General features: G+C 58.7%; 52 protein-coding genes, 1 tRNA gene and 3 pseudogenes (1 of these 56 only partly in view). 15 read left to right on the forward strand and 41 right to left on the reverse strand.

Going from position 1 to position 56,966, the window contains the following annotated elements; all coding sequences use genetic code 11:
- The 3 genes in view from DXT96_RS16930 to DXT96_RS16940 are tightly spaced (at most 54 nt apart) and all read right to left on the reverse strand, a layout consistent with a single transcriptional unit that may run on beyond the window.
- Positions 1-2,480 carry the beginning of a hypothetical protein gene (locus tag DXT96_RS16930; RefSeq protein WP_153515653.1) on the reverse strand. It extends 5,872 nt beyond the left edge of the window, so 2,480 of the gene's 8,352 nt are visible here — the first part of the coding sequence; its start codon is at positions 2,478-2,480; the stop codon falls past the left edge of the window.
- Positions 2,464-3,027, reverse strand: a complete 564-nt coding sequence (locus DXT96_RS16935) for a hypothetical protein (protein WP_153515654.1) — start codon at positions 3,025-3,027, stop codon at positions 2,464-2,466. Before DXT96_RS16935 ends, DXT96_RS16930 begins: the two co-directional genes overlap by 17 nt.
- Before the next feature lie 54 nt (positions 3,028-3,081).
- Entirely contained in the window at positions 3,082-3,603 is a 522-nt protein-coding gene (locus DXT96_RS16940) for a hypothetical protein (RefSeq protein WP_174374732.1), read from the reverse strand.
- Between the two features lie 254 nt (positions 3,604-3,857).
- On the opposite strand from DXT96_RS16940, the pseudogene DXT96_RS16945 reads away from it, so the two are divergent.
- Positions 3,858-4,584: pseudogene (locus DXT96_RS16945) on the forward strand (transposase); the annotation flags it as partial.
- Positions 4,585-4,589: 5 nt separating this feature from the next.
- Here the strand turns inward: DXT96_RS16945 and DXT96_RS16950 are convergent.
- The 6 genes and pseudogenes from DXT96_RS16950 to hutC all read right to left on the reverse strand — a co-directional run.
- Positions 4,590-4,864: pseudogene (locus tag DXT96_RS16950) on the reverse strand (transposase); the annotation flags it as partial.
- Positions 4,865-5,063: 199 nt separating this feature from the next.
- Complete coding sequence (locus DXT96_RS16955; protein WP_153515655.1) at positions 5,064-6,014, reverse strand: spore coat U domain-containing protein; 951 nt, start codon at positions 6,012-6,014, stop codon at positions 5,064-5,066.
- Positions 6,011-8,449 carry a fimbria/pilus outer membrane usher protein gene (locus tag DXT96_RS16960; RefSeq protein ID WP_153515656.1) on the reverse strand — a complete coding sequence of 813 codons (2,439 nt, stop codon included), beginning with the start codon at positions 8,447-8,449 and terminating at the stop codon, positions 6,011-6,013. The genes DXT96_RS16955 and DXT96_RS16960 overlap by 4 nt, the downstream gene beginning before the upstream one ends.
- A complete protein-coding gene (locus DXT96_RS16965) occupies positions 8,421-9,140 on the reverse strand; it encodes a molecular chaperone (protein ID WP_153515657.1) in 720 nt (239 codons plus the stop codon). Before DXT96_RS16965 ends, DXT96_RS16960 begins: the two co-directional genes overlap by 29 nt.
- Before the next feature lie 21 nt (positions 9,141-9,161).
- Positions 9,162-9,659, reverse strand: coding sequence for a spore coat U domain-containing protein (locus tag DXT96_RS16970; protein WP_153515797.1), 498 nt, complete (start codon positions 9,657-9,659; stop codon positions 9,162-9,164).
- 329 nt (positions 9,660-9,988) lie between these two features.
- The gene (gene hutC, locus DXT96_RS16975; RefSeq protein ID WP_149901308.1) at positions 9,989-10,729 is read right to left on the reverse strand and encodes a histidine utilization repressor; all 741 of its coding nucleotides are present in this window, start codon (positions 10,727-10,729) and stop codon (positions 9,989-9,991) included.
- 637 nt (positions 10,730-11,366) lie between these two features.
- Here hutC and DXT96_RS16980 point away from each other — a divergent pair.
- The 4 genes from DXT96_RS16980 to hutH all read left to right on the forward strand — a co-directional run bounded on the left by DXT96_RS16980 (position 11,367) and on the right by hutH (position 15,686).
- The gene (locus DXT96_RS16980; RefSeq protein ID WP_149901307.1) at positions 11,367-12,404 is read left to right on the forward strand and encodes an ABC transporter substrate-binding protein; all 1,038 of its coding nucleotides are present in this window, start codon (positions 11,367-11,369) and stop codon (positions 12,402-12,404) included.
- A 103-nt stretch (positions 12,405-12,507) separates the two neighbouring features.
- The gene (locus tag DXT96_RS16985) at positions 12,508-13,365 is read left to right on the forward strand and encodes a proline/glycine betaine ABC transporter permease (RefSeq protein WP_153515658.1); all 858 of its coding nucleotides are present in this window, start codon (positions 12,508-12,510) and stop codon (positions 13,363-13,365) included.
- A complete protein-coding gene (locus tag DXT96_RS16990) occupies positions 13,358-14,188 on the forward strand; it encodes a glycine betaine/L-proline ABC transporter ATP-binding protein (RefSeq protein ID WP_153515659.1) in 831 nt (276 codons plus the stop codon). Before DXT96_RS16985 ends, DXT96_RS16990 begins: the two co-directional genes overlap by 8 nt.
- Positions 14,181-15,686, forward strand: coding sequence for a histidine ammonia-lyase (hutH, locus tag DXT96_RS16995; protein WP_153515660.1), 1,506 nt, complete (start codon positions 14,181-14,183; stop codon positions 15,684-15,686). Before DXT96_RS16990 ends, hutH begins: the two co-directional genes overlap by 8 nt.
- Before the next feature lie 80 nt (positions 15,687-15,766).
- Here the strand turns inward: hutH and DXT96_RS17000 are convergent, their stop codons facing one another.
- The 5 genes and pseudogenes from DXT96_RS17000 to DXT96_RS17020 form a co-directional block, all read right to left on the reverse strand.
- Positions 15,767-16,549 (reverse strand): pyrroline-5-carboxylate reductase, encoded by a 783-nt coding sequence (locus DXT96_RS17000; RefSeq protein WP_153515661.1) that lies wholly within the window; start codon positions 16,547-16,549, stop codon positions 15,767-15,769.
- Positions 16,550-16,554: 5 nt separating this feature from the next.
- Positions 16,555-16,863, reverse strand: a pseudogene (locus tag DXT96_RS17005) (FCD domain-containing protein); the annotation flags it as partial.
- A 303-nt stretch (positions 16,864-17,166) separates the two neighbouring features.
- Entirely contained in the window at positions 17,167-17,913 is a 747-nt protein-coding gene (locus DXT96_RS17010; protein WP_149901302.1) for a F0F1 ATP synthase subunit A, read from the reverse strand.
- A gap of 98 nt (positions 17,914-18,011) precedes the next feature.
- A complete protein-coding gene (locus DXT96_RS17015) occupies positions 18,012-18,335 on the reverse strand; it encodes a hypothetical protein (RefSeq protein WP_153515663.1) in 324 nt (107 codons plus the stop codon).
- A gap of 55 nt (positions 18,336-18,390) precedes the next feature.
- A complete protein-coding gene (locus DXT96_RS17020; RefSeq protein WP_153515664.1) occupies positions 18,391-19,542 on the reverse strand; it encodes a calcium:proton antiporter in 1,152 nt (383 codons plus the stop codon).
- A 316-nt stretch (positions 19,543-19,858) separates the two neighbouring features.
- Here DXT96_RS17020 and DXT96_RS17025 point away from each other — a divergent pair, with 316 nt between their 5' ends.
- On the forward strand, positions 19,859-20,143 hold the full coding sequence (locus DXT96_RS17025; protein ID WP_149901300.1) for a K+/H+ antiporter subunit F: 285 nt from the start codon (positions 19,859-19,861) through the stop codon (positions 20,141-20,143).
- 267 nt (positions 20,144-20,410) lie between these two features.
- On the opposite strand, the gene DXT96_RS17030 is transcribed toward DXT96_RS17025, so the two are convergent.
- From DXT96_RS17030 to DXT96_RS17050, 5 genes are all read right to left on the reverse strand, one after another.
- Positions 20,411-22,102: a flotillin family protein gene (locus tag DXT96_RS17030; RefSeq protein ID WP_149901299.1), complete on the reverse strand. Its 1,692-nt coding sequence runs from the start codon at positions 22,100-22,102 to the stop codon at positions 20,411-20,413.
- 31 nt (positions 22,103-22,133) lie between these two features.
- Positions 22,134-22,769 (reverse strand): OB-fold-containig protein, encoded by a 636-nt coding sequence (locus DXT96_RS17035; protein ID WP_153515665.1) that lies wholly within the window; start codon positions 22,767-22,769, stop codon positions 22,134-22,136.
- The gene (locus DXT96_RS17040) at positions 22,769-23,881 is read right to left on the reverse strand and encodes a PspA/IM30 family protein (protein ID WP_149901297.1); all 1,113 of its coding nucleotides are present in this window, start codon (positions 23,879-23,881) and stop codon (positions 22,769-22,771) included. Before DXT96_RS17040 ends, DXT96_RS17035 begins: the two co-directional genes overlap by 1 nt.
- Before the next feature lie 92 nt (positions 23,882-23,973).
- Entirely contained in the window at positions 23,974-25,512 is a 1,539-nt protein-coding gene (locus tag DXT96_RS17045) for an FAD-dependent monooxygenase (protein ID WP_153515666.1), read from the reverse strand.
- A gap of 254 nt (positions 25,513-25,766) precedes the next feature.
- Positions 25,767-26,621 (reverse strand): LysR family transcriptional regulator, encoded by an 855-nt coding sequence (locus tag DXT96_RS17050; RefSeq protein ID WP_153515667.1) that lies wholly within the window; start codon positions 26,619-26,621, stop codon positions 25,767-25,769.
- Between the two features lie 133 nt (positions 26,622-26,754).
- On the opposite strand from DXT96_RS17050, the gene DXT96_RS17055 reads away from it, so the two are divergent.
- Positions 26,755-28,275, forward strand: a complete 1,521-nt coding sequence (locus tag DXT96_RS17055) for an MFS transporter (protein WP_153515668.1) — start codon at positions 26,755-26,757, stop codon at positions 28,273-28,275.
- 80 nt (positions 28,276-28,355) lie between these two features.
- Here the strand turns inward: DXT96_RS17055 and DXT96_RS17060 are convergent, their stop codons facing one another.
- From DXT96_RS17060 to DXT96_RS17100, 9 genes are all read right to left on the reverse strand, one after another.
- On the reverse strand, positions 28,356-28,640 hold the full coding sequence (locus DXT96_RS17060; protein WP_149901293.1) for a copper-binding protein: 285 nt from the start codon (positions 28,638-28,640) through the stop codon (positions 28,356-28,358).
- 19 nt (positions 28,641-28,659) lie between these two features.
- A complete protein-coding gene (locus DXT96_RS17065) occupies positions 28,660-29,139 on the reverse strand; it encodes a plastocyanin/azurin family copper-binding protein (RefSeq protein ID WP_153515669.1) in 480 nt (159 codons plus the stop codon).
- A gap of 34 nt (positions 29,140-29,173) precedes the next feature.
- Positions 29,174-30,532, reverse strand: a complete 1,359-nt coding sequence (locus DXT96_RS17070) for a multicopper oxidase family protein (protein WP_153515670.1) — start codon at positions 30,530-30,532, stop codon at positions 29,174-29,176.
- A 14-nt stretch (positions 30,533-30,546) separates the two neighbouring features.
- On the reverse strand, positions 30,547-32,007 hold the full coding sequence (locus DXT96_RS17075) for a TolC family protein (protein ID WP_153515671.1): 1,461 nt from the start codon (positions 32,005-32,007) through the stop codon (positions 30,547-30,549).
- Positions 32,007-32,231 (reverse strand): hypothetical protein, encoded by a 225-nt coding sequence (locus tag DXT96_RS17080; RefSeq protein ID WP_153515672.1) that lies wholly within the window; start codon positions 32,229-32,231, stop codon positions 32,007-32,009. The genes DXT96_RS17075 and DXT96_RS17080 overlap by 1 nt, the downstream gene beginning before the upstream one ends.
- Positions 32,232-32,317: 86 nt before the next feature.
- Positions 32,318-32,680 (reverse strand): hypothetical protein, encoded by a 363-nt coding sequence (locus DXT96_RS17085; protein ID WP_236776652.1) that lies wholly within the window; start codon positions 32,678-32,680, stop codon positions 32,318-32,320.
- A gap of 104 nt (positions 32,681-32,784) precedes the next feature.
- On the reverse strand, positions 32,785-33,795 hold the full coding sequence (locus tag DXT96_RS17090; protein ID WP_153515673.1) for a DUF535 family protein: 1,011 nt from the start codon (positions 33,793-33,795) through the stop codon (positions 32,785-32,787).
- A gap of 139 nt (positions 33,796-33,934) precedes the next feature.
- Positions 33,935-35,092 carry an ATP-binding protein gene (locus DXT96_RS17095; protein WP_153515674.1) on the reverse strand — a complete coding sequence of 386 codons (1,158 nt, stop codon included), beginning with the start codon at positions 35,090-35,092 and terminating at the stop codon, positions 33,935-33,937.
- Positions 35,089-35,787, reverse strand: coding sequence for a response regulator (locus DXT96_RS17100; RefSeq protein ID WP_153515675.1), 699 nt, complete (start codon positions 35,785-35,787; stop codon positions 35,089-35,091). Before DXT96_RS17100 ends, DXT96_RS17095 begins: the two co-directional genes overlap by 4 nt.
- A 312-nt stretch (positions 35,788-36,099) precedes the next feature.
- On the opposite strand from DXT96_RS17100, the gene DXT96_RS17105 reads away from it, so the two are divergent.
- Positions 36,100-36,762: a phosphatase PAP2 family protein gene (locus DXT96_RS17105; RefSeq protein WP_246670582.1), complete on the forward strand. Its 663-nt coding sequence runs from the start codon at positions 36,100-36,102 to the stop codon at positions 36,760-36,762.
- Between the two features lie 54 nt (positions 36,763-36,816).
- Here the strand turns inward: DXT96_RS17105 and DXT96_RS17110 are convergent, their stop codons facing one another.
- From DXT96_RS17110 to DXT96_RS17120, 3 genes are all read right to left on the reverse strand, one after another.
- A complete protein-coding gene (locus DXT96_RS17110; RefSeq protein ID WP_153515677.1) occupies positions 36,817-37,749 on the reverse strand; it encodes a hypothetical protein in 933 nt (310 codons plus the stop codon).
- A 119-nt stretch (positions 37,750-37,868) separates the two neighbouring features.
- Positions 37,869-38,768 carry an AraC family transcriptional regulator gene (locus DXT96_RS17115; protein ID WP_371418903.1) on the reverse strand — a complete coding sequence of 300 codons (900 nt, stop codon included), beginning with the start codon at positions 38,766-38,768 and terminating at the stop codon, positions 37,869-37,871.
- Positions 38,769-38,867: 99 nt separating this feature from the next.
- Complete coding sequence (locus DXT96_RS17120; RefSeq protein WP_153515678.1) at positions 38,868-39,314, reverse strand: acetyltransferase; 447 nt, start codon at positions 39,312-39,314, stop codon at positions 38,868-38,870.
- Positions 39,315-39,548: 234 nt separating this feature from the next.
- Here DXT96_RS17120 and bioB point away from each other — a divergent pair, with 234 nt between their 5' ends.
- The 5 genes from bioB to DXT96_RS17145 are packed head-to-tail and all read left to right on the forward strand — an operon-like array spanning position 39,549 to position 44,636.
- On the forward strand, positions 39,549-40,568 hold the full coding sequence (gene bioB, locus DXT96_RS17125; RefSeq protein WP_153515679.1) for a biotin synthase BioB: 1,020 nt from the start codon (positions 39,549-39,551) through the stop codon (positions 40,566-40,568).
- Positions 40,565-41,710, forward strand: coding sequence for an 8-amino-7-oxononanoate synthase (locus DXT96_RS17130; protein WP_371418904.1), 1,146 nt, complete (start codon positions 40,565-40,567; stop codon positions 41,708-41,710). The genes bioB and DXT96_RS17130 overlap by 4 nt, the downstream gene beginning before the upstream one ends.
- Positions 41,707-42,345 carry a dethiobiotin synthase gene (gene bioD, locus DXT96_RS17135; protein ID WP_153515680.1) on the forward strand — a complete coding sequence of 213 codons (639 nt, stop codon included), beginning with the start codon at positions 41,707-41,709 and terminating at the stop codon, positions 42,343-42,345. The genes DXT96_RS17130 and bioD overlap by 4 nt, the downstream gene beginning before the upstream one ends.
- Complete coding sequence (locus tag DXT96_RS17140; RefSeq protein ID WP_153515681.1) at positions 42,342-43,604, forward strand: adenosylmethionine--8-amino-7-oxononanoate transaminase; 1,263 nt, start codon at positions 42,342-42,344, stop codon at positions 43,602-43,604. Before bioD ends, DXT96_RS17140 begins: the two co-directional genes overlap by 4 nt.
- Positions 43,605-43,649: 45 nt before the next feature.
- Positions 43,650-44,636 carry a beta-ketoacyl-ACP synthase III gene (locus DXT96_RS17145; RefSeq protein ID WP_153515682.1) on the forward strand — a complete coding sequence of 329 codons (987 nt, stop codon included), beginning with the start codon at positions 43,650-43,652 and terminating at the stop codon, positions 44,634-44,636.
- 71 nt (positions 44,637-44,707) lie between these two features.
- Here DXT96_RS17145 and DXT96_RS17150 read toward each other — a convergent pair.
- Both DXT96_RS17150 and DXT96_RS17155 read right to left on the reverse strand, forming a co-directional pair.
- A tRNA-Gln gene (locus tag DXT96_RS17150) sits at positions 44,708-44,781 on the reverse strand.
- A 123-nt stretch (positions 44,782-44,904) separates the two neighbouring features.
- Entirely contained in the window at positions 44,905-45,342 is a 438-nt protein-coding gene (locus tag DXT96_RS17155) for an Lrp/AsnC family transcriptional regulator (RefSeq protein ID WP_153515683.1), read from the reverse strand.
- Positions 45,343-45,472: 130 nt separating this feature from the next.
- Here DXT96_RS17155 and rocF point away from each other — a divergent pair, with 130 nt between their 5' ends.
- The gene (gene rocF / locus DXT96_RS17160) at positions 45,473-46,393 is read left to right on the forward strand and encodes an arginase (protein WP_149901277.1); all 921 of its coding nucleotides are present in this window, start codon (positions 45,473-45,475) and stop codon (positions 46,391-46,393) included.
- Positions 46,394-46,406: 13 nt separating this feature from the next.
- Positions 46,407-47,462, forward strand: a complete 1,056-nt coding sequence (locus DXT96_RS17165) for an ornithine cyclodeaminase (protein ID WP_153515684.1) — start codon at positions 46,407-46,409, stop codon at positions 47,460-47,462.
- 27 nt (positions 47,463-47,489) lie between these two features.
- Here the strand turns inward: DXT96_RS17165 and DXT96_RS17170 are convergent, their stop codons facing one another.
- From DXT96_RS17170 to DXT96_RS17210, 8 genes are all read right to left on the reverse strand, one after another.
- Positions 47,490-48,374, reverse strand: a complete 885-nt coding sequence (locus DXT96_RS17170) for a DMT family transporter (protein ID WP_153515685.1) — start codon at positions 48,372-48,374, stop codon at positions 47,490-47,492.
- 243 nt (positions 48,375-48,617) lie between these two features.
- Positions 48,618-49,610, reverse strand: a complete 993-nt coding sequence (gene iolG / locus DXT96_RS17175) for an inositol 2-dehydrogenase (RefSeq protein ID WP_153515686.1) — start codon at positions 49,608-49,610, stop codon at positions 48,618-48,620.
- Between the two features lie 232 nt (positions 49,611-49,842).
- The gene (locus DXT96_RS17185) at positions 49,843-51,093 is read right to left on the reverse strand and encodes an adenylate/guanylate cyclase domain-containing protein (protein WP_153515687.1); all 1,251 of its coding nucleotides are present in this window, start codon (positions 51,091-51,093) and stop codon (positions 49,843-49,845) included.
- Between the two features lie 222 nt (positions 51,094-51,315).
- Positions 51,316-51,546, reverse strand: coding sequence for a helix-turn-helix domain-containing protein (locus DXT96_RS17190; RefSeq protein ID WP_153515688.1), 231 nt, complete (start codon positions 51,544-51,546; stop codon positions 51,316-51,318).
- A gap of 258 nt (positions 51,547-51,804) precedes the next feature.
- Positions 51,805-52,920, reverse strand: coding sequence for an RHE_PE00001 family protein (locus DXT96_RS17195; protein WP_153515689.1), 1,116 nt, complete (start codon positions 52,918-52,920; stop codon positions 51,805-51,807).
- A gap of 170 nt (positions 52,921-53,090) precedes the next feature.
- The gene (locus DXT96_RS17200; protein WP_153515690.1) at positions 53,091-54,428 is read right to left on the reverse strand and encodes a HAMP domain-containing sensor histidine kinase; all 1,338 of its coding nucleotides are present in this window, start codon (positions 54,426-54,428) and stop codon (positions 53,091-53,093) included.
- A 53-nt stretch (positions 54,429-54,481) separates the two neighbouring features.
- Positions 54,482-55,135 carry a response regulator transcription factor gene (locus DXT96_RS17205; RefSeq protein WP_149901268.1) on the reverse strand — a complete coding sequence of 218 codons (654 nt, stop codon included), beginning with the start codon at positions 55,133-55,135 and terminating at the stop codon, positions 54,482-54,484.
- Positions 55,136-55,201: 66 nt separating this feature from the next.
- Positions 55,202-56,857, reverse strand: coding sequence for a phosphoethanolamine transferase (locus tag DXT96_RS17210; RefSeq protein ID WP_153515691.1), 1,656 nt, complete (start codon positions 56,855-56,857; stop codon positions 55,202-55,204).
- Positions 56,858-56,966: the final 109 nt, after the last annotated feature.

The raw sequence follows: 56,966 nt of genomic DNA on the forward strand, positions 1-56,966 counted from the left end.
TGCTGAGTGATTGTCCGGGAAGAACCATCTGCAAAACTTTCCAGCAGCTGCCGTTCGTCCGCCGCGCCGTCTCCATTCTTGTCGAGTGTTGTCGTGATTTTTCGCCCATTAGGGCTTCTGTCGGTTTTATCGCTATTGGTCAAAGAGCCGTCGGGGTTGAAATTCTTGACGGTCTCGATACGATTTCCGGATATTTCGATCGAAACAAACTTGCTCTGGCTGCGCTCAAAAATACCGTCACCATCATCATCGAATTTCGTCGTGACGGTCGAACCGTTTGCGCTTTTGCCAACCAGATTGCGGAACGCGACATTGCCGTCTTTGGCGTAACCGACGATCAGTTCGCTGGATGTGCCATCGGCATTCTTCGTGGTTGAGCGAGAAATTTTGTAGTCGTTTTGATCGTTTGCAAGGATTGCGTCACCCACCATACCCGTGCTGCCATCAGACCGCGTGAAAGTGGTCGTACCAACAATCGCCGAGCCGTCGGAAAAACTCTGCCCGCTACCTTTGGGCGTCAGATCGATGGACGCGATGCCCAGTTCCTTCAATGATTTGAGCTGACCATTGATCGACACCTTGAACGCATTCCAACGCGTATCCCCAGCATCGAGCTTGCCATTCCGGTTCGTATCGAAAACATTCTTGACGGCTTCCAGATCGCCGGAAGCTGACGGGTCCCAATCCGTAAATACAAATTCGCTGGACCTTGTGATCACGCCATCGCCGTTTGCATCCAGAATGAGTACGCCGTCACCATTTTGTGCCCAAGCCGTGCGTCGCAGATAACCGTCGCCGTCAAAATCGATGAATTGTGAGGATTCACGCAGCCTGTCAATGGAAAGACCGTCGCCGTTTAGATCGAGAAGAATTGGCTTGCCGGAACTGCCGGAGGACGATTCCGATCTACTTGAGGATCTGGAATTTTCCGACTGGCCGTCACCGCCGCCGCCCTTGCCGGAGGAACCGGACGGTTGCGCGCCGGTTTTCGTCCCTCGAGAAGCAGCTTGTTGTCTCATCGCACGGTCTATTACTTGGTCAAAGCCTTCGTATGTATCGAGACCCCACCTTTGCGCCTCGCCATAGGCCGCCGCTCGAGCATCAGATCTGCTAGCGCCTCTTTCTATTGCTCCGCGCGCTGCGATTTCAGCTCGGTCTATGGTAGAAGCGGTCTCGCCGCCACGCTCGGCAAGCAAAGTAGTATAAACCGTACGATCTAATGGAATGGCGCGACCGGCCGTTGTAAAGCCAACAAGCTGCCCCGTCCGTCGATCTTCATCAACACCCCTGACGCCTTGCCCGAGGCTAACCGCATATTCGATAGGTACCTTACTGACAACGAGAGCCTGTAGGGTTTTTGCAAGAGCTCGATCCTCATCGTGCGCCCAATCGGCGGAAATGTTGTGAACTCGCACACCACCAGCAACGTAGGTGTGAAGGTCCTCAACTTCGAAATTATAAGTCTGCCAGCCCTCTACAACAACGGGCTGAAAGGCGGTGGCGCCCGCCACCGCGCCCTGGACTTTGGCCTTCTCGAACAGATCAGCCGTCTCGACCGAATAAACAATGCGCTCGGCGGAAACCTCGACAAGCTCGCCCGATGCTAGAACGAGGGTCGCCCGGCCTGCCGCTATCAATTCTTCGATTGGTGGGAAATTGCCAAATTGATCGAGAAAATGGTGGCCGGGGGTGCAGATGAGTTCATGCGGTTCGCCGGCTTCCTGCCACGTCAGTTTCAGCCAAGACGTCGTCACATTGCGGAACAGATGCGTAACCCGACGCGGCACGAAGGCGCCGCGCCCAAGGGCAGTTGATGGATCGAAAGCTAAAACGACGTCGCCGATACGAAGGTCGGATATGAATACAGATTTGCCGGAGCCGGATGTGATGAGAACATCAGCAGGGAAGCACTGAGCTGACATTTTCAACTCATTGAGGATGTCTGGTTTCATTTTGTCTAAGGCAGCATACACATTGCGATGGGCGGCATAATTCAATGGAACGCCAAGGTAGACGACCGCCTTCAACGCGTTTCCCCAACTACCTTCTGACTTGGTAGCAGATCGCTCGATTTCGCCGGCTCTGGCTAGTCGACTTACTACAACATCAATGTCTGCGTTGGTGGCCGGTCGATTTAGACTGCCTTTCAGCCACGAAGCCGCGGCCATCCCCACCTCATTATTATACATATCTTTGATGTGTTCATTCCACCCGTCTCTCCCTTTCGCTCCGGCAACAATCTCATTGCCATATCCTCTAAGACTTGTAGTAAATCTACCTTCAGCGTTGGCCCCATAAGCTGCGGCGATAGTGTGCTTCAATGAGTCCATATTCTCCGTGGTAAATCCTAAATTGTTTTTAGAATTCAAACTTACCGCTGCGTCTTGATAGTGAGCGTTTTGAGACTTGGCCCAATCTTCCCAACCTGCAGGGGTAAAGTTGCTATAAGACCATTCTTTAACGTCACTCCACCAATCCATCACTTATCCCCAAATGGTTATCACTTATGTACGCCGCCACAATTCCGTCCTTAATTGTAAAAGAAACACGAGCAACCAAATCAAACCTGCAACCAAATTTGTCGTGATTCCGTGGTTCCGGTCCAAACGAGATAGCAAATCGACGCTCATCAAAGTTCCACACGATTGCTTCACCAGATTTATTGACCCAGTAAACACGAAAAAGATAACCAAGCGGGAAAACATCAACATCCTCACCGCCAACTATTTTTTTTATTGAGATTCCTTCGAAAGCTGCACTTTGCTTTGGATCGCTTTCATCATTCGGAAATACACATACAGTTTTAAACCCATTATTATAATAATCTTGGATTATCATATCCGGTGTAGCTGTCCTTACATGGCGATTGGCCCAAAGATGGTACTCAGCAGGGTTTCCCTCGAAATATGTTTGAGATCCCCTTAAGTCTGTGAACCCGTACCACAACAATCCCGCAACAATGAGTACAAAAAAGGAAATAAATAATATATATATAGTGTATCCGAATAATATGGCTATCCTTTTCATGCGGATTCCGTGTTTTTTGATAATAATGATATTTATTAAAATAAACTCGAAATTTTATGTAACATATGCCCCACCCACTAACATAGCCCCCGCAGCTTTCATCAACCGATCTGTTGCCTCAATACGCGAGCCGGTTGTCACGTGAATGAATGAGTGGCTTGCATGGAGAGACGCGGCCCATTTTTTGATGGCCGCCACCAGTGCCAGAAACACTTTCGCACGACGGATTGCAGGCAACGTCAAATCCACAGCAATGACCTGTACGGTTACAAACAAAGGCCCATCGCTCAGCATATAGGAATCGGCAATTGCCCATGCCACGCCAACCGGCCGGCCATTCCAAAGCGCCACAGGGCAAACCATGCGCGGAGGGCGTGACAGGATCAGATTGAAATGCTCGTTGAGCTTCCAGTCCGAAAATGCCTGATCGCGAAAAACTGTCGAAGCGTGATGCTGCTTCATGATTTCGCGCACCTGGGTCGTATCGCGCTCTTCAAGCAGCCGAACGCGCAAACCAGTTGCGACATTTTCGCTTTCGGAACGTTGCGAACCAGTATCGTGGGCCAATGTCGTCACACAAATTTCCTTCCGGGTCTTTTGTAGTATCTTCCGCGGAGGCCTAATTCCGGCTCTTCCTTGTTTGGACGTGCCTCCACACGACAATGCCGCGTAATTCTCGAATTTCATCACGGCTAAGTATTTTTTCAATTTTTCAAATAATATTCTAAATAAACAATATACCTCTAATTATTACTACAAATAATCTGAGAAATACGCAATGGCGATAGTTTAATATTTTAATTTTTCGACGCGCTCACTGGGTCGAGCCCCATCTGGGATGGGGCAACAAGGCTCTGCAGAATGTTCGGCTCAAGTACGCTTGCCGCCATTGCGACCGCACGGGGGATCAACACGCCTGTCGTGATCGCTCCGATGCCGACACGACCCCTGCCTGGCAGCATTGCTACGGCTTCAACGCTGGCCTTCACGCTTGTTCACAAATACGTCGATGGCGCACCGCTCTACCGCGTTGCCCAGACCTTCGAGCGGGCCGGCGTACCGCCGGAACAGGCACTCCGGTTCTTCGAGCAACTCTACCGGATCGAAAAGCAGGCAGGAGACAACATCCCATATGCCGGGGAGACGAAGGTCGACTGTATACGCCGTTTCCGCCGACAGCACAGCTTGCCCCTCCTGAACGCCCTAAAGGTGTGGCTCGACAACATTGCGCCAAAGGTCTTCCCGGACACCAAGCTGGATGACGCCGTGTCCCACGCTCTAAACCAGTGGGCGTCTCTGACGCGCTATACCAGTGACGGCAGAATGCCGATCGACAACGACATTCTTGAACGCGATATCAGAGTTTTTGCGACCGGAATAAAATCGTGGCTGTTCAGCGACAGCGTCGAGGGCGCCAAGGCCAGCGCGGTGATCTGCAGCCTGATGCTTACTCGTCGCGCCTGTGGCGTCGACCCACTCACCTGTCTGAAGGCCCTAACACGGTTGCCTCAACGCGCTCCCGACACCGGAATTGACGACCCCCTGCCGTTCAACTTCGTGGTAGTTCGAGGTGTCGAACCTCAGGACTTTGCAAGCCCGTCAATCGAAATCCCCCAATCAACCTGCATCCCGCCGATCAGCTTACGCTTGCGTGCAGACCTCAGAGCTTTGCGCGGATAACGTCTTGCAACATTTCCCGGTCCAGCGTCAGGTCGGCGGCAATCCGCTTCAGGCGGCTGTTCTCCTCTTCCAAAGCCTTCAGGCGACGCATATCGTCAGGCAGAAGGCCTGCATATTTCTTACGCCAATTGAAATAGGTCGCCTCGCTGATCCGCGCCGGGATTCTGGCGCGAAAAACTCCAATCAAAAACGGTCCAGTTTTTGGCGATCAGGGCACCCTTTGATGACACCCGAATGCCTTCCGGCACCCACTACAACGTTGTCCTGCCGTTCAAATCGCGAAGGACAATGACGATCGACCGCGCGGCGTCCTGGCTTACCGCGGCGTTGCATGGGTAATCGGCGCGGTACATCACTCAGTAACTCACCGTCACAACGACGGTATCGCTGTAAACTCCCGGCGCCGGTGTATTCTGCGCCGGGACGCGACCATAGACGGGCAGTGTCTGCAGGCTGCCGGTTCCGGTGCCGGTGGTGATTTGGCCAGCCGTACTTCCCCAGACATTCGTGCGGTTGACGTCGCGATAGAGCCCGTAGGTTATCGATCCGCCGGCCAGCACCATCTGGCGCGAAGCCGGTGGGCTGTTGCTCAGGCCGCCGTTGAGGGCGACGCTGTAATTCAGGTTGCTGGTGCAGGTAAGAGCGATGGCACCCGTCGCATCGACTGCGGTGTTGAGAACGCCATGACTGCCGAAATTGATGTTTTGCGCCGAGACAATGCAGGTCGGTGATACCGCAGCCGTAACGTTGAATGGCACCTGTGTCGGGTTTTGGGTTATGTCGGAGCAGTTCGGTGCCAATAAAAGAAATGACGTATAGGTAAAGTTGGTCTCGGCGCCGGCAAAGCTGGAGAGGTAGGGGCCACGGGCTGCGGCGGCCTGACCGGCGGTAATCCTGCCGTAAACGGTACGGCTCGTGCTGTTGAGGAGGAGGGGCAGCGCCATATCGATAGGCGGAGGTGATCCGAGCGCGGGCTGGGTGACCGATCCCCAGGGCGTTGTGCGTCCGGAATTCTGGTACAGCTGATAATTGAGGATGTTACTGCCTTGCAGCATCCGTCGGATACCGCCCGATTGCCCGCCGCTGCCGGCGTTGATGTTGGGGCAGATGCGGATGGAAAGCGCCAGCGACAAAGGGTTGGAGCAGGTGACCGACAATGTTGCGGTGGTATCCACGGCGCTGCCGCTTGTAAGGTTGACGAAGCCGAAACTCATGTCCGACATGCTGAAGCTGCAGCTTTGCGCCAGAACCGGTGTCCCGAACAGGAAAGCGGCGATGGCGAGGGCAGCGCGGGTCAGAACCTTCATTGAACGCTCCTGCATATGGCTTCAAGGGTGGCGCGTGTCTTGGCGGCAGGGGAAACGGTAATCTGCGCTTCGCACTCTCCCTTCGTGGGTTGCGTGATGGAAAGCCGATGTGTTTCGCCGATATTATCGAGATAGGCCTGCCCGTCATAACCGACGATGAAGTCACGCTCACCGTCGATCTTGCCGGTCGATCCGGTTTCGATAAACTGGCCGCTTTCGTCCTTCAGCGTCACCAGCGCCACCTGCCCCCCGGTTTCCACCTCGAAGTTGACGACTGCTCCCGCGCGCTCTGTCGGTGTGACCGTTTGTTTTGTCGTGTCGATGCGGGCATCGACGGGAAGATTGCTGGGGTCCAGCGTGATGTTGTTGACGTCATAGGACCGCAGGTTCGGAAGCAGTATTTTTCCGCGTCGGTTCGTCTGGCCGATGGGGCGGTTTTCCAGCAGAATATCGACGCCGGGCGCGCCGGCATCCACGACGGCGAAGGCGTCATCGATCCGGTTTCCAATAAAGACATCGCCGCCGGCCAGCGCTATCGATCCGTCGATCTGGGCATAGGCCTGTGTCGTGCGGTTGAATTGATCGACACCGGCCGACACGCGTGCGACGCTGCCGCGATAACTGCCGGAGGCGGAGGCGATATCGTTGCCCCCCATCGAACCGCGCAGACGCCAGCCATAACTTCCCTCCGCCTGTTCCTCGGATTTTCCGACTTCGGCCGTCAGGGAATATCCGTCCGCATCGGACGACATGCCGGCCGAACCGGAGACGCCGCCGCCGAAGGACCAGGAGAGGCCGGCATAGATGCCGTAGGACTGGCTGTCCTCGAGGTCCTTATAAGCGGTGATGAAGATATTGCCGTTTTCGCCGAAGGGCCGTGTGGCGGAAAGGCCAAGCAGCCGGGATTTTCTCTCATCGAAAGTTTCCAGCTGTGTGTAGGAGAAGTTAAGGCTCGTCTCATCGAAACCAAGTTGCGTGGAAACGGAAATCTGGTCGAGCGCACGCGGCGGCCGCGCACTGAGCAGGCCGGCTATCGTGCGGACTTTCGATGTATCGGCGGAAACGGATGCCATATCGTTATAGTCGCCGAATGTGCGTTGTGAGCGGGCGTTTAACCGTACTCCAAGCAATTCGGCTTCGACATTCGCGGAAAGCTGATAACCGTTTTCCGCGCCGAAACGGCTCGATGCGCCCGAAACCGCCGCCAGCCCATGGGCTCCAAGCGTGAAGACGCCGCCGAAGCCGATATTGTAGAAATCCTCACCGCCTTCGGCGTGGCCCTCCAGCGTCAACCCGTCCGATAATCCATAACGCACCGTCGCAGAACCGAGGGGCCTGTCATCATAATCGAAAGACGAGGTGCCGTAATTGCGCCGGGCAAAGCCAAGCTCGGCGGAAAAATCGATGAGACCCTGCGCGAGCAGATCCGGCGAGGTATAAAAAGGCGTTTCGGACACGGTTTCGCGCCCCAGCGCATCCCGCACCACCAGTCTTGCATTGCCCGCACCGCTGATGACCGGAAGATTAGTGATGGAGAATGTTCCCTCGGGAACCTCCTGCGACAGGCGGCGGATATTGTTGACATAGACATCGACGGTGGAAGGCACCGCTGCGGAGCCCGCAAATTCAGGCATCGGCATGGTGACGATATCCGGCCGCAGATCAAAGTTTCGGCGGATCTGCAAACCGCCCAACCGCGTCGGACGTGTCCAGCTCAGCCCGCCGGTGATCAGGTCTCCGGCCCGGTATGTCGTCAGGCTGTCCTCATCGGAGTAGCTCCAGGTGGTGTCGAGGCGCTGGGTGTCGAATTGCGACAGGCGGGATGTGCTCAAGACCTGAGACGAAGACAGCACGCCCAGCGGGCCGAACACCCGGCTTTCCAAAAGGGCGGAGACACCGTTGAAGTCGGTCAGGTCCGACCATTTGTTGCCGCCGGACGAGCCGTAGATCGTGTAGTTCACCAGACCTCCAAAATCGCTTGTGGCCTTTTCCTGCACATCCTCGTCTTCCTCCTCAGCGCTCCTGCCGGATGCGTCGATGACCTTGCTCGCCCGTGCCGCCGTGGGCAGGGTAAAATGGACCGACTGCGTGCTTTCATCATAACGCGTCACTACATCCGGCAGCCTGGAGACATCGATCCAGCCATCATCGCCTGCAGCGCTTTCAACCGGAGAAATCCCGATGTTGTTCAGCTGCTCCGGTTCGATAAGAAGCGACCCGGCGTCGTTTTGACGAAATGTGGCGATCAGTTCCGTTGAAACATCATTGATGTAGACTTCGAGCTGCAATTGCCCGGCTTCTTTTGCGGCAAAAGAAGCGGGCGGCGTCGCAGGGGGCAAATCCTGCGCCACGGATAAACTGCTCGATGAAAAGATCGTCAAACCTGCAATCGTCAAAACGGCAAGGTCAGCCGCCGTTGACGCGCGCCGTCGCATTGACGGGGCCGCCTTCGCTCTCAGCCGAAATCTTCAGTGCGCCACCAGCTTTTTTGCCGCCGGTTGCCGGAACAAGAAAGCTTGCGCCGGATTTGCCGAGCACGTAGCCCACCAGGCCCTGCTGCTGGGCAACCGCTTGCCCGTTGCTGCCCAGAACTTTCAGGTTGGCGATCCGTATCCGTTTCTGACCATTATTGGAAACGGACACCCTGTAACCTTTGCCCTGTGGCGTTATCGACCAGACCGGCTCGGCATCGCCTGTGGAAGCGGGCGAAAAGAAAACCGGTATGGAGTGGCGAACGACCAGATTGACGGTGCCGGACTGGGGTCTCCCCGCAGCGGGCAATTCATCCACGATGACGCGATAGCTCTCTTCCGCCCTGATGGGGGTTTTGGAAAGCCGGACGATGCGAATAAGGTTCTCGGCGCCCGGTTTCAGCTGCGTCATTGGCGGGCTGGCGACGACGTCCCCTGCCGCGGTGTAGACGTCTGAGCCGTTTTGCTGGGTCCAGCGGAATATCCTGACCTGAACGTTGATGGGCGTTTTCGCATCATTCCATATGCGCAGGCTGGACGCCGCTGCGGGCGCTCTTAAATCCAGAATGACTGGTGAAACCCGCAAAGATGCGGCGTGTGAAGGTGAGACATTCAAACCGGCAATAAACGCAGCCGCTAAGGTAAAAAGACGCATGCGCGATCCTCCCTATGGCGATCAGTAATTGAGCGTGGCCGTCACCGTATCGGTATAGACGCCGACCGCAGGTGTCGTCTGGGCAGGTACGCGCCCATAGACCGTGAATGTTTGCGGCGCTCCGGTTCCCGTTCCTGTCTGGCGATCCGTCCCCACGGTATTGCCCCACACCGTGGTATGTGCCGCAGTCGTATAGAGCGAGTATGCAATGGTGGCACCCGCCGGGGAGGTCATCAGACGGCTGGCGACAGTGGCGCCCGAACCGGCGCCGGCGCTCAGGCCAAGACTGAAGGGTGTGCTGGAGGTGCATTGAACGACGACCTGACTGGTCGCGTCAATATTGCTGCTGATGACACCATTGGTGCCGAAATCCAGATTGCCGGCCGAGTTTATCTGGCATGCTGCCTGAATGGTGATCTGTACCGTGAAGTTTGAGGTGGCGACCTGCGCCATGCCTGATGACGGCGCAAGGGCGCACGCCGCAAGTGATAATAGGTAGCCTGATGTTGCGAACTTCATGCTCTCTCCCCAAGCGGCTGCGCTGCTGATTTCCTCGGTCATAACGCAGGATCACCCCAATAGCGGGTAATTAGAATAATCTAATACTCGTCTCGATTTGGTTAACAAATCCTTAACGACGGGACCTAGAAAACTGCAGGATGAAATACAGCATAAAGTACAACCGCAAATTCTGTGGTATTCGCGGATGAGAAAATAGATAAATTCCCGAAAAAACTTAGCTAATCAGTAGCTTGCCAATTTCCTCGCAGCGAGGTCGATGTGATGGTGCACACTTGGATGAAGACGCCAGATTGTGACCCTTTGGCCAATGGCCACATTGACAGCCCTTATTCCTGACTTTCGAGTCGATAGCGGCTTCCGGGATATAATAACCGTACCGATGTTACCGCGCGGCTGGAAGACCAGGTCCGCCGCCGAACCTGCAGGCAGGGCTCGTGCCGGCCGATCGCCAGCAATTTGCATTCCCATGGCTGGGGCGCTGCGGCTTCGATGAACTGTTCGGTTCGGGAAATTGGCGCCAATGCCGTCAGATAGGCATTCGGGGTCATGGAGCTGAAATCCTGCTGTAAATAGTCCGGGGCAACCGCTGCATTCACGAAACGGTCTTCCAGCTGGATCGGTACGTCGTCTTCGTGATGAACGATGATCGAATGGAAAATCTTGGCGCCAACGTCGATCTCCAGCGCCGAGGCAAGATCGGGACCGCATACCTCGGTCTGCGCCAGGATCAGGCTCGCCTGGTGGGAAGAGCCTCGTTCCTTGATCTCGTCGGCGATGTTTCGCACACCCATCATGGCGGCGCTTCTTTTTTTCGATGCGACAAATGAACCGCGTCCCTGAACACGTACGATGACACCTTCGGTCGCAAGTTCCCGCAGGGCGCGGTTTGCCGTCATCCGGCTGACGCCCAGCATCTCCACCATCTCGTTTTCGGAAGGGACCCGGTGGTGGAGGGGCCATTCGCCGCTCGCGATCTTCGCCTTGATTTGCGTTTTCACACGCTCATAGAGTGGTAAAGAAGGATACTCGCTGGATGTAGCAAGGTCGCTTTCGATCACGAACGGCATTTAAACTCCCTAAAAATCGGCAGATTGCCTAAAATATAACCAGCATTACGGACGCATGCAAAATATCATCTTTGCACTTGCTTGTCTCCTAAAACCATGCAAAGTTACATATACAACTTGTGAAGCATCGATGGGGAGTTGAAAAATCGATCTTTTGCAGGCGCATTTTTCTCGTGAGTGGTTGAGGTGAGGATGTCCGCGTGCCGACCGGCTCCGAAAGGAGAGTGCAGGCTGGCTCGCCGATATCGGGAGAAAGGGCTGTGAATGCGTGGTTATGAACCGTTTATGGTTCCGATGGTTTGCAGACGACCGCATAGGTTTCGGCGCGAGACGGCTGGATTGGCCGCGTTCAGGGTTCGGACGGTGCCGGCTCTCCAGTCGCTCTTCCATTGCCGTTCCGGCTTGCTGCCATTCTCTATCACCCAAGCTGTTTCATCAAAGTTGTATAGTGAACTTAAGGGAAGTTACTTTCGTTGCCGGCAGGGAATAGGTGTCTTGTTAGCGCCTGCTGCGAACGGTCCTGCTGACCCGACGAAAGGTCGATATTCGTTCATCATATTTTCAGGGAGATCCTGCGCCGGCACCGCATGAATTTGTGCCGACAACATGCCAACCATCAATCAAAAAGGGGAATAAGATGTTGAATGCAAAATTTAAATTCGCGCTTGCCGCCACTGCCCTGTTTGCGGCGCTGCCCTTGGGGTCGGCCCATGCAGCCAGCTATTGCGGCGAGGGGAAGACTGTTACTTTCGCCGGCATCGACTGGGAAAGCGGCGCCTTCGTCACCGAAGTCATGAAGGCCATTCTGTCGAAGGGATATGATTGCAAGGTTGATTCCATTCCCGGCAATTCGGTGACCCTGGAACAGGCCACGGCCAATAACGACGTTCAGATTTTTGCCGAGGAATGGATCGGCCGGTCCGACGTCTGGAACAAGGCCGCTGCCGCAGGACAGGTTACCTCGGTCGGCAAGACCTTCGTGGGCGCCTCCGAAGGCTGGTTTGTTCCTGAATATCTGATCAAGGGCGACGCCACAAAGGGCATAGAGGCAAAGGCCCCCGACCTGAAAAGTGTCGAGCAGCTTTCCGATCCGAAGATCGCCGCCCTCTTTCAGGATCCCGAAGAGCCGTCCAAGGGGCGTTTTCTCAATTGCCCATCGGGCTGGACCTGTGAGGGTGTCAATACCGCCAAGCTTCAGGCCTACAAGCTCGACACGACCTACGTGAACTTCCGCCCCGGCACGGGCACGGCGCTGGATGCGGGGATCAGCGCCGCCTATCTTCAGGGCGAACCGCTGCTGTTCTATTACTGGAGCCCGACCGCAATCATGGGCAAATACAAGCTCGTGCAGCTTTCCGAGCCGGCCTACACCGAAGCCTGCTGGAAGGACCTGACAAGCGCCGATGGCAAGCGGGAGGCGGGATGCGCTTTCCCGGCGGTTGAGGTTGCTTACGGCGTCAACAGCGACTTCGCCAAGGCTGCGCCGGATATTATCGAAATCCTCGGCAAGGCGACCTTCCCGCTCGAGGAGGTCAATTCCAGCCTCGCTTACATGGTTGACGAAAAGGCCGATGCGGTAGCCGCAGCGACGCGCTTCCTGAAGACCAAGGGCGATATCTGGGGCGCATGGGTGTCGCCGGAGGCCAAAACCCGCATCGAAGCCGCGATCAAGTAGCAATCACGGGGCCGCATGCCGGATTGGCATGCGGCTTTTTCTTTTCCCGTCAGAGCCGTGACCGTCGGGGACGGAAGACGGCAAAGTGCGAGGACGCCACCCGATGTTTCCTGAGACTTTTCATATTTCCATTCGTGGCCCGATCAACGACTTCGTCCAGTCGCTTGTGGTCAACTACGGCTTCGTCTTCAAGGCTATTTCGCAGACCATTCTGCAGGTTATCCTGTTCATGGAATGGATATTGCGCGGCCTGCCATGGTGGCTGGTCCTGCTTGCCTTTCTGGTGCTGGCATGGTTTGCGGCGCGCAAGATTTCGCTTGTCCTCATGGTCGGGGTCATGCTGCTGGTCGTCGGCGCCCTCGGCCTTTGGGACCTGACGATGCAGACGCTGGCGCTGATGCTCATCGCCAGCCTGATTTCCATCATCATCGGTGTCCCGGTCGGTATCTGGCTCGCCAAGAGCCAGATCATGCGGCGTATCACGCTGCCTGTCCTTGACGTCATGCAGACGATGCCGAGTTTCGTTTATCTGATCCCGGCAATCATGCTTTTCGGTCTTGGCAAGGTCCCGGCAGTGCTCGCGACCATCATCTATGCCGTACCACCGCTGATCCGCCTGACCGATCTCGGCATCCGCCAGGTGGATCGCGAAGTGGTGGAGGCGGCAACCGCTTTCGGCAGCAGCCCGTCGCAGATCCTGTTCGGGGTCGAACTGCCGCTGGCCACACCCACAATCATGGCCGGTCTGAACCAGACGATCATGATGGCTCTTTCCATGGTGGTGGTCGCTTCGATGATCGGCGCGCGTGGTCTGGGCGAACAGGTCCTGAACGGGATTCAGACACTGGATGTCGGAAAGGGTCTCGAAGCGGGTCTCGGCATCGTCATTCTCGCCATCGTCCTCGACCGTATTACGCAGGGCTTCGGCCAATCCAGCCGGAAGGAGCGCGGCGATGACTGATATCGCAATCCGTAACGTTTCCAAAATTTTCGGCGGTAACTGGAAAGCCGCGCTCGCCATGACGAAGGACGGTGCCGACAAGGCTGAAATATTGGCCAAGACCGGTTGCAGCGTCGGCCTCGATGATGTCAGCCTCGATATTGCCGGCAGCCGCATCTTCGTCATCATGGGATTGTCGGGTTCCGGAAAATCGACGCTTGTGCGCCATATCAACCGTCTGATCGAACCGACGAGCGGTGAAATCCTGGTTGGCGGCAGCAATGTGCTTGATCTGAGCGCCAAGGACCTGCGCGACTTCCGCAATCGCCGTGTCAGCATGGTGTTCCAGAATTTCGGCCTGATGCCACACCGCACGGTTATGCAGAATGTCGTTTATGGCCAGCGTGTACGCGGCCTCTCAAAGGCGGAAGCAAACCCGATCGGCATGCAATGGATCGAGACCGTCGGGCTTGCCGGCTATGAAAACAAGATGCCCCATCAGCTTTCCGGCGGCATGAAGCAGCGTGTCGGCCTTGCGCGGGCTCTCGCTGCCGATACCGACGTTATTCTGATGGATGAGGCATTTTCGGCTCTCGATCCGCTGATCCGCGCCGATATGCAGGATCAGCTTCTGCAACTGGAGAAGAACCTCTCGAAAACCATCGTCTTCATCACGCATGATCTTGATGAGGCGCTGCGTATCGGTGCGCAGATCGCGATTCTGAAGGACGGGAAACTGGTGCAGGTCGGAACGCCGGACGATATTCTCAATCGCCCCGCCAATGACTATGTCGCCCGTTTCGTGCAGCGTCGCACGGGTGCGGCGGTCGCCCACCATGATTGAGAGCGTTGTCATCGATCAGGGCATCTCGTGGCGGGATGTCGCCATGGTGGCAAAAGGTGCACGACTGCAGCTTGCCGATGCCGCGTGGAAGCGTATCGCTGCGGCGCGTGATATTGTCGAGGCGCTGGTGTCGAAAGGCGTGCGTGGCTACGGCATCAATACCGGTGTCGGTGCCCTGTGCGATGTGATCGTGGACAGGGATCGGCAACAGGCCCTGTCGCGAAACATCCTGCTCAGCCATTCCTGCGGGGTCGGAGAACCGCTGGGGCGGGAGCAGACACGTGCCATCATGGCCGCGCAGATCGTCAATTTCGCCCATGGTTTTTCCGGCATCCGCGTGGAAACCGTCGAGGCGCTGCTGGCCCTTTTGAATGCGGATGTTTTGCCCGTCATTCCCTCACGCGGTTCGGTCGGGTATCTCACCCATGCCGCGGCAATCGGGTTGGTATTGATCGGCGAAGGCGAGGCGGTGCGTGATGGTGAAAAGCTTTCCGGCGGGCAGGCGCTGGGGGCGGTCGGTCTCTCTCCGCTTGTGCCTCTGGCCAAGGAAGGGCTGAGCCTCGTCAACGGAACGCCCTGCGCCACCGGACTTGCCTGTCTGGCGCTGTCGCATATGGAAAATCTGCTGGATTGGGCGGATGCGGCCGCAGCAATGAGTTATGAAAATCTGGGCGCGCAGCCCGATCCTTTCTCGGCGGTGCCGCTTGCTCTGCGCACATCCCCGGGGCTTCAGACCGTTGGAAACAATCTCCGCCATCTGCTGGCGCATAGCCCCCTCTTGGCTCGCTCGGCTGGGTCGCGCACGCAGGATCCGCTCAGTCTTCGCGCCGTGCCGCAAATCCACGGCGCCATTCGCGACAGCGTCGCTCAGATCGGCGAAGTGGTGAATCGCGAACTGGCAAGTGTTACGGACAATCCGGTGGTTACCGGTTCGCCTGATATGCCGCAGGTGCATTCGCAGGCCCATGCGGTTGGCGCGGCATTGGGGCTTGCGATGGATGGTCTGGCCGTCGCCGCTGCAGAACTGGCAAGTATTGCGGAGCGCCGGATCGACCGTCTGGTCAATCCGCTGGTCAGCGGCCTGCCCGCCTTTCTGGCGGAAGGCAGCGGTGTCTGTTCCGGTTTCATGATCATTCAATATACGGCGGCGGCGCTGGTGGCGGAAAACCGGCGGCTGGCTGCGCCCGCCAGTCTGGATGGCGGCATTACCTCCGCCTTGCAGGAGGATATTCTCACTCACGCCACGCCGGCGGCGGACAAGGCGCTTTCCATCATCGCCAATCTGGAAACCATTCTCTCGATTGAGATCATGTGTGCGACGCAGGCCTATGACATGCAGCCGGGAGATGCCGTTATGGCGCCCGGCACCCACGCCCTCTACCGGCGTGTTCGCGCAGACGTTCCCTTTTACCGTGACGACCGGCCACTCAATTCTCTGCTTGCGATGGTGGAGAAGTTGCTGCGTAAGACGAGCGCCGGGATCGGGCATCTGCCATAAGTATCGGCACTAATCCAGCATCGCCATCTGCGCGGGCAGTTGGTCTGTTTATCGCGGGCCTTGTCATGCACCGCCGCGGGCTATTTTGTGATCCGCTCAAAGACACGGCTCAACGCTCCCTTCAGCGCACTGGAGCCGCCATTACGGTCAAAATCCTGCAAAACCTGCTCGTTTAGCCCGCCTTTGGTGGCAAATTCACCGCTGAGATCAAGGAAGCTGGTGTCCTTGTCGGCAAGCTGTGCCACTTCGGAAAGACCGGCGAAGAGCGGGGCGAGATAGGCGCGGCCCTTTTCGTCCGGCAGGCCGTTTTCGGCCAGCCATTCGGTCGTATGCTGCATGATGCCGAAATAGGTGGCCATCAGGGCGCTAGCGGCGGCGAGAAGATCGTATTCCGCCTTTGTCTCGCATTCGACCGCATTGCCAAGACTGTTAAAAATTTCCGATGTATTGGCATCCGGCGGATAGATGGCCGTGACACCCCTGCGCCGTGCGACGAAAGGCAGGGGAATCGCCTGCGTTAGGCTGACATCCGCGCCGATCCAGTCGAAAAGCACTTCGCGGCTGGTTGCGGCAACGACGCTGATGACCTTCTGCCCATTCCGGAATCGCAGCGGGCGGATGACGTCTTCGGCGATCTGCGGCCGAATTGCCAGCACGACGGTATTGCAACCGTCGACGATAGCCTGATTATCGTCAGAAACAATCACCTGCCGAAAATCGGCAGCGAGCCCGGTCGAGATGTCCGCGTTGCGCGCTGACACCATGACATGCGGCACGGCCGCAGGCTTCAGGAGCAAGCCCCGCACCATCGCGTCGGTGATCGCTCCGGTTCCGATAAAACCAATTTTCTGAGAAAGGGACATGATGACTCCGCGGCTGCAGACGGACCGAAGGATATGTCGGTCGTGTAGTTTTCACACAGGAAGGCGATGAAATTGTCCTGAAACTGCCGGGTGTGGGCATGGACCAGTTCATCGGCCAGCTCGACATTCTTCGCCCGGATTGCTTTCAGCATCGGTTCATGCTCGTCCGTCAAAAGATTGCCGTCGCCGGTTCGTTCCAGATATTCGAACTGGAGACGTAGCATATGCTGGCCCTGATTGAGAAGCCGCTCGTAGGAGGCGCGATGGGCATTCTTGGCGGCATAGGCGACAGCCATATGAAATTGGGCTGCCGCATGTCGGGGTGATGAGGCTTGCTCGGCCGGCACGGTGTTTGCTCCGTCCGGATCAGCCGCCGTACTGAGTATCGGTGCGACATTCCTGCCGTCGAGGCGCTCCTGGATCGGTGAGGTAAATGGCATCAGCTACGGCATCATCGATCTTCCGACAGAAGCGGGGAAATCGCCATTTTGCGTGCCGGCGGGCTTCTGCGTTTGATCCTTGAACGCAGACACCGGCCTTCCGGGGAACGTCAGCGCGCCTGACGTCCCTTTTGCGGGCCTTTTGCGGACAAGGACGTTCGGCACGCCGCTGATGTTTCAGTGTCCCGGATGCAGTGCGTCGTTAAGATACATGCAGGTGAGCATAGTGAATACATAGGCCTGAATGCCGGCCATCAGGAATTCGAGAGCCGTGATCGCGACCGTCATGAAGAGCGGCGCGATGGCGCCGATTACCCCCAGCGCATTGACGCTGGCGAGGGAGACGACAAACCCTGCAAAGACCTTCAGGGTGATATGGCCCGCAAGCATGACCGCAAACAGGCGGACGGAATGGCTGACGGGGCGCGAAATATAGGAGATGATTTCAATCGGCACGATGATGGGAGCCAGGATTGCCGGGATTCCTGCGGGTTTGAACAGGCCGAAAAAACCAATGCCGTGTTTGAACAGGCCATAGAGCGTGACGGTGCCGAACACCATCATGGCGAGGCCGAAGGTGACGATGATCTGGCTCGTTACTGTAAAGGCATAAGGAAACATACCGATCATGTTCGCGAACAGGATGAACATGAAAAGCGAGAACACGAAGGGGAAGAACCGCATCCCCTGTTCGCCGGCATTGTCACGCAGGGTCTTGGCGACGAACTGGTAAAGCATCTCCGCGCTCGATTGCCAGCGGCCGGGCACGAGACGGGCTTTGCCGGTTGCCAGAAGCAGGAATGAACTCGCCAGTGTGACGGTGAGAAACATGTATGCCGAAGCATTGGTGAAGCTGAGGTCGATATCCCCGACTGTAATTTCAACGAGAGGTTTGACTTCGAATTGATCGATGGGGCCGGCCATGACAGGTCCTTCAGTAAATTGCGACAATGACGGGGATGCGCCGGTGTTCGAAGTCACGGCTGTGCCGGACGCAGGAAGACCGTGCGTGTGATGGAAAGTTAGAAATAGGGAGGGTGTTCGGTATATCGGCCATTCTGATCCCAAGATTGAGAGTCAGGGCCGTCCCCGGAACGTTTCGAGGCACGGGTCGTCCCGCGCGAGGGCTTTTTAGCCAAATCGGTGACAGGTGGCAATCGTTTTCGGGCAAACGCATCGGCGCGGGAAAACCGGACCATATGGTTGGCGACGACAACGAATATCAAGGCCGCTGAAATCCGCGTCACCCAGCCTGGCGAGCGTTGATTTGCACTTTGTGCGACCGTTTCAGAAATGTCCCGATAGAGCATCCGCGGCGCGTTCCACATCATGAATCTCGCGATCATGGGGCCCGTCCCCGTTTGGTTTGAAGCGCGCGGGCCGTCCCGCGATGCCGTGGTCTCAGGCCGTAAACAACAGGAGACCAAAGATGACGAACAGCATCAGATGCAACAGTCCCTGCGCCGCGGAGGTTCGCCTGCCCAGATAGGTCAGGGTTGTCAGCGCAACCGTCAGGGCAAACAGGATGGTTTCGGTGGGCGAAATTCCGAAGATCACCGTTTTGCCGGTGACGAGGCCGACCGTCAGGACCGCCGGGACCGTGAGCCCGACAGTTGAAACAAACGCACCGAGGCACAGATTGATTGCCCGTTGTGTCTCGTTGTTCAACGCGGCCTTCACGGCCGTGATCGATTCGGGCGTAAAGACGATGATCGCAATAAGAACGCCGCCAACGGCCACCGGAGCGCCAGCCTGCGCAACGCCGTAATCGATAACGATGGCGAGGTCGTGTGCGAGCAGCACGATCGGCAGCATCAATCCGATCAGAAACATCGAATGAACGATGTTCTTTTTGTTGGCATGACCGTCCGTCGGATGGTCTGGAGCCTGACGCGTGAGAGGTTCTGTCAGCCTGATCGACATCCGGCCCGGTGCGGGCTGCATGAAGTGGCTGCGGTAGCGGCCCATCTGGAGGGCGAGGAAACTGCCGTAGACAATCACGGTCACGAGGGAGATGACGATGGCCTGGAGAGCGGTAAACGTGCCATTGCCTGCGGGGAGCGTGTTCGGCACAAGAAGCGCGACGCCGGCCAGAACGACCGTCATTGCAATGAAAGAAACAGCGCCGGGCGCATTATATTCCTGCTCGCCATAACGCATTGCGCCCGCCAGAAGGCAGATACCTGTCACGAGGTTGAGGATGATCATCATCACTGCGAATATGGAATCTCTTCCGATTGTCGGCGCCTCATTCGGCCCCAGCATCACCGCCGCAATCAGGATCACTTCGATTGCAACGATCGACAGCGTGAGAATGAGCGTTCCGTAGGGTTCACCCAGTTGATGGGCCAGTTCATCGGCCTCTTTCACGACCCCGAAAGCCGCCATCAGGATTGTGGCGAAGAGTACGAGAAAGCACGAGATGGCAATGGCTGGCGTCATATCAGGCGAAAGCCATGACTGGCCGGACAGATGGAAAACGGCGACGACCAGCCAGGCCACGACGAATTTCGGCCAGGGAGTGCGGAGAAAGGATGGAGTTTTGTCAGACATTGCAGGCGACCTCTATCTGGGGTCGTCCCCGGCAATCTGTCGCATTCGGGTCGTCCCGAACGAAGCTCTGTCAAGCTGTTGATGTCAGCGATAGCATGGCAGGGCTCCTGAAAGCAATGGCGCAGTCGGGCCGCCGCCTTGATGATAAGCGCCATTGGTGATAGCACGCAGTCGTGCAGGACGACCTGCGCCATCCGGATCAAATGGGGACGGCCCCGTGTCTAAAGAACACGTGGAGCAAGGCCATGATCTCTCATAATTGCCCTGAACAGACCGGTATTTTTCTTCGGCACGACCCTGTTGAACGGTGCCGTTGATGTTGATCGCAGATATTATTTACTGGTCCACCACCCTTGCCCAGGGGATGCTTCTGCTTGCCATGGCATTCGCCGCATATCGCCTGATCAAGGGGCCGAGGGCACAGGATCGTGTCATGGCGATCGATACGATCTACAATATTGGAATATTGCAGGCGCTGGTGCTGGCGATCAAAACCGGAAACGCCCTTTATCTTCCTTTCATTCTGATACTCGCAATTCTCGGCTTCGTTTCGACCGTCGCGCTTGCGAAGTTTCTGATGCGAGGTGAGGTGATTGAGTGATGTGGCAGGTGACTGTGCCGCTGGTGGGATTGAGTACTGCACTCATCGTCGGACTGCAGGCACGGAAAACTGCTCGGGGTGAATTGAATGCCGGCTAATTAATAGCGAACACCGGAAGATTAATGCGCATCCCTTTCGATGCGCATGGCAGGCTCGCGGAGAGTGTCTCTAGAACAGAAAGAGCGCGGCCATCGTCAGATTGACCGCGCTTGATGTCGTTGCCTGGAGTGCCGGCCGGAAGGAGTGCCGGGGCCTCCTTACGTCTCCTTACGTCTCCTTACGTGGCTGTTTTTCCGACGTTGGCCGGCCCGTGCCATTCGTGATCGAAGCTGCGAGAAGGGCCTGTGTCGGGTCCGCCCCCTTGAAGCCTGCCTGTGCAAGGATTTCGTCTAGAACTGGCTTCTGCGCAGTAAAGCTCAGCAGCTGGCTTGAAAGATCGCCCAGGCCATTGCCGCTTTGGCCGTCGCTGCCGCCGCCGAGCGCACCGGCCAGATTGCCGGCGCTGAAGATGCGGATGTCGGAAATCTTCTCGATGGGTTTCATCGCTTCGGCCAGCGCCTCGGGGATGATGGCGATCCTTGCGCGGGCAAGTTCGAATTCGATGATGTCGCCGGAAAGTGCGTTGCGTGCATCGTTCTTCGCCCGCTCCGCCTGCGCCTCCGCATCGCCAAGCGCGATGATGCCTTCGGCGCGGATTTTTGCGGCCTGCGCCTCGGCGTCGGCACCGATCTTGGCGGCGGCGGCGAGGTTCTCCGCAGCTTCGCGCTCCGCTTCCGCCTTCACGGTGATCGCCGTCGCTTCCTGTTCGGCAGCCTTGCGGGCGTCGATCACGGCGATGCGTTTGGCGCGTTCGGCGATTTCCACTTCGCGGGCGGTTGCCACCTGCTCTTCGGCGGTAATGGCCGCTGCCTTGGCTTCATCCGCCTTGGCACGTGCAGCCTGTTCCTGCTCCACCTTCTGGGCAACGGCGATTGCCGCTTCGATCCGGGCGGTTTCGGTGATCTTGCGGGCTTCCGCCTCGCGCTCGGCAATGCCGCGCTCGGCCTCGATGCGGGCGGTCTCGCGCGCTTGACGGGCTTCCGCATCCCGCTCGGCAATGCCGCGTTCGGTATCGAGCTTGGCGGTCTCCTCGTTCAGGCGTGCCGCCTGTTCGGCGCGTGCCGCCTCTGCCCGGGTTTCCGCAGTCTTGTTGGCGATATCGCGTTCCTGCGTCAGTTCCGCATCGCGCTGTTCGCGTTCGATCGTCAGGCGTCGCAGGACTGCCTCGCGGTCCTTGGTGGCGATCTCGACTTCGTTGTCGCGGACGATCTGGTTGCGCTCGCGTTTGCGCTCCTCGGTGATCCGCGTCAGTGCCGTCAGGCCTTCGGCATCGAAGGTGTTGTTGGGGTTGAAATGCTTGATGTCGGTCTGGTCGAGCCGCGTCAGCGAAACCGATTCCAGTTCCAGACCGTTGGATTGCAGGTCATGCGCGACGGCCGCCTGCACGGATTTGACGAATTCGGCGCGCTGTTCCTGCAGGTCGCGCAGCGACATGGTTGCGGCAACCGAGCGCAGACCGTCGACAAATTTCGCTTCGACCAGGGATTTCAGCGCATCGGCATCATTTGTCCGGTCGCCGAGTGTCTGGGCAGCGAGTGCGATATTTTCGGCGTCCGGCTTCACGCGCACGTAAAATTCGGCGGTGATATCGGCGCGCATGCGATCCTTGGTGATCAACGATTCAAATTCGGACCTCTTCACCTCCAGCCGCAATGTGCTGAGCGAGACCCAGGAATAGGAATGGAAGATCGGCAGAATGATCGCGCCGCCGTCGAGAACGACTTTTTTGCCGCCAAGGCCGGTTCTGACATAGGCTTTATCGCGTGTAGAACGCGTATAAAGCGATGCCATGATGATGCCGATGACGACGATTGCTGTGACGATGACCCCGGCAATCAGGCTCAAAGAAAAGAAGTCCATGGTGAGTTAACCCCTGTTGTGCCCGCTATTATTAATTTTCCAGATCCGGCGGTGCGGGGATGGCCTGGAAAAGGCCATCCGCCCCATCGACGATCAGCACCTGCGCACCCGTATCGATCGTGTGACCGGATGCGGCCTGTGCGCGCAGGAAGTGAATATTGTCATGCCGGTCCTTGACCCGCACGGTGCCGGGCTTGCCCTGATCGAGAGGCCCGATGGTGACCGTGCCGACAAGCCCCAGAAAGTCGGCCTGCTCGAGCGCGTTGGTTTCATCGCGCGGAATGATCTTCGCAACCGCACGGCTAAGCGACCGCGTGGCCGGAATGGCGGCGGCAATGGCGCCGGTCACGGCCACGGAAAGCGGCAATGGCCCGAGAAGTGTTGCGGAAGCCAGCCCCTGAATGAAGAAACCGGTGACGGAAAAGGCCGAAAGCAGAATGACCGCGAGAACCAGAAGCGGCACGCCGCCGGCATTGAGCCAGGACATCCAGCTGCCAAGTAATCCAGCTTCGGCATCGCCCGGCGCATGGTGGCTGAAACTGTCGTCCAGCAGTCCCGAGGCCGACACGCCGAGCAGGACCGAGACGAGTTCAACGATGCCAAGGCCGGCGACCGTCAAGAGGGCGATCCAGAAGGGCGCTGTGCCTGGCTGGACAATGCCCTCCATCAGCGTTGTCCCTCACGGAAAGCCTTGAGCCGTGCTTCGATGGCGCTCTGGCGCTGCATGCGACCAAGTTCTTCCACCTCCGCTGCTCCGGTATTTGGCTTGGCGGGGGTGCCGGTCACCCTTTCGATGGCTTCGAGCGCTTCGGCCAGGCGCCGATCATTGCGCTGCGACGGGGTTGCATCGACCGCCGCCGGTGTGGCGCGTTCGGCGCGCTTGGCGTCTTCGAGCCGCTTTTGCGCATCCGCTTTTGCGGAAGCGATGCTGCGCAAGGTTGTTTCCGCTTCGGCAATTTCGGCGGCATTCTCAAGGATCGCCTTGTTCAGCGCTTCACGCTGCGCTTCCAGATCGATCTGCAACCCGGTTGCGGCTCGGGCCAGATCCTCGCGACCGTTCTCCAGCCCGATCCTGATCTTGTCGTCGAGGTCCTGAATTTCCTCATCGAGATCGGCGGCTTTGGCCTTTAGACGATGGCCTGCGGCAACCGCCACGCCGAGGGCGGAGCGGGCTTCCTCGGCGATCTTTGCAATTTCCCGCACCGCCTGCTGCGCGACGGCAACCGGATTGGATGCCTCCGCCGCATCGACGGCGTTGTTCATGACACCGGCGATGACACGCCCGAGCCGCCCGAGAATACCTTCATTGTTCATCGAAGCCTCCCTGTTCGGTTGGAAGCCGGTTTTTATGCCGGCATGGATGCTGATGGTTTCGCCTTCAAAAACGAGACGCGCTTCTGAAAAGTCATTCCAGCCGTCGTGATAGCCACGAACGGTATAGGGCACGACGACGCGGCCCGAGAGGGTGGCGATGCTGAGGCTGTCCGGCCCCTTCACCGAAAACAGCTTGCTGTCGAGCGGGATGTCGCGCACCGGTTCCTGCGGATCACGCTGGCTGTGGTCGCGCAAAGCCAGCGTCACCATGCGGGAGGGAAGACCTGTCTTGACCCTGATTTCCTCGTAGGCGGCCGCATGCAGCGCTACGAGGTTGGCGCCTTCGGTCTGATCGAGGATCGCCATCGCACGCCGATAGGCAAGCAGCGTTTCTTCGAGGGAAGACCGGTCTTCCTTCGAAAGATTGAGTGCCAGAACGACGTTGGACAAAAGTTTCGTGCTCATGCGAAATAGATAAAGCACTTCATTGGTGCTTTCAAGAAGGTAGTGCGAATTTTTCAACCTGACATAAGCTGATTTCCCGCTTCAGCTGTACTTTAAGCCGCGCCGAACCATCTGTCAGCGGCTTCTATAAGTTTCTCCCTGTCAGGAATGGACTCCGTGGCCCAGGCGACGATGCCATCGGGACGTATCAGCAAGGCGCTCAATCCGAGCTCATCCATGGCGTTGCCTGCGACATAGGAAACCCGCCCGTTCCAGCGGCCAGTCAACGCTTCGAGCGATGCATTCGCGCCAAAGTCCAACAGCAGAGCTTTTCCCTCTCTCAGAAGTTCGCCGGTCTTCCTTCCATCGGTCAGTACGAAATCCGGAACGCTGCGGCCGAAAAGTGGGTGTTGGTCGCCAAGCTCATAACGAAGGGAAACACCCCATACGCGCTCGGCGAAATATGTCGCACCATCGCGGGTCTCGATGAGGTCGCGGATGATGGCCTCCAGCGCCCTCGTGCTCCGGCTTGGGCGCATGAGAGCGACCTGGGCGCGCGACCAGTCGAGGACCTGTGCACCCACCGGGTGCCGCTCGCTGGTATAGGTGTCCAGCAATCCGTCCGGCGCATCGCCACGGATCGTCGCTGCAAGTTTCCAGCCAAGATTGATCGCATCGCCAAGCCCGAGATTTAGTCCCTGCCCGCCAAGCGGGGAGTGGATATGCGCGGCATCGCCTGCCAGCAATATCCGGCCGTTGCGATAGGTCGTGGCCTGATAGGCGCGATCCGTCCATGTCGTTGCAAGTCTGAGGCCAGTAACCGTGACGTCGGTGCCGGAGACATGCCGCAGGACAGTCTGCACATGCTCCGTTGTCATCGGCTGGGTTCGGTGAAACCGGCCGCCGTCGAAATCGACCATCGCGATGGTTCCGGGCTTTTGATAGGTATACATGCCGGTCGACGTGTAGTGGCGGCCCGGAGCGAGTTTTTCAGGATACGCCATTTCGATCTCAACGGAATAGCCGGTAAATTCAGGAGCTGTGCCGACGAAATCGAAACCGCCCGCCTTGCGCACCGTGCTGCGGCCACCATCGCAGCCAACGAGCCACCGTGCGTGAAATATCTGGCCACCGGCGCGAATGGTCACGACCTCATCCGACTGTTCGAAACCATCAACGCCGGCGCCCCGCCTGATTTCGGCCCCCATGGCGGTTGCGCGTCTCTCCAGAATGGCTTCGATCTCTTCCATGCTGGAGGCCAAGGTAACCGGCGTCGAATCCGGTAGGCGATAGGTCCACTTCGACGCATCGATATTGTCGTGGAAGAACTGGATACCGGCGAAATGGCCGCCTGGCCGGCGCTGCTGGTGCATCCAGTGCGCGGTCAGTCCATGGCTGCCGTCTGGCGGTTCTTTCTTCGGCTGATTTTCGGCTATGTCCTCCAGCAGACCCCGGCGATGGAAACTTTCGACGGTGGGTGCGGAAAGACCGCGCATGCCGAAGGGAAGTTTTTTGAGCGGCGAGGAAGGGTCGCTGGCCTGCTCAAGGACCAGCACCGAGAGCTTTGCCAGCCGCAACTCACAGGCGAGAAACAGCCCAACGGGACCGGCGCCGGCAATCACGACATCGTAAATATGAGGGGTATTTGACATGAAATGCTCCTTTGGTCGTTCGACCGGAGCGGCTCGTCGTTTTGACAACCACACGGACGAACAATTGGACGCCTTGACAGCGTCGTTGTTCGTCGTGGGACTCATGCGCGGGGCATGGACAGAGCTTTCGTTTCCGAAAGGACTTGGGCTAGACCACACCAAGTCGTGCCTTTTTCGACATTTCTTCTATAACGCCGGAACGGTGGGTCGGCAAGGCAAATCCAGCGTCCCGTCTGTCCGGCAATTCTCATTCCTTACGACCCCGGCCGATGCTCCCGGAATGCGGCGGCAAGCGTGCGCAGCGCCTCGCGGGATCTGCTGTCGGTGAGGGTGGAGAACATCACGACCTCGGTGGAGGGCAGCGACGGCAGGCCGAAGCGCTGGCTGACCTCGATCGTGCCGGGCGGTGCAAGACGGCAGGAAAAGGCGGAAATGGCAAGACCGGCCGAGACCGCGGCCGTAACCATCGACGAGGTGCCGCCAAGAAACACCTCCGTCCAGGCGATGGCGGCCGAATCCAGCGCGCGGGCAGCGATGTCGCGCACGCCGCAGGCGGGCGAAAGTGCTGCCAACCGCAGGGGTTCACCCTGACGGTGTTCGAATTGCGGAGCGGCGTACCAGCCGAAATGCTCCGGCCCCAGTACCTCGCCGTCGCGCCGGTCGTCTTCACGCCGGATGATCGCGGCGTCGATTTCGCCACGCTCGAAGGCGTCCAGCAGCACACGGGAATTGTCCATGCGCACTTCAATCGTCAGTCCGGGATCATGGGCATTGAGCCGCGCCAGAAGGGTTGGCACCTCCGGCCCCGCAACATGGGCGGCAATGCCAAGGCCGAAACGGCGGCGCGGGGATGAAAGGCCGGCAAGGGCACGATCATGCGCGGCGAGGAATTCGCGGGCGGGCGCCAGAAACACCGCACCTTGCGCCGAAAGCCGCACCGAACGGGGCGTGCGCTCAAGCAGCCGCTGGCCGAGCCGGTCCTCGAGCCGCTTGAGCTTGACGCTGATGGCGCCCTGCGTGCTTCCCAGTGCTTCGGCAGCGCGGGTGAAGCTCTGCATATCGGCAATGGTGACAAAAGCCTCGACGGCATCCACATCCAGCGTGCGCATATCGGTAATTCCAATTTGTTGTCTCTGAAATAGCCAATCATCCAATTCAGTTATGGTCAAGCTTTGGCTAGGTTGCGTCCAATCTCGCAGACCGGATTTCGCTTTGGCGACCCGACCCTTGAAAGGCTGAAGAATGACCCTTGCCGTTACCGCACCCACAGGCAGCAGAAGCGCCATGGCGCTCGCTGCCGTCTGTCTTTCCGCCCTGATGTTCGGACTGGAGATTTCCAGCGTTCCGGCGATCCTGCCGACACTCGAACAGGTGCTGCATGCGGATTTCCGGCAGCTTCAGTGGATCATGAACGCCTATACGATCGGCGTGACGGTGGTGTTGATGGCGACAGGTGCGCTGGCAGACCGCTTCGGCCGCAAGCGCGTCTTCATTGCCAGCATTGCCGCTTTTGCGCTTTCGTCTCTCGCCTGCGGAATGACGGAAAATGTGGTGGTGCTGATTGCGGCGCGTTTCCTGCAGGGACTGAGCGGCGGTGCGATGCTGGTGTGCCAGATCGCCATCCTGTCATACCAGTTCCGCACGGCCGGTGAGCGCGGCATGGCATTCGGCTGGTGGGGCATCGTCTCCGGCGTAGGGCTGGGCTTTGGCCCGATTATCGGCGGGGCCATCGTCGCGCTGTGGAGCTGGGAATGGGTGTTCCTCGTTCACGTGGCGCTCAGCGCGGGCACTTTGCTGCTTGCAGTCGGCGGCGTGCGGGAATCGCTTGATCCGGAAGCGACCCGTCTTGATCTTGCCGGTATCGCCACGCTGTCGCTGGCCGTGTTCCTCCTTGCCTTTTTTATCACCCAAGGCCCTGAACTCGGCTTTGCCAGTCAGGCGGCGCTATTGATCCTTTCTGGGTCCGTCGCGAGCTTCATCGCGTTTCTCATCGTGGAAAAGCTCACGCCAAGGCCGATGTTTGATTTTTCCGTGTTCCGCATCCGGCCGTTTTCCGGGGCCATCATCGGCTCGGCGGCAATGAACATCAGCTTCTGGCCCTTCATGATCTATCTGCCGATCTGGTTTCAGGCGGGTCTCGGTTATGACAGCGTCACCGCCGGTCTTGGCCTGCTTGCCTACACGCTGCCGGCGCTGGTGATGCCGCCGCTGGCAGAGCGTCTGTCCCTGCGTTATCAGCCACGCCTTGTCATACCGGCCGGGCTGTTCACCATCGGTCTCGGTTTCATGCTGATGAAATTGGGCAGCGGCATCGAAAATGCGAACTGGCTTACGATGCTGCCCGGCTGCATTCTTTCCGGCATCGGGCTCGGCTTGACCAATACGCCAGTCACCAACACGACCACGGGTGCGGTGCCGCCGGCGCGTTCCGGCATGGCATCGGGCATAGACATGAGTGCGCGCATGATCTCGCTCGCTATCAACATCCCGATCATGGGCTTCATTCTGGTTGAGGGTGTCCGCTCTTCGCTTCAGGCAAACCTGCCGTCCGGCACGAATATGAACACGTTGCAGTTGCTCGCTGAAAAGGTTGCTGCGGGAACTGCCGGATCGTCGGCGCAGGGCGTATCGGAGGTGCTCGTCCATCAGGCGCTGGCGGATGGCTTCGGTCTGGTCATGCTGTATGCCGGCATCAGCGTCTGGCTGCTCGCCGCCATCAGCTTCGTGGTCTTCGGCCCGGTGCGAAAACCCGCCTGCGACTAGCGCGTCGCAGGCGAATGAGGCGCACCCCCACCGGTTTTGCCGATAGGGGTGCGCGCTGGTCCTTGCAGGTTCCGCTGCTGTTATTTCAGCTGCGTCACGGTCAGCTTGCCGTTCACCCGTTCGGCGACGAATTGCACCTTGGCGCCTTCCTGCAATTTCGCCAGCATTGCTTCGTCCTTGACCTCGAAGACCATGGTCATTGCCGGCATCTCCAGGTTTTTCAGCTCCTCATGGATAAGCGTGACTTTTTTGGCCTTGGTATCGAGTTTCTTCACCGTGCCGGAGGTGAATTCCTGCGCGAAGGCGCCGGCGGCAGAGGCGAGAAAGAGGGCTGTGGCGAGGGTGGTGTTGATGATTGTTTTCATGGGCGGTTTCCTTGTTTGCTTATTTTTTGGCAACGGTGACATCGCCGTGCATGCCGGCGTCGTAGTGTCCGGGCACAAGGCAGGCGACCTTGAAGACGCCGTCATTGGTGAACCTCCAGACGATTTCCCCCGTCTTGCCGGGCGCCAGACGGATGGCGTTCGGATCGGCATGTTCCATCTCGGGGAATTTTTCCATCAGCCCCTTGTGTTCCATGACCTTTGCTTCTTCATCGAGAACGAATTCATGATCGAGCTCGCCTTCGTTCTTGACGGTGAAGCGGATGGTCTGGTCCTTGCGGACCTTGAAGTTGTTGGGCGTGAAGATCATCTTGCCATCCGGCGTTTCTTTCATGCTGACGCGGATGGTCTGGGTGACTTTCGTGGCGTCGCCGGGCTCACCGACGGCCATGGTTTCACTGTGTCCGCCGGCGTGGCTGCCGGCCGCCAGAGCGGGGGTCGCAAGTGCTGCCAGCACAAGGCCAAGAATTGCAGTGTTCATGATGCTTTCCTTTTTTGTTTGGGAATGTTGATGATCAGCCATGGTTCGAATGGGCCGATGGGGGCTGCGTGTTTGCATCTTTGGCTTTGGGTGCGTCGGGCAGGTTGCCCGTCCACTCAAAGGCCTGTGTGCCGGGCGGGTTTTCATACCAGCCCGGATCGGCGTAATCGCCCGCGGAGATACCTTCGCGGACCTTCACCACCGAGAACATGCCGCCCATTTCGATGGGGCCGTGGGGACCCCAGCCGGTCATCATGGGCACGGTGTTTTCGGGTATCTCCATCGACATTTCCGCCATGTCAGCCATGCCGGCGGTGCCCATCGGCATGTATTCGGGGCGGATCTGCCGGATTTTCTTGGCGACTTCCTTTTTATCGACACCGATGAATGTCGGGATTTCGTGACCCATGGCGTTCATGGTGTGGTGCGACTTGTGGCAATGGATCGCCCAGTCGCCCTCATATTTGGCGTCGAACTCGTAAGCGCGCATTGCACCGACGGGAATGTCGATGCTGACTTCCGGCCACCGCGCTTCCGGCCGTACCCAGCCACCGTCAGTGCAGGTAACCTCGAAGTCGTAACCATGCATGTGGATCGGGTGGTTGGTCATGGTGAGGTTGCCGACGCGCACCCGCACCCTGTCGTTTTTCGACACGACCAGCGGATCGATGCCGGGAAAGACCCGGCTGTTCCAGGTCCAGAGATTGAAATCGGTCATCTCCATGACACGGGGCACGTAAGTGCCCGGGTCGATGTCGAAGGCGCTGAGCAGGAACACGAAGTCCCGGTCCACCGGCATGAACGCCGGGTCCTTGGGATGGACGACGAAGAAGCCCATCATTCCCATGGCCATCTGCACCATCTCATCAGAATGCGGGTGGTACATGAAGGTGCCGGATTTCACGAGATCGAACTCGTAAACGAAGGTTTTGCCGACAGGGATATGCGGCTGCGACAGACCGCCGACACCGTCCATGCCCGAAGGCAGGATCATGCCGTGCCAGTGAACCGTCGTATGTTCGGGCAATTTGTTGGTGACGAAGATACGCACCCGGTCACCTTCCACGGCCTCGATGGTTGGGCCGGGAGACTGGCCGTTGTAACCCCACAGATAGGCGGTCATGCCTTCGGCCATCTCGCGTTCCACCGGTTCGGCGACGAGATGGAATTCCTTGACGCCGTTGTTCATCCGGAAGGGCAGGGTCCACCCATTGAGGGTGACGACCGGGTTGTAGTCCGGGCCGGTTGAGGGGCGGGTGGGTGTCTGGGTCGCAGCACCTTCCATGCTGGCCGCCTCCGGCAGGCCCATATTGGACGTCTGCGCCCAGGTTTTGGAGGATACGAGCGCGGCACCGGCCGCACCTGCTCCAAGCAATTGTCTTCTGCTGAACATTCCCGTTTCCTTTCTCAATGACCGCCGCCTGCCGGCGCTTCAGCCGACGCGACTTCAGTTTCGGCCGCAGCACTGCCCGTGCTTCCGCCATAGATGACGGGGGCAAGGTTGGCTTCGGCCAACCAGAAGTCGCGCTTGGCGTTAACTGCGAGGATGGTGGATTCGATTTTCTCGCGGGTATCGGCGATCAGCTCGAAGGTGCTGGTAATCATGCCGTTATAGGACAGCAGCGATTGCTCCTCGATTGCGCTGCGCAGGGGCAGGACATTGTTGCGGTAGTGGCGCGCAATGTCGTAATTCGACCTGTAGGCCAGATGGGCGGAACGGGCCTGCGAACGGATGTCGACGGCGAGCCCGGCCAACTGGTTGGCCGCGCGCATATAGGCGAGTTCGCCCTTGCGCAGACGCGCCTGCCCGGAATCGAAGATTGGGATCGTGAAGGACAGTGAGCCGGTTCTTGCAATGTCCGAACGGGTGGCACCGTCCTCGCGTTCGCGTTCCTTCTCCCAGTTTCCAGCCAGCTCGATATCGGTGACAATGCGGGTGGCGTCTTCCAGGCGATAGGATTGCGCGGTTGCCTGCAATTCGAGGCGGGCGACCTGCAAATCCATGCGTTTGTGAATTGCTTCCGCTTCGATATCGTTGCGCGCTATCAGGGTTTTGGGCAGGGAAGGAAGCCGGTTCGGGATCTGGAACTCGGCGTCCATGCCGGAAAGTCCCATCAACCGGATCAGCTCTTCTTTGGCGAGTTTTGCTGCCAGTCGCGCCTTTGCCGTTTCTCCCGTCAGCTCGGCATAGAAAACATGCTCACGGGCCTGATTGGCCTTGGGCATCGATCCCGCTTCACCGATCTTTTTCGCAAGTTCCGAAGAGGCGTCGGCCGCGACCTTCGCCTGGTTGAGATAGGCGACGTTTTCCCAGGCGGCCACGGCGTTGATCCATGCCCGACGGGTTTCCGCGGCAAGCGATACGGTGGCGATGGCCGCATTGACCTGAGCCTGGCGGAAGCGCGTATCCGCCAGTCTGATATTCTTGTCATAGGTCGCCAAAGCGAGAATATTGGCGGTGACGGCCCCTTCGAGGACGCGATACATGGCGAGCCCGGGCGTTCCGATGCCGTTCAGGCTGACGGAAAAGGTGGGAAAGACGGCAAGTTGCGTCTGCCAGGCGTCGGCAGCGCTGTCTCCAAGATCCGCATAGGATGCCTGCAGCCCCTTATTGTTCAGCAATGCGACCTGAACGGCGGTTTCGACGTCGATGGTCTTTTTGGCCATCAGCGTTTTGACACGGTCGCGCACCACCTGCGCCTGCTGCTGGTTCTGCACCCAGACAGTCTGTTTGCCGGTTGCTTCGGCGGTTTTTAGCGTTGCATCGGCAAAGCCCGCATCCTTGGCGGCATAATCAGTCGTAACGCAGCCTGCCGCGATGAGCGGAAACAGGAGGGAGGATATCAATCTGACAGGACGTGGGATCATCACGCGCCTCCCTTCGCTGGCGCCTGTGCATCGTTCAGGCCACGCCAGGGTTTCGGATCGACGGGAACGCGGTGCGTGTAAGCTCCGATCGGATTTTGATAGGCAATGGGCCTGACGCTGGAGAGAGTGTCGGGGCTGTCGGTCGATATGACGACTTCAGGTAAGGTGGCCGCGCATCCGCCCGCAAAAAGCGGCAGGGCAACCACCAGGAACAAACGTTTCATGGTGAAAATCCGGGAATAAGATCATGATTGCTCCAGCACGCTCACGCGTGCAGGCGCAGGAAAGCCCGCAAAGCGGTTCCGGATATTCAGATATTAGGGGGGCGCTGAAGCTTCGGTGCCAGACCGGCAGCGTTCGTATCGTCGATGAACGCACGCAGGGAAATGACGGTCGGATGGCTCAGGGATGAGGAGGGACACGGAATGGCCGCAACGCCACAATAATCCTGGCAGCAGGAATTCTTCGATTTTTCCTTGCTGGCGTGGTCGTGTTGATCGGCGTGGTCGCCGTGATCCTGAACGGCGGCGTCGTGGTGACCCCGGCCTGACGAATGGTCGTTCTCGATCTGAGAGATCGGAACGTCATTTTCGGCATGCATTGCGGCATTGACGGTGGAAACGCTGTAGCCCGCCAGTGACAGTACCATCACCAGCCTGAACAACAGGGCCATCAATTTCGATGCTCGCAACATCCCATTCATGCGCCGTAGAAGAGCCGTAGTCCTGAGGTTTGTCAATGGGTATCGCCCATAACCATCAACAAATGCATTGGGCTCTACCGACCCAGCACATTTGAGATTGTCGACCGCATTGCCGCTCGGGTTGGAATATCCTGATCGCCTTTGCCGGGTTCGCCTTCCAGAAAGCGCCTGCCGATATCAAAGAAAGACAGCTTCATCCGGCTGCGTTTGTCCGCACCCTCAAGACTGGAGACCGGTACTTTGAAACCGAATGTTTCGTCCGGCTCCGCAGAGCGTTCGCGCCAGAACGCGTCGACATCCGCAATCATCATTTTTTGCCGCCGGGCGCGGCGATAGTGGATCGGGTGTCTGGCGCGGGCGACGGCGAAATAGGCACTTGCGCTTTGAGGCATCAGTCCCTGCAGAACCATTAGGACCGCCTCCTTGGGGCGAAGTCCGCAAAGATCGCGCGTGACTGACACCATCTCATCTTTTGCGGCGCGCGGCCCCTGCATACCGCCCACGACAAGCGTATGGTGGTCGCGCTCGTATCGCCCCAGAAAAATGAACTTTGCGGTCCATAGAACGGCCTCGTCGCGGTTGCGCATCAACCGGACAGCAAAAGCCCCCTCGTGGCGGCCGCCGCAACAATCCGCGAGAGCAAGGGTGCACCGGTACTCATCCTTTCGGCCATGAACGATGCCCATCTCCAGTGTCTTTCCTGCCCAGAGCCCGCTCATGACGGTCTTCGTGAAATGACGGTCCGCAACTATGAAATTCTCCACGAGAAAAAGCAGTCGCCTCTGCTGGGAAATTTCGCCGACGAGAAACTTCGACAACGGTTTCTGCAGCAATTCATCATGGGGCGGCGGCAATTTCCGCTTTGCCGAAAAAGCGGCCAGAAATCCCCACCACCGAAAGGTGACGACGGGATTGGCGGCAAAGCGCATCCAGAAAAGGACTGCCCGCTTCCAGTGCGCGCGCCGGACGAAGGTCATGATGGTCCAGAACAAGGTGAATTCGGCTGCCTCCGATGCCTTTTGCGCCAGATCATCCTTTGCCGGAAATTTTTCTGTCTGAATGGCGGCATCGTTGGTGTGCGGCATAGGTTTGGCTTCCGGCGAGCATGGGTGTTGCAGCCGTGCATGCGCCGGATTTGTGAAGATTGTGTCGAGAAACGGTGGAGCCTACGCTGAGCCCGGATCGCCCCCTGCGCAGGGAAAAAAGACGATAAGTGTCAGTTTTTCAGGCGGTTGCCTTGAAGAGGATTGTCACGATCGTTCCGCCATCCTGTCCGGCCGCGATCTGCATGTCGCTATTGTGTGCCTGTGCAATGGCTCGCGCGATCGATAAGCCGAGCCCCGTACCGCCGGTGGTGCGGGCACGTGACGGTTCCGTGCGCCAGAAGAGTTCGATGCCGTGCGCCTCGACGCCGGGTGGAAAGCCCGGCCCCCTGTCTTCGATGGCGACAAAGGGGCGCCCCTCCCGAATGCCGGTTGAACAGCGCAGGCTTTTCCCGCTTGCCGCATAACGGCGTACATTGTCGATCAGGATAAGGAGCAGCTGCCTAAGACGTTGACGATCGCCATGAGCGGGAGCCGGGTCCAGCGACAGGTCGAGACAGATACCGGCCTCGTCGAGAAGAGGCCTTGCCGCTTCCACCACCGCCGCGCATTCGGTTGCGAGATCAAGCGGCTCAATGTCTTTCACGAGGCTGTTGGTTTCCGCCAGAGAAAGTGTCCGCAGATCATCCACCAGCCGTGCCAGCCCCTCCACCTGGACAATGAGATGGCGAATGGCCTGCTTGTCGAGGGGAAAGATATCATCCGCAATGCCATGCAGACGGCCTTGCAGGATGGTCAGTGGGGTGCGCAGCTCATGGGCAACTGCCATCGTATTAAATTTCAGGCGGCGCTCCATCATCTGAAGCTCCTGTTTCAGGCTGTCGAAACTGTCGACCAGAAAGACGATTTCGACGATACGGTTTGCCTTGACCTTTTCGCCGCTGCTGAAGTCGCCGGCGGCCATGCGCTGGGCTGCCATGGTCAGCTCCCGCAAGGGGGCGGCAATGCGCCGGGAGATGATATAGCCGAGCAGACTGCACAGCAGCACACCGGCCAGTCCGAAGACGAACACCGATGCGACGAGTTCGTCATCGCCCGCACTCTGCACAAGGGGCAAAACGTCGAGGAGCGCCTGGAGCTGCTGCTGGTCCGGCATCACGCCGCGATCTATGTCCGAGAAGGCTTTGGCGGCGTCCGGCGACAGCCCGGCAATCGCGCGTTCCTGAATGTTGTCCGCATACCAGGACACGCCGTAATAGACCATTGCAACGGCAAAGATGAGCATCGTGGTGATCGTGATCGCCGTCATCGTGCTGAGGCTCAGGCGCCGGAACCTCATGGTTTCTGCTCTCCGGCAAGCCGATAGCCAATGCTGCGCACCGAGACCAGATAGCCGCAAGCGCCATGATCCGTCAGCTTCTTGCGCAGATTGGCAATGTGCGTGTCGATCGTGCGCGCCAGCGCGTCGCTCTCCGGCAAACAGGCGTCGAGAATATCTGCGCGCTGAAACGCATGGGTGGGGCGGCGCGCCATATGGGCAAGTATCCGGAATTCGCTGAGCGTGAGGGGCAGAATGGTTCTGCCCGCCTCACCGTAAACCGCCGCTATATAGGATTCCGTATCGATTTCGATGGCGCCGAAACGCAGGATACCAGCACCGGCCGGCTGTCGCGTGCGCTTCAGGACGGCATTCACCCGCGCGATTATTTCCTGCGGATTGAAAGGCTTGATGATGTAGTCGTCGGCGCCGAGGCGCAGGCCGGTCAGCTTGTCGATATCTTCCGCAAGTGCTGTCACCATGATGACCGGCGTATCCCGCTCACGCCGGATGCGCGTCAATACGTCGATGCCGTCGAGCTTTGGCAAACCAATGTCGAGAAGAATGAGATCCGGTCTCAGCATGGAGAAATGCGTGATCGCCGTTTCTCCATCACCCGCCCTGACGGTTCTGTATCCATCGCGAATGAGATAGGCGTCCAGAATCTGCATGATATCGGGATCGTCTTCGACGATGAGAATGAGCCCTCTGTCCATGCTGTACCTGCAATTTTACGTATATAAGCCGCGTTAATACTGCGACGCTAAGCCGGTGCGAAGCATCGGGCAAGAGTTCGCGTGTGAGATATCGGCCGTGAGAGCTGTTTTCCTCACGCTCTTGGGTATTTCTCCGCAAAGGCTTGACATTTCTGCGGAAAAGAACGGGCCATGCGCCAGTATCTCCTCAGTAAAACCGAATGCGAAAAGCTGAAACGACCCGCAAGGCCAAAATTTCGCGCCAGCGCCGGTCGCACCGTAAGTCGGGCTTTCCGCGACCCCTCCCTGCTCGCTCTGTCGGTCGCATTCGCGATGATGCTGTTCTTCTCCAAGTGGCCGAATATCGATCTCGATGTCAGCCTCGCATTCTGGAACGACGGCTTTCGCCTCGGGGAGGACAGGTTTTTAGTTTCCGTCCGCGATCTGAACCGTGTTCTGCCGTCTGTTCTGTTGCCTGGACTTGTATGCGTGCTTTTTGCCGTGCCCTTTTCTGCCGGCTTCAGGCGGGTTTTTCGCCCTCACAAATTGCTGTTGATCCTTACTTTTTACGCCTTGGGGCCGGGGGCGACTGTCCACATCCTGAAGAGCCTGTTTGCCCGGGCAAGGCCGCAGGAACTCGGCGACTTTGGAGGAAACCTGTTTTTCACGCCAGTTCTTTCGTTTGATGGAGCCTGCGCGCGCAGTTGTTCTTTCCCGTCTGGTGAAAGCTCCACCGCAATCGCTTTGCTGGCCTTCACCATTCTCCTGCCCAAAAAACTCCAGCTTATCAGCGCAGCGACATTGATGCCGTTTATCGTGATTTTCTCGCTGAACAGGGTTGCGATGGGAGCACATTTTCTGTCCGATGTCCTGATCGCATGGCCATTGATGCTTGCGGTGTTTCTTTCACTGCACCGGCTGTTTTCAAAACATCGGCATGCGATTGATGCCGTCTTTTCACGCAGGGTCAGCGGGACGCGGCAGGCTGCAGGATAATGACCATGCCCGGATCCACGATCTTCGCGATCACGGCAGCGATCTTATCCATTCCTAGAAAATCTCCATGAAGGCATCATCGAGAATGAGCAGCTTGCGCGCCTGTGTGCGGGCATATTCCTCGTAAAAACCCTGTGAGATCCAGAGGGCGGAACGGCCCCGCCGCCCGCTCCAGCCGATGCCGCCGATCATTTCGGCCGCTGCAAGTTTACGGCTGACATGGGTTCGCGACAGTGAAAGCGATTGCGCCAGTTGTGAGGCGGTCTTCACATCCGTCAGGCGCCTGCCATGTTCAAGAGGGCCTTCCGAGTCGATACCGGCAATCAGCCGGTCCATCAGCAAGCCGCCAGCATCGAACCAGTTGAAGATGATGGAAAGCGGGCCGGGGCAGCGCACTTCCGGATTGGACAGCAGCGCCTGTGCCACGCGAGGATGGATATGTGCGAGCATGGTTTCGGACCGCTCGATGAAGCGTGAGGCCCTTAATCCTTCGTCGATAAGGTCCAACGCCTGAAAATGGACGTCATACCAATGGGCGAGCATCGCCAGCGTCAATGGTGAAGGCGGCACGCCATCGACCCTGTCGCTGTCGGATTGGGTCACCGGTCTCGTCAGCCCGCGTTTCAGCGCCTGCTTGAAGAAAATATAGGCGACATCGTGGCTGGCGAGGCCGTTCTTCAGCGCCAGTCGAGCGAAATCCTCGCGGGTCAGGAAAGGTTCGCTTGCTTCAGCCACGCAGATGCTGCGCTTCTTAAAATAAAGCGCCACCAGCGCGTGGCATAGAAGCCGGTTCTGGCGTGTCGCGAAAAGCGCGGTCATCTCGGGCGAGCCCTCATAGAGGCTTGTGAAGCTCCCGGCCAACAGGCGCAACGCGGCCGTAAAAGAAGCGGTTTGAACCAGCGCGTCGATTTCGCTCAGTGGTGGCCTGCTGCCTCGCGTGGCGGTATCCGGCAACTGGGAAATCGCAAAATCGAAAAAATTGGTCATGGCGCGCGCTCCTCGAATTGCCGGCATCACCTCTCTTTGGAGGTGATTGGATTGGACGATCCATGGGCCTTACAGGGGCGGGGATGAGGCGTCTTCTCATTGCGCGCAGAGGCGAAATTTTAAACCGTGGGCAGGCCCATGGTGCGGGCGTCGCCCGGTGCCATGCCGTAGGCGGCGGCAAACACCCGGTAGAAGGTGGCGAGGCTGTCGAAACCGCAGCCATATGCGATCTGCGTGATCGGCAAAACGGGAACCTCCAGCAGCAGCCGTTTTGCCTCCTCGACCCGCATGGAGGACAGGGTGCGGGAAAATGACAGTTCAGCACCCTCGAACACAACGTGCAATTGCCGCAGCGAAATTCCCAGTTCTTTTGCCACTGCGGCGGGCGTCAGGTTTTGCCGGGATTTTTTCCGCATCATGATGTCTTGGGCTGCGTAACAAAGCCCGGTGCGAAGGGCGGCGCGCACCTCCGGCATGGCGGGAGAAAGCCGCCCGCGCGCCGTCATCGCAAGCCGGGTGATGTGGGTCACATCGCGGGCGGGATCGATGAGCCGGCCATGATCGGCATTCAGTGCGTTGAAGAGCGCCCGGAACGGCGCGGAGAAGGCGGCATTGTCCGCATAACGGGCCGCAAACAGGTCATAGGCCGTCTGGCCAAGCATAGCCTCGTAGTCGACGGGGATTTTGAGCATCCTGAAATGAAAATGCTCTTCGTCGCCCGGTATTCCGGCATAGGGCAAGTCCGAATGGTTGATGGTGATATCGCCCCCGCCAACGGCATGAACCCGGTCCCTGCCCGTATAGAGCAGCCCGGAACCTCTGATTTGAAGGCCGATGCAGAGGCTGTCGCCGGCAACGCGGGCAATGTCGGCTTCCGTGCGATCGACCCGGTAGGAGGAGGCGCGCATCTCACTCACGACGGCGTTGGCGATGGCTCGTGCCTGAAATGACCCCTGAAAGCTGTGGCGGCGATCCCGCGCAAGCTCGATCGTTACGCCAAACAGGCTTTTGCCGCGCACCTCTCGCCATTGGTCGAAGCGGTGCTCGGGCAGGAAATCGTCGGTTGCGAAACGGATGTTGGTATTCGTGGCCTGGCCCTCCCCGACGATCCCGGCGGCCTATTTTTCTGTTGCGCGAAATCGAAGATGCACGAGCGGATAGGGTCGCCCCTGTCCGTCAAGATCGGAGCGGCCTGTCGGCTCGAAACCCAGCTTGCGGTAAAAGCCCATGGCCTCGATGTTTTGTTCGTTGACATCGGTGGTCAACTCCGGATGCGCGGCGATGGCTGCCTGTACCAGCGCCTTGCCGATGCCTTTGCCGTGATGATCCGGATCGATGAAAAGCGCCTCCATGTGCCCTTCATGCAGAAACATGAAGCCGAGCGGGTCATCCGAAGCATCCACCGCAAGTGTCAGGGGCATTTGCGGGAGAAAGGCTTTGACTTCCTCTCTGATCGCGGCGCGATCCGCCGGAAGAAGGAAGCCGTGGGTGGCGTCGACAGCCCGGCTCCATATGTCGAAGATGCGGGCTGCGTCGCGGCTGGTGGAGGGGCGAAGTGTGATCATGTCCCACCCTTAGCAATTGCGACCTTTTCACGCCATGGGGGCCACCTTCATCTTTTTCGCGAGCACCTTTGCGGACGATGAATTTCCGCGGCGAAAACAGGCGATTTTAGCTCCGCTGTCCAGCCAGATTCACGGCGCAGAGAATTTTCGCGAAAAAAGCGCTTGCAAAAACAGAGATAAAAAAAATAGATAAAAAGGAGTTCTATCTATTTATTTTGAAGGAGAGGCCGTCAAATGGATCAGATGATTGCACAAAGGGCCCGAAATCAGGTTGCGGTTCCAGCAATTGAGGCAAGCTCGGCACTGGAAGACGCAAAAATTATCTATAATTTACCATTTAACGACCTGCTTTTCCAAGCCCAACAGGTGCATCGCCGTTATTTCGATGCCAATGCCATCCAGATGAGCAGGCTTTTGTCCATTAAAACGGGTGGATGCCCTGAAGATTGCAGTTACTGCAGCCAATCCGCCCGCAACCCGACGGGTCTGAAGGCCTCCAAGCTCATGGAAGTGGAGCGGGTGCTGGCGGAGGCGCGCAAGGCGAAGGAAGGTGGGGCGACGCGTTATTGCATGGGTGCGGCCTGGCGCAACCCCAAGGAACGCGACATGGAGGCCGTGGTGGCCATGGTCGAGGGCGTCAAGGCTCTGGGTATGGAGACCTGCATGACGCTCGGCATGCTGACGCCGGAACAATCCGAACGGCTCGCCGATGCCGGGCTCGACTATTACAATCACAATGTCGATACGTCCGAGCGCTTTTATTCGCAGATCATCACCACCCGCACTTTTGAAGATCGGCTGGAAACGCTGGCCAATGTCCGCGATGCGGGTATCAAGGTCTGTGCCGGCGGTATTCTCGGCATGGGGGAAACGGTCGAGGATCGCATTTCGATGCTGGTGACGCTTGCCAATCTGCCGGTTCCGCCGGAGAGCGTGCCGATCAACATGCTGATCCCGATCCCCGGTTCGAAGCTTGCCGACGCGGATCCTGTCGACCCGATCGATTTCGTCCGCACCATCGCACTGGCACGAATCCTGATGCCGCGTTCGCATGTGCGGCTTTCCGCCGGGCGCACCGAGATGAGCGACGAGACGCAGGCGCTCTGTTTTCTGGCCGGGGCCAATTCTATCTTCGTCGGTGAAACATTGCTGACAGCGGATAATCCAGGTGAGGATCACGATACGGCGCTGTTCCGGCGTCTGGGTCTTAAGCCGATGGAGTTGCAGCCTGCACAATCAGGAGAGGGCCGGTGAGCGCATCGGCACTCTCCGCTTACGAGGTGAAACTTGCCGGCCTGCACCGCAAATCGCGGCTACGGGCGCTCGTTCCCCAACAGGGGATCGATTTCACCTCCAACGACTATATCGGGCTCGCCGATGCGCCCCGGCTGAAGGCGGCGATTACCGAAGCAATCGAAAGGGGCGTGCCGGTCGGCGCGGGCGGCTCACGGTTGCTTCGCGGCAACCACCCGGAACATGAGGCGCTGGAGGTGGAGGCGGCGGCGTTTTTCGGGGCGGAAAAAACGATCTATTTTGGCAGCGGTTTCGCCGCCAATGTCGCGCTTTTTTCGACGTTGCCGTTGCGCGACGATCTCGTCCTTTACGATGCGTTGATCCATGCGAGCGTGCATGATGGTATCGCGGCCGGCAAGGCGCAGGCGCTCGCCGTGCCGCATAACGAGGTCGAAGCGTTCGAACGGGAAATAAACCGCTGGCGACAGGCTGGCGGTCGTGGACGGCCGTGGATTGCGGTTGAGAGCCTTTATTCCATGGATGGCGACCGGGCGCCGCTTGCGGCGCTTGCCGATCTTGCCGAACGGCATGGCGGTTTTCTTGTGGTCGATGAAGCGCATGCCACCGGCGTTTTCGGACCCGGCGGTCGTGGTCTTGCGGCAGAGCTGGAAGGGCGGGGCAATGTGGTGGCATTGCACACCTGCGGCAAGGCGCTTGGGCTTTCCGGCGCACTTCTGAGCTTGCCTGCGGTTCTCGCCGACTACCTCATCAACCGCGCCCGGGGTTTCATCTATTCCACCGCGCCTTCGCCGCTGATGGCGGCGGCGGTGCGGGAAGCCTTGCGGATCGTCGCTGACGAAAGTTGGCGGCGGTCGCGGCTGGCGGCGCTGATAAATTTTGCCGGTGAAGAACTACGCTCCCGGCTCGGGGTGACGCCAAGCGGTTCGCAGATCATGCCGGTAATGATCGGTGACAATGCCCGTTCGCTCGGCATAGCCGCGCGCCTGCGCGAAGGCGGTTTTGACGTGCGGGCGATCCGCCCACCGACGGTGCCGGAAGGAACGGCGCGCCTGCGTCTTTCCATCACGCTCAACGTGGATGAGAGCCAGATTGCCGATATGGTTGGGCTGCTGGCCCTGACGCTGAAGAAGGAGCGGGCATGAGCCTTCGTTTCGTCATTTCTGGAACCGATACGGGCATCGGCAAGACGGTTTTTGCCGCCGCACTCACCCACGCCCTGCAGGCTTCCTACTGGAAGCCGGTCCAATCCGGGCTGGAGGAGGAGACCGACAGCGAGACGGTGGAGCGGCTGGGTGGTGCGCCGCGCACCCGGATTCTGCCGGAAGCCTATCGTCTCCAAATGCCGGCCTCGCCGCATCTTTCAGCCCGTCTCGACAGTGTGACGATTGATCCCACTCTCCTGCAGCCGCCGGAAACGAAGGGACCGCTGGTAATTGAAGGGGCGGGCGGGCTTCTGGTGCCGCTGACCGACAGATTGCTATTTGCCGATATCTTCACCCGCTGGCAAATTCCGCTGATCCTGTGCGCCAGAACTGCGCTCGGCACCATCAACCACACGCTGCTGTCGCTTGAGGCGCTGCGGTTGCGGGCCATTCCGGTGCATGGTCTGGTTTTCATCGGCGACGAGCACGCGGAAAATGAGCGCATCATCACCGATATCGGCGGGGTTCGTGCACTCGGCCGTCTGCCGCGTCTGTCTCAGATGACCGCCGGGGCGCTGCATCAGGCTTTCGCCCAACAATTTAATCTTGTCGATTTTCTGGAGGTTACGGCATGAGCCGTTCGCCCATCTGGCATCCCTTTACCCAGCACGGGCTGGAGCCGCCGATGAAACGTATCGTGTCCACGCAAGGTGCCTATCTCGTTGATGAGGATGGCACTCGGCTATTCGATGCGATTTCATCCTGGTGGGTCATTACCCACGGTCACCGGCACCCCGCGATCATGGCCGCCATCCGTGCCGCGACGGAGGCCCTCGATCAGGTCATTTTTGCGGAATTTTCCCACGAGCCTGCCGAAGAGCTGGCAAGAGGGCTGATCGACATTGCCCCCGCCGGGCTGGAACACGTGTTTTATTCCGATAGCGGCTCGACCGCGGTGGAAGTGGCGCTGAAAATGGCACTCGGCTATTTCCATAACCGCGGAGAAAGACGTGATCGCATCGTGGTGATGGAGCATGGCTATCATGGCGATACGATCGGCACCATGTCCACCGGCGAACGCGGTGTGTTCAACGCCGCTTACGAGCCGCTGCTCTTCGGTGTCGACCGTCTGGCTTTTCCGGAACAGGGCAGCGCGCAGGCCACCCTCGACATGTTTGAACATTTCTGCCGTTCAGGCCGTGTCGCCGCTCTGTTGATTGAGCCGCTGGTGCTCGGCGCCGGCGGCATGAAGATGTATGGCGCAGATGTTCTGGCCGGGTTGAAGCAGATTGCCGAACGCCATGGCTGCCTGTTCATTGCCGATGAGGTAATGACCGGTTGGGGCCGGACGGGACGCCTTTTCGCATGTCAACAGGCCGGAATTTCTCCGGATATCCTATGCACTTCCAAGGGCCTGACAGGCGGTTCCCTGCCGCTGGCCGCCACGCTGTGCAGCGGCGATATCTTCGATGCGCATTTTTCGACTGACCGCCGCAAGACCTTTTTCCATTCGAGTTCCTACACCGCCAATCCGATTGCCTGCGCCGCCGCCGTCGCTAATCTTCAAGTCTGGCGGGATGAGCCGGTGGCGCAGCGTATCGGGCAACTGGAACAGATGCTGGGGGACCATCTGCGGCGCTTTGCGGATGACGGACGTTTCACCAATATCCGGCAGGCGGGCACCATAGCAGCACTCGATCTCGTGGTGCCTTCCGGTGGTTATCTGGCCGAAGTCGGGCCACGCATGCGGCTTCTGTTCCGCGAGCGCGGGTTTGTCATCCGGCCCCTCGGCAACGTGCTTTATCTGATGCCCCCCTATTGTTCGACATCAGACGATCTGAGCCGTGCCTTCGATGCCATCGATGAGGTGGCGTCGATCGTGACCGAAGCGTGAGACCGGATATCCGCACCCTCAAAGATACTTTCGAAAGACCAGACAATGCAGATACTTTCTTCGCGCATGGCCGGCTTTGGACATGCCGTTCCGGGGCGATGCGTCGGCAATGACGAGATAGAGGTGCGCCTTGGGCTGGAGACCGGCTGGATCGAGCGGCGAACCGGCATTCTCAAGCGCTATTGGGCGCAAGAGGGTGACACGCTGAGCGGTCTTGCCGCCGAAGCTGGCCGCATGGCGCTGGAAGACGCGGAAATCGCCCCTGACGACATCGCGCTGACGTTGCTGGCGACCTCCACGCCGGATCACCTTCTGCCGCCTTCGGCACCGTTGCTGGCCCATCGGCTGGGCCTGACGCAATCGGGCGGTATCGATCTCGCCGGCGCTTGTTCCGGCTTTCTTTACGCGCTCACCCTTGCCGATGGTTTTGTCCGCACCCATGGTCGCGCCGTGCTAATCGTTGCGGCCAATATTTTGAGCCGCCGCATCAATCTTCAGGAAAGGGCAAGCGCTGTCCTTTTTGCCGACGCTGCCGGGGCGGTTATACTCAAGCCGTGTCGGGAGGCGCAGCGTGGTCTGCTGTCGGCCGACCTGCGTTCTGATGGCAGCGGTTACGATCTGATCCGGATAGCCGCAGGCGGCAGCAGCCAGCCGTTTGCCGCTGATACGCCCACCGAGGATACGCTGATGACGATGCGCGACGGCCGCGAGGTCTTCTCCCGCGCCGTGGCGTTGATGACCCGGACCTCACAGCGTGTGCTGCAACAGGCGGAGCTGTCGGCCACCAATATCGACCGTTTCGTGCCCCATCAGGCCAATGCCCGCATGTTCGATGCAGTCTGCGGCAATCTCGGCATCGACCGGCAAAAAACCGTCCGCACGGTGGAGAGCTTCGGCAATTCCTCCGCAGCGACCATTCCGCTGTCGCTCTCCGTTGCCAACGCTGAAAGGCGCATCGCAAAGGGCGAGACGTTATTGCTCACCGCCGCAGGAGCCGGTTTGACCGGGGGGGCAATTGTCTATCGGGACTAGCCCGGTGACAGTGCGCAGAACGAAAAGCCAAACACGACGAATGATAGATGTTTGATTTTATTTGAAGAAATTGGCTGGGGAACCTGGACTCGAACCAAGATTAACGGAGTCAGAGTCCGTCGTTCTACCATTGAACTATTCCCCAAAAGCCTGAAGCGCGTTGCCGCGTTCGCTTCGGTGGGTCGTCATATAGATGATTTATGCTGGGGCGCAAGTCGAAAAAATCGAAAAATGCGTTTTCATGGCTCTTTTGCGTTTTGTCTCTTGGCTAGAGCCGTGCGCGTGTGGAGCGCGGGGTGGAGAGCAGCAGGCTGGTTTCGCTGCCGGTGATGCCGGGCACCAGGCGGATGCGGCGCAGCACGGCGTCGAAATCGCTGAGCGTGGCGGCGTTGAGTTCCACGATCAGGTCCCAGCGGCCGTTGGTGGTGTGGATTTCGGATATTTCCGGGAAGCCGCCAAGGGTGCGGATGACGCGGTCCGTCACATGACCTTCAATCTCGATCATCATGATACCGCGGATTGCCGCCTCCACAGCATCGGCGCGCAGGATGACGGTGTAACCGATGATGGTGCCGTCGTTTTCCATTCTTTCGATGTGTGAGCGAACCGTCGCGCGCGAGGTTTCCGTCTCCACTGCCAGATCGGAAATGCTGCGTCTGCCATTATGCCGCAAAAGGGTCACGAGCCGTTCGTCAAGATTATCCATGATTACCAGTTTGATAAAGTGGTTTTGTCAGATTGATAATTCATTTCGATAATCTTGCCAATATTTGATGTTCAATCCGCCATGTCTCTATGGTTTAGTGATGTTGTTGGTCGGGAAAGCGAGGACGGGAATGGATATCAGGCTTGTTGGTGCACCTCTGCAGATCGGAGCGGGGCAATTGGGATGCGAAATGGGGCCGAGCGCCTATCGCATCGCCGGTCTCGTGCGGGCGCTGGAGGATCTGGGGCACCGGGTGGTCGATACCGGCAATGTGACGCCAGCGCCGCTCAGGGAATTTCGCCACCCCAATCCAGCCGTGCATCATCTGGAGGAAACCGTGGCCTGGACCGAGGCGCTGACGGAGGCGGCCTATCGCGAAAGTGCGGATGCCGTGCCGATCTTTCTTGGCGGCGACCATGCGATTTCGGCAGGAACCGTGGCCGGCATGGCGCGCCGGGTTGCCGAGACGGGTCGGCCGTTTTTCGTACTCTGGCTCGATGCCCATACCGATTATCACACGCTGGAGACGACACGCAGCGGCAATCTGCATGGCACGCCCGTCGCCTATTTCAGCGGTCGTGACGGGTTTGCCGGTTATTTCCCGCCGCTCTCCCACGCCGTGGCGGAAGAAAATATCGGCATGATCGGTATCCGCAGCGTCGATCCCGCCGAAAGGGCGGCGCTGGAAGAGAGCGGCATCACCGTTCATGACATGCGCTCGATAGACGAGCACGGCGTTGCGGTTCTGCTGCGCGAATTTCTGGCGCGAGTTCAGGCGGCGAACGGCCTGCTGCATGTCAGTCTCGATGTCGATTTTCTCGAGCCGTCGATTGCGCCTGCGGTTGGCACCACCGTTCCGGGCGGCGCGACGTTCCGGGAAGCGCATCTGGTGATGGAAATGTTGCATGATAGCGGGCTGGTCTGCAGTCTCGATCTCGTTGAACTCAACCCATTTCTCGACGAGCGCGGCAGGACGGCGACGCTGATGGTGGATCTCGCCGCAAGCCTGATGGGCAAGCGGGTGATGGATCGCCCGACGCGGGCTGGCTGAAAGGGATGATGCGATGACCGTGATACCGAACCTCAATATCGTTCCCTTCGTCAGCGTCGACCATATGATGAAGCTCGTGCTGCGGGTGGGAATCGACACCTTCCTGCATGAGCTTGCCGATGTGGTGGAGGAGGATTTCCGTCGCTGGGAGAGCTTCGACAAGACGCCGCGCATCGCCTCACATTCGAAGGAAGGCGTCATCGAGCTGATGCCGACCAGCGATGGCACGCTGTATGGCTTCAAATATGTCAACGGTCATCCAAAGAACATGAAGGAAGGCCGCCAGACGGTGACGGCCTTCGGCGTGCTTTCTAATGTGGGCAATGGTTATCCGCTGCTTCTCACCGAAATGACGATACTGACGGCGCTGCGCACTGCCGCTACATCCGCCGTTGCCGCCAAGCACCTTGCCCGCCCGAATTCGCGCTCCATGGCCATCATCGGTAATGGTGCTCAGAGCGAATTTCAGGCGCGGGCTTTCAAGGCCATTCTCGGCATTGATACGCTGCGGCTTTTTGATATCGACCGGTCGGCCAGCGAAAAATGCGCCCGCAATCTGGCCGGACAGGGCCTTGCGATCAAGATCTGCAGCAGCGCAGAGGAGGCGGTCGAAGGGGCGGATATCATCACCACAGTCACCGCTGACAAGCAATATGCGACGATCCTGACCGACAACATGGTCGGCCCCGGCATTCATATCAATGCTGTGGGTGGTGATTGTCCCGGCAAGACGGAATTACACCGGGATATTCTGCTTCGCTCCGATATTTTTGTCGAATATCCGCCGCAGACGCGCATCGAAGGCGAAATCCAGCAATTGCCGGCGGATTATGCTGTGACGGAGTTATGGCAGGTCATTGCCGGCGAAAAACAGGGCCGGACCGGCGAGAGGCAGATCACCCTGTTCGACAGCGTCGGCTTTGCGACGGAAGATTTCTCTGCGCTGCGTTACGTGCGCTCGAAATTGCCGGGCACCGGTCTTTATGCGGAGCTGGATCTGCTGGCCGATCCGGATGAGCCACGCGACCTGTTCGGCATGTTGCTGCGTTGTGAGGCGGCTCTCGCCTGAGACGACGGATTTATGGTGGGCGGGCTCTCAGCCGGCTCCCCCGCTTTTCTTCCGGCCGACCACATGTTCCCGCCAGACGGTGAAAAGACCGGCGGCAATGACGATGGCGGCACCCATGACCATATTGGATGTGACGACCTCGCCATAGACGGTGACGCCGATGATGGAGACGAGCACGAGTTGGTAATAGGAGAAAGGCTGCACGGAAGCCGCGTCGGTCAATTCAAATGCCTTTATCAGGCAATAATGGCCGGTAATCCCCGTAATGCAGAGCGCCAGCATCCATCCCCAGTCATAGGGTGCAAGGCTGACCCAATAAAACGGCCCGACCAGCGTTAACGCCGCTGCACCGGCCACGCCGGTATAAAAAAAGCTCGTCATCGCCGTATCGCTTCGGCTGCCGAGGCGGGTGAGCACGCCGTAAAGCGCCAGCATGAAGGCGGCGATAAAGGTGATGATCAGGCTATTGTCGAAACCCTCGCCATCGGGCTTCAGGATGACGAGAACACCGATGAAACCGACAAAGATGGCGCACCAGCGCCGCCAGCCGACCTTTTCCCCAAGCAAGGGTACGGAAAGTGCCGCAACGATGAGCGGCGCGGAAGCGATGATGGAGTGGCTGTGCGCCAGCCCGACAACGGCGAAGGAGAAGATCGAAAACACGATCTGTACCGCCAGCAGAACACCGCGGCCGATCTGCAGCCAGGGGCGGTTGGCCATGACGGCGCCCCGGATGCCGCCCGCCGACCTTGCGGCCATCAACAGAACGAAGACGGCGAAGGCCCAATATCGCAGCATGGCGATGAAGACGGGCGGATAGGCGCTGCCCAGATGTTTCGAGATGCCATCCTGCGCCGCAAAGATCGTGAAGGCGACAAGCGCATAAAGAAAACCGGTCTTGGGTGATGGCATGAAAAAACCGCTGTCGGCTGCGTGCCGGCAAAAGAGGATTCGGCGTGAAAGAGGTGGGTAACAGCCATATGTTACGGCCGCACCTTGTCAGACAACCTTATTTTCCGAATAGCAGCTATGCAAGTCCGAAGCTGCCTTTCTGATAGGCAACCTGTTTCCGGAAGCGCGCGGAATAATCGGCTTTTCAAAAAAACCGGAAAATTCACCCCCGGGCCGAACCCGAGGGTGACGATGAGACCGGCTTCAGCCGATTGTAACGGCTGTCTTCGATGTTGCGGATTTCAGCGCGGCGTCGGCCAGCTTCAGCGCAATCAGCCCGTCCTTGATGGAGGGAGACGGTGCGACGTTGTTTTCGATGCTGTCGATGAAGGTGGCAATTTCCGCCGCATAGGCCGCCGTATAACGCGTCATGAAGAAATCATGCAGCGGCGGGCGGGTATAACCGTCGGCATTGGCGATCTCGATGGAGACAGGACGCTGGTTTTCGGCCGCTGCCGAACCCAGCGAACCATGCACTTCGATACGCTGGTCGTAACCATAGGTCGCGCGGCGCGAATTCGAAATCACCGCCTGCCTGCCGCTTTTCGTCGTCAGAATGATGCTGGCGCTGTCGAAATCACCAAGCGCGCCGATCTCCGGATTGACGAGAACCGAACCGGTGGCGAACACGCTGTCCACTTCTTCGCCCAGCAGGAAGCGGGCCATGTCGAAATCATGAATGGTCATGTCGCGGAAGATGCCGCCGGACACCTTGATATATTCGGCCGGCGGCGGGCCGGGGTCGCGGCTGGTGATGGTGACCATTTCCACCTTGCCGATGCGACCATCTTCGATTGCCTTATGCACGGCCTGAAAATGCGGGTCGAAACGGCGGTTGAAACCGAGCATCACCTTCGCGCCGGTTTCTTCAACCACCCTGGCGCAGGCTTCCGCGCGGGCGACATCGAGATCAACGGGCTTTTCGCAGAAGATGGCCTTGCCGGCGCGGGCGAAACGCTCGATCAGGTCGGCATGGGTGTTGGTCGGCGTGCAGATGATGACGGCGTCGATTGTCTTGTCGGCCAGAACCTCGTCGATCGTGCTGACCTTGCATTGCGCCTCGCGGGCAATTGCTTCGGCAGCGCCGGCCATGGCGTCGACAACGGCCACCAGCTTCGCACGGCTGTCGGTGGTGATCGCCTTGGCGTGGACCTTGCCGATCCGTCCAGCGCCGAGCAGTGCCAATTTCGTAACCATCTTTCCTCCGGTTTCTCATACCCGTCTCTCACTCCCGGAAAGACAGAATATGAATGCAAACAATGTTTCGATATGGAATATATGTTCCATTTTGCTAGATCGACATCGGAGGCGTGTCAAGCGTTTTGACAGCGGGAGGGAGACCGAAATCATTCGCCCTTGGAGGTCACGCGATGTGGCTGCTGATCATGCCGAAAGGCAGGTTGAGCCGAAGCCCAAACGCTGCCGGGGGTCAGTTGCTGGAAGGTATCTGCACGGCATTTTGGGGAAGCGCATAGACCTCGACTGGCGTTTCAAGGCCGCGCAGCAGCCATGGACCCAGATTTTCCAGCCTGTCCCCATTCCCCGCCATACGGACGAATTCCTCGGAAAACAGCACGTTGCGGCCGGTTTCCTTGGTCAGCGTTTCAAGCCGCGAGGCGATGTTGACGGCGGGGCCGATGACGGTGAAATCGAGGCGGGTTTTCGAGCCGATATTGCCATACATGACATCACCGACATGCACGCCGATACCGTAACCCAAGGGGTCGTGGCCCTTTTCGCAATTGATGTCGTTGAGGGCGACGAGACCCTTTTGCGCGCTGGCGATGGCTTTCAGCAGGTTTTCGCAGGCCTGCGGATCGCTCAGCGGAAAAATCGCCAGCAGCCCGTCCCCCATGAATTTCAGAATTTCGCCGCCGAACTCCTCAATGGGGTCGCACATGGCGTCGAAATAGCCGTTCAGAAGCTCGATCACGTCATCGCGCGGCCAAAGGTCGGAAATATGGGTGAAATTGCGCAGGTCGCAGATCAGGATCGCCGCGCCCACCGTTATGCCGCTACCGCGTGTTGTGGCGCCGTTGAGAATTTTCTCGCCCGCATGCGGACCCACATAGGTTTCCAAAAGGGTGCGCGTCATGCGGTTTTTGAGGCGTATTTCGCTGACCAGCGCCAAAGCCGGCAGCAGGTTTTTCAGGGCGGCGATTTCGCTGTCGGAAAAACCGCCCGGTTGGTCACTGGAGAAAGTCGCGACATGGCGCTTTCCGAAAGTGTGTTCGATCGGCCAGGCGCAATAATCCGTCAGCCCTTCGGCCCGCAGCTCGTCATAGATCGTATAACCGGGTTCATCGATGTCATCGCCGTTCAGCCGGTGGCGGACTTCCGTTGCACCCTGATGGATGTCGTTGATGGGGCTGTTGAGATATTCGGGCGTACTTTCCGAGCCGTAACCATAGGTGACGATTTCGGCGGCGGGCAGGCCGGCTTTCCACAATATCCGCGCGCCAAGCCATTGCGGGTGGCGGATGCGGAAAGCGAGCACGCCCCTGGCGATGGAGATTCCGCTTGCCCGCAGCCTGTCGCAAAGCTCCACGAATATCTCGTCGATAAAACGCTCGTCCTTGGTGCCGGTGACGAGCCAGTCGAGAGTTTCGGTCTTCTCCGCCGGCCACAATTCATCCAATGCTGAAGAAACCCGTTCTTCGGTGTTAAGGCTGAGTGTCATGGCAGGATTCCGGAGGTTGTTGCTGCTATCGCACGGGCAAAGCACATGTCGAACATGGTCGCTCGTGGACCCCATGTGGTGCCGGATAACAAAAATGTTAAGAGAGGGCTTCGGAAAATCTTCCGGAAGATATTGGCGGCCTCAGGCCACGCGCGCCGCCCGGATGTCCTCTTGAACATCGTCCCCGGCGGCGCTGAGATTTTTGGTTATCGTTATGGGCGATCAGATAACGGTTTCGACAGGAATATGCAGGGCGGCGGCAACGCGTCTGATACGCGATGGATCGCTGTCGGTGCCGTCTTCCAGTGCGTGGATTTCGGTGGTGGTGAGGCCGCAGGTGACGGCAAGCTGTTCGACGGTATAGCCGGCGAGCGTGCGCGCCGTCAGGACTTTTTTGGCGAAAGGAGCATCTGTTTCTTGATCGGAATTAAGTTCTGAGACTGAAATTGTCATTATTGCATCTCCCTGATGATGGACACTTAAATGCGGGCGGCAAAGAAAAGTTGCCGGGGGCCGAATGCGACCGCGTTGCCGGAGAAGAAATCGTGCTGCAACGCAGCGAGGAACATAGACGCTTCGCCCACCTACGCAATAGTTAAATTTTGTTAAGATTCGTGATCGCCGCATTCCTGCGGCATTTTCAGTGGTGAAAACGGCTGGACGACATGGAATTTTCCTGTCTCGTGCAGACCGTATTTCAGAATGCCACGCTTAAAGCATGCCCCAGGCACGGAAACGGCCACGACCCGTAACCTCCCGCAATTCCAGCTGATTGGCGAGCCCGATTGCACCCTGCGGCGTGGTGCCGAGTTCCTTGACGATCATTGCCGCCGAAACCACCGGCCGGGAAACCACCAGCTCAACCAGTTCCGGCAAACGTGAGGATGAGCGCCGGCCGGTGAGCTTGCGCATCATGCGATCCCGCGCGTGGGTCAGCCGGTCATGTTCTTTCAAACTGGCCTGCGCCGCTTCGTAAAAACTGTCCAGAAGCGCCTGAAGCCGCTGCGTCTGGCTTCTGGCGTGTCGGCGCTCGCGCGGAACGGCGCGAAGACCGGCGCTGAGCGCCGGCAGGTGATCAGGCGTCACGGCCCCCTCACGCAGAAAGGCGGCGGCGAGAAGCCGACCGAGCCAGGGGCTGCGCTGCAGCACCTCGATCATGTTCCACGCGTCAAGCAGAATGGCGGTGCGAAGGATGGCCGGCAGTTCTGCCGTCCGTGCATGCAGTTCCAGCCATTCTTTCAGCCGTTCCTCTTCGTCCCAGTCAGGCTCGTTGATGACCGGGTGGCCTTCCTGCCGCTGGTTCATGGGCGCGGGCATGTTGCCGGCGGTAATCGCCTCAAGTGCCGCGGAGCTTCGCGCCAGAAGCGCATCCAGTTCGGAAAAAGCCCCATCCAGCAGCGCGTCCCCATCCGTCTCGTTCTCGTCGCTGCGGGCGTGATCCCCGGTTTCACTGGGACGTGCTGCCTCGTCGGCTGCAAGTGTGGCTCTGCCCCGCAGTCTGGAAAGGCCGGGCGTGGTGAAGGCCCAGCCGGCGGCATTGGAAAAGATCAGCCGCCGCGACCGCAAAATCCGATGCGCTGCCGTCATCTCGTGGGTCGGCGCACGCACATCCATATGGGCGTCATGCAGGACCAGATCTTCCATATGGACGAGTTCGCCATCGACCCACATGGAGGAAATCGCGTCGGTGAAATCCTGCCTTTCGATGAAGCCGTGTTTCATCGGCGAGCGGCTGATCCGTTCGTCCAGCCGCGCCAGCGCTTCGCCTGCCCGTGCGGCGGCGATGAGAAGCTTTTCGATCTGGATGTCCGATATATCATAAATCATTGATATTTTTTAGTTTGAGCGCAGGCGGGTAGCAAGACGGATTACAATGGTCTGGTGTTGCCATCCCTCGGTCTCATCACCAAAACCAGCGAGACCGCAATCGTCATACTGCAATGCAATATAAAATAATGCGCCGCAGCATGGCGGCCGCACTTTTTGTGTCAGCGCCCTCAGGCGATTTCTACGGGAAGAACCACGCGGGCCTCGAAGCCATCTTGCCGGCCGGGTGCCGGTGAAGAAAGCAGCAATTCGCCGCCGGTCTGCTCCACCAGGCTTTTGACGATCGCAAGGCCAAGTCCGGTGCCATCCGCCTTGGTCGGGCCTCGGGCAAAACGAGTCGTCAGTTTGGGCAATAGCGCCCTGTCGATTGCCGGTCCGGAATTGATGATGCGGATCGTGCCGTCCTGTTCGGCCAAAATCTGCACCGGGCTTCCCGCCGGGCTGTGGATCAGGGCGTTTTCGAGAAGATTGCGAACGATGATGCCGAAGGCGTCCGCGCCTATCCTGCAAGGCAGGCCGTCCTCGCAGTGATTGGTGAAACGGATACGGGATTTGCCAATCGCCGTTCTCACCATGTCATCGATGACGAGTTCGAGAACGGGGATGACATCATTCGCCGTATCGGTCACGCCGATCCTTGCTTCGGCCCGTGACATCTGCAGCAGCTTTTCGGCGAGATGGCCAAGGTGTTGCAGGGATTTCTCGATATTCTCGACGCGCGGCGCAAGTTCCGGCGGAATGTCGGCGTGCAGCCGTTGCGCCTGCGCCAGCGCGCCAGCAATTGGTGTGCGCAATTCGTGGGCGCTGTTGGCAGTGAATTCCCGCTCCGCCTCGATTGCCGATCGCAGCCGTCCAAGCAGCAGATTGACCGAGCGGGCGATGGGATGCAGTTCGCCGGGAAAGGGCTGCGTTTCGAGCGGCGCAAGATTGCCGCCATCCTTTTTGCCGATTTCGTCGCGCAGGGTCTGTATCGGTTGCAGGGTTCTGCGCACCACCACGATGACGGCAAAGATGCTGGCGGGAATGAGGATGAGCACGGGCAAGAGCAGCGCGCTGCCCGCTTCCTCGATCGCCTCGCGCCGGTTGGCGAAGGCATCGGCGACCTGCAGGAAATAATTGCCGTCCGGCGTTGCAACCGTGTAGATGCGCTGTGTCGCGGTTTCGGAAAAACCGGGATCGAGTGAGACTTCGAAAGGCTCCGTCGAGCTGTCATGCGAATGCAGCACGACCTGTCCTTCGCGGTCGCGCACCTGATAGGTCAGATATTCCGCGCCTTCCGCCGAAGGGTTGAGCTTGCGCGAGGCGGGGGCGGTGTTGTTTTCCCTGAGATCGTCGGCCAGAAGCGGCAGCAGCCTTTCGGCCGTTTCCTGCACGCCGGCATCGAAAATCTCAGCAAATTCGTCCTGCATCACCATGACGCCCAGCCCGCAGGCGAGGAGCCAGGATATGGCGACGACGCTGGTGAGCGCCGTCACGAGCTTGCGGGTCATGCTGGTCGGTCTGGCCATTTCTGCCTACTTGTTATTTGCTTGCTTGCCGTCTGGCCTATCTGCCGTCTGACTTACTTGATTGTGTAGCCGACGCCGCGCACGGTCTCGACGCGGTCATGGCCGATTTTCTTGCGCAGCCGGCTGATATAGACCTCGACCGTGTTGCTCTCTATTTCCGCGCCGAATTCATAAAGCGTGTCGTGCAGTTGGGCTTTCGAGACGACCGCGCCGGGATGTTCGACCAGTTTTTCCAGCACGGCCCATTCGCGGGCGCTGAGTGTCTGGGCCGTTCCGTCGACCGTGATATTGCGCGCCACCTGGTTGATCTCGATGCCGGGCAGGCGGATGACGGGTGCCGAGCGGCCCTCGTAACGGCGCGAGACCGCCAGCATGCGCGCCGAAAGCTCATCAAGGTCGAAAGGCTTCACCAGATAGTCGTCCGCGCCGGCATTCAGCCCGGCAATCCGGTCGGAAACCTGATCATGTGCCGTCAGGATGATCACCGGCGTCGCGTCGTCGCGCTTGCGCAGGGTTTGCAGAAGGGTGATGCCTTCGCCATCCGGCAGGCGCATGTCTAGCAAGATCAGGCCATAGGCCATGGTCAGCGTTGCCACTGTGGCGTCGCCCAGCGTCTTGAACCAGTCAACAGCATGGCCGGCCGCTGCGACATGGTCTCGCAACGCCTCTCCAAGGACATGATCGTCTTCAACAAGCAGAACCCGCAAGACAGCTCCCTTTATCGCGTCGTCCTGCGTATCGCTTTCACGGGATAAGCGTCAAGCACTGTCTGTTCAGCTGTTCTGGCGCTGGGTGCAGCCGCCGAACACGTCCAGCGAAGGATCGTAGGCGGAAGTGGAGACGTTCATCATGCCAAGGATGCTGTGGAAATAATTGTCGTGGGAGCGTCCACCCTCTGCGGCACTTTTCGCAAGGCAGGCCCGGTTGAGCCCCATGGATTTGGCGAAATCATCGTCGAACCAGACGAGAAACGGCACATGGGTCTGCTGGTCGGGGGCAAGCAGATAGGGTGCACCATGCAGGTAGACACCGTTCTCGCCAAGCGATTCGCCGTGGTCGGACGCATAGATCATGCCGGTTGCCAGCTTGTCGGAGCGTGCTTTCAGCTTGTCGATCACGGTCGAGAGGAAGTGGTCGGTGTAGAGAAGCGTGTTGTCATAGGAATTGACGATCTCGGCATCGCTGCAATTGCCAAGCTCGGCAGTGCGGCAATCCGGGGTGAATTTGCGGAATTCGTCGGTATAGCGCAGATAATAGGTCGGCCCGTGGCTGCCCATCTGGTGCAGGACGATGACGCTATCCTTCGTGACGTTGTTGAGCCAGGCGTCGAGCTTGTCGAAGAAGATATCGTCGCGGCATTCTCCACCGGTGCAGAAGCGGCTGTCATTTGTGGAGGGCAGGTCGAAATAGGGGATACGGTCGGCGACGTTCTTGCTGCCGGTATTGTTGTCCAGCCATGTCGCACTGACACCGGCGTGGACGAGGACGTCCATGACGTTTTCATTCGCGAGTGCCTTGCTATGGCTATATTGTGAACGCGGGAATTTCGAGAACATGCAGGGAATGGACATGGCCGTCGCGGTGCCGCAGCTGGTCGTGTTGGGGAAATAGATCACGTCGCGCTTGGCCAGTTCCGGATTGGTGTCGCGCCCATAGCCGTTCAGGGAAAAATTCGCGGCGCGAGCGGTCTCGCCCGCAACGATGACGGTAATACGCGGCTTATGGACACCTCCAGCTGCGGGAAGAACCTTCGCATCCTTGCCGATTGGGCTGACCTGAATTTCGGCTTCCTGGCCGGCTTGCGTGAAATAATGGACGGCGGACATCATCGGCGACAACGGGTTGGCGCTTTTGACGATATCCTTGTGCTGGCGGATGGCCGTGGTGAATGTCTTTGAATTCGCAAAGCTGATGATGCCGACGACGCCAAGGCACACCAGAATGCTGACGGTGTTCCACAGAAGCTTGTCGAGGATTGGCCGATGCCGGACGCGGATGGCGGCGATGACGATGGAGGGCACCAGTCCGTAAATCGCCATATGCCAGACAAAACCGGGGGTAATCAGATTGCCCGCCTCTGGCTGCGTGGTTTCCATGGCGTTGCGGATCATGTCGCTGTCGATGACGACGCCGTAACGGTCCATGAACCAGGAGGCGGCGGCCGCCGCGAATATGACGAAGACCAGAAACGGCTTGATGAGATATTTGGCGGAAAAAATGGTGAGGAGGGCGCCGAAAAGCGCCGCCATGGCGACATAGAGCGCGACGATGGCAACCGGATAAGCGGAAAGATAGGTGTGAACCTTTGACCAGAATGTCTGATTCATGAAAAACAGCAGATAAGCCGCCGTCAGCAGGCTGAGCGGCACGCTGCCGATTTCCGGACGATACGATTCAATTCCTGTCGCTTTCGCGGTAAAAAGAGCCAATGCCAGGTCCCACCAGATTTCAAATGTGCCGGCGGCAACGAAAAACGAGCAAAACGCCCTGTTCACGCTGCCGCATGGGCCTATTGATGGCGGATGCGTCATTTAGCTG

It is taken from the genome of Agrobacterium sp. ICMP 6402 (assembly GCF_009498615.1).
Taxonomy (GTDB): Bacteria; Pseudomonadota; Alphaproteobacteria; order Rhizobiales; family Rhizobiaceae; genus Agrobacterium; species Agrobacterium burrii.

Coding starts and splice junctions, on each gene's coding strand:
- DXT96_RS16935 (WP_153515654.1), bottom strand. CDS start 3,027: ATGAAAAGGATAGCCATATTATTCGGATACACTATATATATATTATTT.
- DXT96_RS16955 (WP_153515655.1), bottom strand. CDS start 6,014: ATGAAGGTTCTGACCCGCGCTGCCCTCGCCATCGCCGCTTTCCTGTTC.
- DXT96_RS16960 (WP_153515656.1), bottom strand. CDS start 8,449: ATGCGACGGCGCGCGTCAACGGCGGCTGACCTTGCCGTTTTGACGATT.
- DXT96_RS16965 (WP_153515657.1), bottom strand. CDS start 9,140: ATGCGTCTTTTTACCTTAGCGGCTGCGTTTATTGCCGGTTTGAATGTC.
- DXT96_RS16970 (WP_153515797.1), bottom strand. CDS start 9,659: ATGAAGTTCGCAACATCAGGCTACCTATTATCACTTGCGGCGTGCGCC.
- hutC (WP_149901308.1), bottom strand. CDS start 10,729: ATGCCGTTCGTGATCGAAAGCGACCTTGCTACATCCAGCGAGTATCCT.
- DXT96_RS16980 (WP_149901307.1), top strand. CDS start 11,367: ATGTTGAATGCAAAATTTAAATTCGCGCTTGCCGCCACTGCCCTGTTT.
- DXT96_RS16985 (WP_153515658.1), top strand. CDS start 12,508: ATGTTTCCTGAGACTTTTCATATTTCCATTCGTGGCCCGATCAACGAC.
- DXT96_RS16990 (WP_153515659.1), top strand. CDS start 13,358: ATGACTGATATCGCAATCCGTAACGTTTCCAAAATTTTCGGCGGTAAC.
- hutH (WP_153515660.1), top strand. CDS start 14,181: ATGATTGAGAGCGTTGTCATCGATCAGGGCATCTCGTGGCGGGATGTC.
- DXT96_RS17000 (WP_153515661.1), bottom strand. CDS start 16,549: ATGTCCCTTTCTCAGAAAATTGGTTTTATCGGAACCGGAGCGATCACC.
- DXT96_RS17010 (WP_149901302.1), bottom strand. CDS start 17,913: ATGGCCGGCCCCATCGATCAATTCGAAGTCAAACCTCTCGTTGAAATT.
- DXT96_RS17015 (WP_153515663.1), bottom strand. CDS start 18,335: ATGATCGCGAGATTCATGATGTGGAACGCGCCGCGGATGCTCTATCGG.
- DXT96_RS17020 (WP_153515664.1), bottom strand. CDS start 19,542: ATGTCTGACAAAACTCCATCCTTTCTCCGCACTCCCTGGCCGAAATTC.
- DXT96_RS17025 (WP_149901300.1), top strand. CDS start 19,859: ATGTTGATCGCAGATATTATTTACTGGTCCACCACCCTTGCCCAGGGG.
- DXT96_RS17030 (WP_149901299.1), bottom strand. CDS start 22,102: ATGGACTTCTTTTCTTTGAGCCTGATTGCCGGGGTCATCGTCACAGCA.
- DXT96_RS17035 (WP_153515665.1), bottom strand. CDS start 22,769: ATGGAGGGCATTGTCCAGCCAGGCACAGCGCCCTTCTGGATCGCCCTC.
- DXT96_RS17040 (WP_149901297.1), bottom strand. CDS start 23,881: ATGAGCACGAAACTTTTGTCCAACGTCGTTCTGGCACTCAATCTTTCG.
- DXT96_RS17045 (WP_153515666.1), bottom strand. CDS start 25,512: ATGTCAAATACCCCTCATATTTACGATGTCGTGATTGCCGGCGCCGGT.
- DXT96_RS17050 (WP_153515667.1), bottom strand. CDS start 26,621: ATGCGCACGCTGGATGTGGATGCCGTCGAGGCTTTTGTCACCATTGCC.
- DXT96_RS17055 (WP_153515668.1), top strand. CDS start 26,755: ATGACCCTTGCCGTTACCGCACCCACAGGCAGCAGAAGCGCCATGGCG.
- DXT96_RS17060 (WP_149901293.1), bottom strand. CDS start 28,640: ATGAAAACAATCATCAACACCACCCTCGCCACAGCCCTCTTTCTCGCC.
- DXT96_RS17065 (WP_153515669.1), bottom strand. CDS start 29,139: ATGAACACTGCAATTCTTGGCCTTGTGCTGGCAGCACTTGCGACCCCC.
- DXT96_RS17070 (WP_153515670.1), bottom strand. CDS start 30,532: ATGTTCAGCAGAAGACAATTGCTTGGAGCAGGTGCGGCCGGTGCCGCG.
- DXT96_RS17075 (WP_153515671.1), bottom strand. CDS start 32,007: ATGATCCCACGTCCTGTCAGATTGATATCCTCCCTCCTGTTTCCGCTC.
- DXT96_RS17080 (WP_153515672.1), bottom strand. CDS start 32,231: ATGAAACGTTTGTTCCTGGTGGTTGCCCTGCCGCTTTTTGCGGGCGGA.
- DXT96_RS17085 (WP_236776652.1), bottom strand. CDS start 32,680: ATGGCCCTGTTGTTCAGGCTGGTGATGGTACTGTCACTGGCGGGCTAC.
- DXT96_RS17090 (WP_153515673.1), bottom strand. CDS start 33,795: ATGCCGCACACCAACGATGCCGCCATTCAGACAGAAAAATTTCCGGCA.
- DXT96_RS17095 (WP_153515674.1), bottom strand. CDS start 35,092: ATGAGGTTCCGGCGCCTGAGCCTCAGCACGATGACGGCGATCACGATC.
- DXT96_RS17100 (WP_153515675.1), bottom strand. CDS start 35,787: ATGGACAGAGGGCTCATTCTCATCGTCGAAGACGATCCCGATATCATG.
- DXT96_RS17105 (WP_246670582.1), top strand. CDS start 36,100: ATGATGCTGTTCTTCTCCAAGTGGCCGAATATCGATCTCGATGTCAGC.
- DXT96_RS17110 (WP_153515677.1), bottom strand. CDS start 37,749: ATGACCAATTTTTTCGATTTTGCGATTTCCCAGTTGCCGGATACCGCC.
- DXT96_RS17120 (WP_153515678.1), bottom strand. CDS start 39,314: ATGATCACACTTCGCCCCTCCACCAGCCGCGACGCAGCCCGCATCTTC.
- bioB (WP_153515679.1), top strand. CDS start 39,549: ATGGATCAGATGATTGCACAAAGGGCCCGAAATCAGGTTGCGGTTCCA.
- bioD (WP_153515680.1), top strand. CDS start 41,707: ATGAGCCTTCGTTTCGTCATTTCTGGAACCGATACGGGCATCGGCAAG.
- DXT96_RS17140 (WP_153515681.1), top strand. CDS start 42,342: ATGAGCCGTTCGCCCATCTGGCATCCCTTTACCCAGCACGGGCTGGAG.
- DXT96_RS17145 (WP_153515682.1), top strand. CDS start 43,650: ATGCAGATACTTTCTTCGCGCATGGCCGGCTTTGGACATGCCGTTCCG.
- DXT96_RS17155 (WP_153515683.1), bottom strand. CDS start 45,342: ATGGATAATCTTGACGAACGGCTCGTGACCCTTTTGCGGCATAATGGC.
- rocF (WP_149901277.1), top strand. CDS start 45,473: ATGGATATCAGGCTTGTTGGTGCACCTCTGCAGATCGGAGCGGGGCAA.
- DXT96_RS17165 (WP_153515684.1), top strand. CDS start 46,407: ATGACCGTGATACCGAACCTCAATATCGTTCCCTTCGTCAGCGTCGAC.
- DXT96_RS17170 (WP_153515685.1), bottom strand. CDS start 48,374: ATGCCATCACCCAAGACCGGTTTTCTTTATGCGCTTGTCGCCTTCACG.
- iolG (WP_153515686.1), bottom strand. CDS start 49,610: ATGGTTACGAAATTGGCACTGCTCGGCGCTGGACGGATCGGCAAGGTC.
- DXT96_RS17185 (WP_153515687.1), bottom strand. CDS start 51,093: ATGACACTCAGCCTTAACACCGAAGAACGGGTTTCTTCAGCATTGGAT.
- DXT96_RS17190 (WP_153515688.1), bottom strand. CDS start 51,546: ATGACAATTTCAGTCTCAGAACTTAATTCCGATCAAGAAACAGATGCT.
- DXT96_RS17195 (WP_153515689.1), bottom strand. CDS start 52,920: ATGATTTATGATATATCGGACATCCAGATCGAAAAGCTTCTCATCGCC.
- DXT96_RS17200 (WP_153515690.1), bottom strand. CDS start 54,428: ATGGCCAGACCGACCAGCATGACCCGCAAGCTCGTGACGGCGCTCACC.